We start from the raw sequence: 56483 nt of genomic DNA on the forward strand, positions 1-56483 counted from the left end.
ACCACGCCATGGACCTACTTGAAGAGGCCGCCGACACCGACGCCTGACAACGCCCCCGGCCCGGCAGAGACCCTTGACTCGGTCATTGAGACTCCGCCGACCTTGTGCGTACGTAAACGCACGTGCGTTTCAACGACAGACGGGCCCGGGTAACGTCATGGCAGCTCCACACAGCCATGACGAATCGGGGGACCATGGTCGACTTCCTATCTGACGCACTTCCATACATATCTCAAGTCGCAACACTCGTCATTGCAGCTGCCGCAGTAATTTTCTCACGCAGGGCCAGCAAGGACGTAGGCCAACGCGAACTTACAACGAAGATGTGGGAGAAGCGAACCGATACTTACACTGAGATCTTGCGAGCGACACAGGATCTAGACCCTACCCGTCGGCCAACTCCTGAAGGGTTCATCACGCAATCCGAAGATACCCCACCTGGAGATATGCAGCTACTGGCACGCGACCTGGAATCGGAAGAGTGGAAGGAATTCACCGCCCGCGTGGATTCATTCGCATCCGACGAGGTCAGATATCTCTTCTACTTGTGGCTAGCGTCACTTTCCGGTTGGTCTTGGCTGATCATGAAGTGCGTGATTCATCACGGAAAGGATCCGGTTAAGTACAGCGAAGCCGATGGTGAACTTCAATGCAGCTATAAGGCCACACATTCCGTATGTCTAGAACTCACGGCACAGGTACGCGCTGAACTTGCGTTCAAACAGCGCAACGTTCGTAAGGTGTCAGTCACAGGGCCCGACAAATACTTTGGCGCTGTGATCGATGTGGAATTTACTCGGGGAAACCAAACTGACCTGGAACCTCTCCACGCGGCCCGCCTCACAACCCTGCGCCGGGGCGCCGACGCTTGATTTCGTGTCCGTGCTCGCAGTCCGGCGTCGCGTGGGCGAACCAATGCCTGCCAAGCGATGAGGCGATCGACCATCTCGTCCACGTCGTAGGGGTGGATCGCGCCGAAGTACTCCGTCAGTTCATGGTGCCCTTGAGTTCTAGCACACCGGCTATCGATCGCCCGGTCGGCGCTTACTCGCCCGTTGAAGCTCGGCCGACTTGCATTTAGCTACACCAGATCACCGGAAATTAGCGCCCATAGAGTTCACACTCCTCGCATTCTTCCTGCAGCGATCGATGCAAGGGCACCATTTTTCGCCCCTCTTCAAGTAGCCAGTCGTAGGTGTGGGTCTCCAAATGCTCTTGCCAGGCGATATCACGCCTTCTGTAATGGTCATCGCTAGTGGTGATGCGGCGACGGCCTATCACCACCAACCCCTGAACCTTGGGGGTGATGCCAACGAAACCGCAGCCGCCATCTATGGGACTATTCCGAGCGGTCTGCAAATTCATTTCGAGCCAATATCTCCAGTCTTTGATCTGCTGAAGTCCTTTGCGTAGTTCTTTCGCAGGTGTCCCGTCCGTTGTCGTGAAGAGGCGATCAACAGACGGACTTTCGAGCTCGATCGCGACCCACCGTAGTCCGCCACTGTCAACCCGGGCTGCCATGAAATCTGGGATGTAGACGCCTCCCAAATTCGGTCTCGGAATGATCCAGCGGCATCCGGCACCGAGTTGTTGCGCCAAGACCTCGGGGTGTTTCTCGAAAAATTCCTGCACCGGAGCTTCGTCTTGCGCGTCGTCCAGGACCTTTTCGAACTCGTCGACCACCTCGGCGGTCGGGGCATCCCGAATCACGCACAGCTTCTTGTGGCCGTTACGGGAGAGCTCCTTTGTTGCCCATGCCAGATACTCGTCAGCCTCGTTCCAGTCACCCATGCACCCAGTCTGACGGTTGATGGGTCGACAGGGTTGAAGTTCGGCGGAATCGGCACGATGACCTCCTCGCGGTGATCAACAACTCGTGAGTACGCGTCCAGCCTCGACACACGAACGCCCTCCCGGGCCGTCCTCGGGCCGTGGAAGGGCGCTCAATGGTGACCAACATCGACAACTACCGACAGCTCAGCAGCAGGTCAGAGCGATGATCGATAAGGCGGCCGCAGGTCACGGCCGCCGATGATCAGTTGTGGCTGTGCAGGATCTCGTTCAGGCCGCCCCAGACCGCGTTGTTCGGGCGGGCCTCGACCGTGCCGGTGACCGAGTTGCGGCGGAAGAGGATGTTCGAGGCGCCGGAGAGGTCGCGGGCCTTGACGACCTGGCCGTCGGGCATGGTGACGCGGGTGCCGGCGGTGACGTAGAGGCCGGCCTCGACGACGCACTCGTCGCCGAGGGCGATGCCGACGCCCGCCTCGGCGCCGATCAGGCAGCGCTCGCCGATGGAGATGATGACGTTGCCGCCGCCGGAGAGCGTGCCCATCGTGGAGGCGCCGCCGCCGATGTCCGAGCCGTCGCCGACGACGACGCCGGCGGAGATCCGGCCCTCGACCATGGACGTGCCGAGGGTGCCCGCGTTGAAGTTGACGAAGCCCTCGTGCATGACCGTGGTGCCCTCGGCGAGGTGCGCGCCGAGGCGGACGCGGTCGGCGTCGGCGATCCGGACGCCCTTGGGGGCGACGTAGTCCGTCATGCGCGGGAACTTGTCGATCGAGGTGACCTGGAGGTGCAGGCCCTCGGCGCGGGCGTTGAGGCGCACCTTCTCGATGTCGTCGACGGCGACCGGGCCGAGCGAGGTCCAGGCGACGTTGGCGAGGAGGCCGAAGACGCCGTCCAGGCTCTGGCCGTGCGGCTTGACCAGGCGGTGGGAGAGCAGGTGGAGGCGCAGGTAGGCGTCGTGCGTGTCGAGCGGCTTCTCGTCGAGCGAGGAGATGACCGTACGGACCGCGACGACCTCGACGCCCCGGCGCGTGTCCTGACCGAGCGCGGCGGTCGCGCCGCCGCCGAGCAGCTCCGCGGCCCGCTCGGCGGTCAGCCGCTCGGTGCCGGAGGGGCCCGGCTCGGCCGCCAGCTCGGGCGCGGGGTACCAGGTGTCGAGAACGGTGCCGTCGGCGGCGATCGTGGCGAGGCCGGCGGCCACGGCGCCGGTGGAGCGGGGAGCAGTCGTGTCGGTCATGAGGGCAACCTAACCGTCCGGGGGCGGTACGGGCCAACCCGCGACGCGGCCGTCTCAGGAGCCGGGCACTTTACGGACATACGGCACCGGGCGGCCCGCCCACCTCCGTGGGACAGGCCGCCGTTGTCCAGGGGCCGAAGTCGGTCGCGTCCGCCCGCCTCGTCCACGACGGCCCTGCTGATGAGCGAGCTGCCGCCGATCACTCCTGACCACACTGCCGTCCGACGGCAAGGATGCGCTGAAGGCCGCTGGCGACGAGCAACAGCACGTGCCGCCCCCGCGGACAGCGCCGCCGACGCCCCGGCGAGCGGCGCCGGCGCCGCCACCCGGCTGTCGGTGCGTTCGACCCACGTCCGACTCCAGGACGCGGCGACCGGACCGTGTCCGGTGCGGGCCAGCACCCGCAGGGCCCGGACCTCCGTACGGCGGTGCTTGCCGATGAGCTTGCCGCGATGCCGTACAGCCAGGAGCGGGCGTCGGCCCGGTTCCGGTCGTAGCGGATGCCGATGCGGAACGCCGTCAAGAAGGTGCCGGCGGTGAGGTCGTCGGCCATGCCGTCGCCGAGTCGCCGGGCCACGTACCGGTGGATGTCCGGCGCGCGGCGGTCGTAGAGCCGTGCGAACAGCTCGGCCCGTTCCAGGGATTGGGCGACGACCTCGGCGTCGTCCTCGACCTGCGCCTGCGCCAGTGGCGGTGGCGGTGGCGGTGGCCGTGGTCCGCTCACCGAGTTCTCCCCCCCACCCTCACCGAGTTCCCCCCACCCGGCACCCTGCTCGTCACGAGTTTCCCGTCTGCTTCGCCGTGCTCTGTCACCCCCTGTCCCCCGGGGGGCCGAGGAAGGTTCACGGCTCGCGCGCGGGCCCGCTCAGGGAATCACCCGCGCCAGCACCTCCCGCGCGTACTCCTCGTCGTACGGCGCCCCCGTCAGCAGGACCTGCAGACAGATGCCGTCGATCAGCGCGACCAGCGCCCGCGCGGTCACCGGGTCGGTGCGGCGGGCGAGCGTGTCGGCGAAGGCGCGGGCCCACTCGTCGGCGACGGGCCGCAGCGCGGGTCGGCGCAGGGCGGCGAGGTACAGCTCGTACTCCACCTCCAGGCCCGTCCGGTCTCCCCTGAACCACTCCCCGCCCAGCGCGGCCAGTTCGGCCGCGAGGTCGGTGTTCGGGTCGCGCAGGGCCTCGCGCGCGGCGACGGCCTTCGCGAAGCCCTCGTTGGCCTGCCGCAGCGCGGCGACCATCAGATCGTCGAGGGTCCGGAAGTGGTACGTCGTCGAGCCGAGCGGTACGTCCGCCTCGGCGGCCACGCTGCGGTGGCTCAGCCCGGCGATGCCCTTCGCCCCCACGACCCGGATCGCGGCGTCGATGATCCGCTGCCGCCGCTCGGGGTCGTAACGCCGGGCCATCAGTGGGCGCCTCCCAGGTTCAGCACCACCACTCCCGCGATGATCAGCACGATCCCGGCGACCTTGGCGAAGCTCAGCCCCTCCCCGAAGAGGACCAGTCCGAGCGCGGCGACGGTCGCGGTGCCGACGCCGGACCAGATCGCGTACGCCGTGCCGATGGACATCGACTTCAACGCCTGGGCGAGCAGCACGAAGGAGACGAGGTACCCCACGCCGGTGACGACCGACGGCCACAACTTGCTGAAGCCCTCGCTGTACTTCATGGCGGTGGTGGCGGCCACTTCGGCGGCTATGGCGCCGGCGAGCAACAGAAATCCCATGTGTACGAGCGTACACATCATATGTACGGATGTACACATCGCGTGTAGTGGCTCGCTTATGGGCGGAATTGGCCGCCGTCGCCCCCCAAGAGGCCCTCGTTTCGGGGCCGTTCCGTTATGGAAGCGCTCACTGAAAGGGCTCCCCGCGCGTCACTTGGTGAACTACTGTTTCAACGGTCAATCTCCCGAATGTGTGACGACCGCCAGGGTTTGCACACACCGGTGACACGTACCACCCTCCCTGATCCGCATGACGAATTTGCGTCCGCCTGTGGCGACGCCGAGGGAACCGCGCATGCCGCCGACTAAGCCCGGACCTGATCCGGACCAGACCCCGCCCAGCCTTCCGATGCTCAGATCCGCGAAGGTGTGGGAGACCGGGGTCGCCCCGAACGACACCCGTATACCGGGCACCCGCCGCCTCTGGCTGGCCGGTGCCCTCGCTCTCGCCGTGGTCTCCTCCTGCGTCACGGCGATCACCCTCCAGGCCTCGGGACCTGACAACTCGTCGGACAAGAACGCCCGCACCACCGCCGCCGACGACCGGGTCCCCACCGTGTCCCTCCCGCCCACGTCGCCCCCCGCGACCTCGGCACCGGACGGCAAGAGCGGTCTGTCGGAGCCGCAGGGCTCCGAGGACGACTCCAAGAAGGACGGGGACAAGAGCAAGGGCGAGGACTCCAAGGGCTCCGGCTCGTCCGACGACAAGCAGCAGGGCGGCTCCAAGCCGACCGCCAAGCCGTCGAAGACGACCTCACCCGCCAAGAACCCGCCGTCCTCGTCGACCACCCGCAAGTCCGTCCAGGCGGTCAACTACCCGGACCGGTACTGGCACCTGAGCAACGGCGCGATCCGGCTCGACTCGGTGGGCTCGTACAGCGGAGGCGAGACCAGGGAGGACTCCTCCTTCAAGGTGGTCTCAGGGCTCGCCAAGCCCTCCTGCTACTCCTTCAAGATGGCGGACGGCCGCTACGTACGGCACCAGAACTTCCGGCTCCGCGTCAGCGGCAACGACGGCTCGGAACTCTTCCGCCAGGACGCCACCTTCTGCCCCACGCAGTCCCCGTACTCGGACGCCGTGATGCTGCAGGCGGTCAACTACCCCGACCGCTTCCTGCGCCACAAGAACTTCGAGCTGGTCCTGGACCCGTACGGCTACAACACCACCGGTCGGCAGGACTTCTTCTTCCGCCTGGTGAAGGGTCTCGGCTGAGCGACGGGACACCCGCCCGCACATGAGTGTGGCCCCCGGCGAATACGACATTCGCCGGGGGCCACACTCATGACCGAGGGATCTCAGACGTTGAACCCGAGCGCCCTCAGCTGCTCGCGGCCGTCGTCGGTGATCTTGTCGGGGCCCCACGGGGGCATCCAGACCCAGTTGATGCGCAGCTCGTTGACGATGCCGTCCGTGGCGGACTTGGCCTGGTCCTCGATGACATCCGTCAGCGGGCAGGCCGCGGACGTCAGGGTCATGTCGATCGTCGCGATGTTCGCGTCGTCGATGTGGATGCCGTAGATGAGGCCGAGGTTGACGACATCGATGCCCAGTTCGGGGTCGACGACGTCGTACAGGGCCTCGCGGACCTCCTCCTCGGAGGCCGGCTTCATCTCCAGGGTCTCGCTCATGCCGTCTTCCTTTCGACGTCGGCGTCGGCGCCCAGCGCCTGGGCCGTCGCGTCCTTCCACGCCATCCAGCTGAGGAGGGCGCACTTGACCCGGGCGGGGTACTTGGAGACACCGGCGAACGCGACCGCGTCCTCCAGCACCTCCTCCATCGCGTCGTCCGGCTCGATCTTCCCCTTGGACTGCATCAGCTCCAGGAAGGTCTCCTGGATCTTCCGCGCGTCGCCGAGGTCCTTGCCGACCAGGAGGTCGTTCAGAACCGAGGCCGACGCCTGGCTGATCGAACAGCCCTGGCCCTCGTACGACACGTCCTGCACGGTCGTACCGTCGTACTTCACTCGCAGGGTGATCTCGTCGCCGCACGTCGGGTTCACGTGGTGCACCTCGGCGTCACCGTCCCGCAAGCCCCGGCCGTGCGGGTGCTTGTAGTGGTCCAGGATGACTTCCTGGTACATCGAGTCCAGCTTCATGCGATCGCTCGTCCCCTCAGCCGAAGAAGTTCCGTACGTGCTCCAGGCCGTCGACCAGGGCATCGATCTCGGCCGGGGTGGAGTACAGATAGAACGACGCTCGGGTGGTCGCGGGAATTCCGTAACGCAGGCAGACGGGGCGTGCGCAGTGGTGGCCGACCCGGACCGCGATGCCCTGCTCGTCGAGCACCTGGCCCACGTCGTGCGGGTGGATGTCGCCGAGCGTGAAGGAGATCGCCGCGCCCCGCTCCTCGGCCGTGGCCGGGCCGATGATCCGCAGGTCCGGGACCTCCGTCAGCCGCTTCACCGCGTACTCGGTGATTGCGTGCTCGTGGGCGAGGATCTTGTCCATGCCGATCGCGCTCAGGTAGTCGATCGCCGCGCCCAGACCGACCGCCTGCGCGATCGGCGGGGTGCCCGCCTCGAACTTGTGCGGGGCGGGGGCGTAGGTCGACGAGTGCATCGACACCGTCTCGATCATCTCGCCGCCGCCGAGGAACGGGGGCAGGTCCTCCAGCAGCTCCTGTCGGCCCCAGAGCACACCGATGCCCGTCGGACCGCACATCTTGTGGCCGGTGAAGGCCACGAAGTCGGCCTGGAGGGCCTGGACGTCCAGCGGCATGTGCGGCGCGGCCTGCGAGGCGTCGATGCAGACCAGGGCGCCGACCTCCTGCGCCCGGCGCACTATCGCCTCGACGGGGTTGACCGTGCCGAGGATGTTGGAGACCAGCACGAAGGAGACGATCTTCGTCTTCTCGGTGATGATCTCCTCGATGTTGGAGAGGTCGAGGCGGCCGTCGTCGGTCAGCCCGAACCACTTCAGCTTCGCGCCCGTGCGCTGCGAGAGCAGCTGCCACGGCACGATGTTGGAGTGGTGCTCCATCTCCGTGATGACGATCTCGGTCTCGGCGTCCACGCGGTAGGGCTCGTCGGCCCAGCCCAGCATGTTCGCCACGAGGTTCAACGACTCGGAGGCGTTCTTGGTGAAGATCACCTCGTCGCGCGAGGGAGCGTTGACGAACGCGGCGACCTTGTCGCGCGCGCCTTCGTACAGCGCCGTGGCCTCCTCGGCGAGCACATGCACACCGCGGTGGACGTTGGCGTTGTAGCGCTCGTAGTACTCGCTCAGGGCGTCCAGCACCTGGCGCGGCTTCTGCGAGGTCGCCGCGTTGTCCAGGTACACGAGCTTCTTACCGTCGTGGACCTGGCGGTCCAGGATGGGGAAGTCCTTGCGGATCGCCTCGGTGTCGAGGAGGCCCGGCAGCTGTGTCACGCGGATGCGCCACCCTTCACGTACTTGTCGTAGCCCTCGGCCTCGAGCTGGTCGGCGAGCTCCGGACCGCCGGACTCGGCGATACGGCCGTTCGCGAACACGTGCACGTGGTCGGGCTTGATGTAGCGCAGGATGCGCGTGTAGTGGGTGATCAGCAGGGTGCCGACCTCGCCGGTCTCGCGGACGCGGTTGACGCCCTCGGAGACGATGCGCAGGGCGTCGACGTCCAGACCGGAGTCCGTCTCGTCGAGGATCGCGATCCTCGGCCGGAGCAGTTCGAGCTGGAGGATCTCGTGGCGCTTCTTCTCGCCGCCGGAGAAGCCCTCGTTGACGTTGCGCTCGGCGAAGGCGGGGTCCATGTTGAGGCGCTGCATGGCCTCCTTGACCTCCTTGACCCACAGGCGGAGCTTGGGGGCCTCGCCGCGGATGGCGGTGGCGGAGGTGCGCAGGAAGTTGGAGACCGAGACACCGGGGATCTCGACCGGGTACTGCATCGCTAGGAACAGGCCCGCGCGGGCGCGCTCGTCGACGGACATCTCCAGGACGTCCTCGCCGTCGAGGGTGACGGTGCCGCCGGTGATCGTGTACTTCGGGTGACCCGCGAGGGAGTAGGCGAGGGTCGACTTGCCGGAGCCGTTCGGGCCCATGATGGCGTGCGTCTCGCCCTGCTTCACGGTGAGGTCGACGCCCTTGAGGATCTCCTTCGTGGCGTTGTCGGCCTCGACGGTGACGTGCAGGTCGTGGATTTCAAGCGTTGCCATGGGTGCCTCAGGACTCCTGGGAGAGGGAGACGAGCACGTCGTCCCCTTCGATCTTTACGGGGTATACGGGGACGGGGCGCGTCGCGGGAAGGCCGGACGGCTTGCCGGTTCTGAGGTCGAACGCGGAGCCGTGCAGCCAGCACTCGATCTGGCAGTCCTCCACCTCGCCCTCGGAGAGCGAGACGTTCGCGTGGGAGCAGATGTCGTGGATGGCGAACACCTCCCCCTCGGTCTGTACGACCGAGACCGGCGTGCCGTCGAGTTCCACCCGCTTGGGGGTGTCCTTCTCCAGCTCGCTCAGCCCGCAGGCGCGTACGAAGGTGGTCATCGGGCCGATCCAGACACAGTCTCCAGCTCCTCGTCGATCTTCGCGAGGAGGCGGTCCTGGATGTCGTCGACACCGATCTGCTGGACAAGTTCGGCGAAGAAGCCGCGGACGACGAGGCGGCGGGCCTCCTCGGCCGGGATGCCCCGGGCCATCAGGTAGAAGAGCTGCTCGTCGTCGAAGCGGCCGGTCGCGGAGGCGTGGCCGGCGCCGACGATCTCGCCGGTCTCGATCTCCAGGTTCGGCACCGAGTCGACCCGGGCGCCGTCTGTGAGGACCAGGTTCCGGTTCATCTCGTAGGTGTCGGTGCCCTCGGCCTTGGCCTCGATGAGCACGTCGCCGATCCACACCGCGTGGGCGCCCTCGCCCTGGAGCGCGCCCTTGTAGACGGCGTTGGACTTGCAGTGCGGGACGTTGTGGTCGACCAGGAGGCGGTGCTCCTGGTGCTGGCCGGCGTCCGTGAGGTACAGGCCGAACAGCTCCGCCTCGCCGCCGGGGCCGGCGTAGGTCACGCGCGGGTGCAGGCGTACGACGTCACCGCCGAAGGTGACCACGACGGACTTGAAGGAGGCGTCGCGGCCGACCAGGGCGTTGTGCTGGGCGACGTGCACTGCCTTGTCGTCCCAGTCCTGGACGGAGACGACGGTCAGCTTCGCGCCGTCGCCCAGGAGGTAGTCGACGTTGGCGGCGAGCACGGCGTCACCGGTGTGGTCGATGACGACGACGGCCTCGGCGAAGGCGCCCAGCTCGATCACCTGGTGGGCGAAGGCGGTGCCGCCCTCACCGTGCACGGCGATGCGGATGGGCTCGGCGAGGACCGTCTCCTTGGGGACGGTGATCACGCCGGCCTTCTCGAACGCCGAGTACGCCTGGGCGGCGACGCGGTCCACCGGGGTGCCGGCCCTGCCGAGGCGCGCGTCGTCACGGCCGACGGCCTCGACGGTGACGCCCTCGGGGGCCTGGACGTCGACCTTCAGGCCGTCGCCGGTGGCGACGGCGGTGCCGTCGTGCAGCCCGCGCAGGCGCTCCAGCGGGGTGAACCGCCACTCCTCCTCACGGCCGTGCGGCACGGGGAAGTCCGCCACGTCGAAGGACGGGGGCGCGCTCATGCGCGTGGCGACGGTCGACTCGGCGGCCACCGCGATCTGGCCCGCGGTGGTGGATCCCACGGGGATGTTCTGAGCCTCAGCCATGGCTGTCGGTCTGCTCTCTTCCTACGTCAAGAAATCTGGCTACTGCCGGCAAGGACGGTCTTAACCGACCGCGCCTTCCATCTGCAGCTCGATCAGCCGGTTGAGCTCCAGCGCGTACTCCATCGGCAGTTCCTTCGCGATGGGCTCGACGAAGCCGCGCACGATCATGGCCATCGCCTCGAACTCGGTCATGCCGCGGCTCATCAGGTAGAAGAGCTGATCGTCGCTGACCTTGGAGACGGTCGCCTCGTGGCCCATGGACACGTCGTCCTCACGGACGTCCACGTAGGGGTACGTGTCGGAGCGGGAGATGGTGTCGACGAGCAGCGCGTCGCACAGCACGTTCGACTTGGAGCCGGGCGCGCCCTCGCCGATCTCGACCAGGCCGCGGTAGGAGGTACGGCCGCCGCCGCGCGCCACCGACTTGGAGACGATGTTGGAGGAGGTGTTCGGCGCCATGTGGACCATCTTGGAGCCGGCGTCCTGGTGCTGGCCCTCGCCCGCGAAGGCGATGGAGAGGGTCTCGCCCTTGGCGTGCTCGCCCATCAGGTAGACGGCCGGGTACTTCATGGTGACCTTGGAGCCGATGTTGCCGTCGATCCACTCCATGGTCGCGCCCTCGTACGCCACCGCGCGCTTGGTGACCAGGTTGTAGACGTTGTTCGACCAGTTCTGGATGGTCGTGTAGCGGCAGCGGGCGCCCTTCTTGACGATGATCTCGACGACCGCGCTGTGCAGGGAGTCCGACTTGTAGATCGGGGCCGTACAGCCCTCGACGTAGTGGACGTAGGCGTCCTCGTCGACGATGATCAGCGTCCGCTCGAACTGGCCCATGTTCTCCGTGTTGATACGGAAGTAGGCCTGGAGCGGGATCTCCACGTGCACGCCCTTCGGCACGTAGATGAAGGAACCACCGGACCACACCGCGGTGTTCAGCGACGCGAACTTGTTGTCGCCGACCGGGATGACCGTGCCGAAGTACTCCTTGAAGAGCTCCGGGTGCTCCTTCAGGGCCGTGTCGGTGTCGAGGAAGATGACGCCCTGCTCCTCCAGGTCCTCACGGATCTGGTGGTAGACGACCTCGGACTCGTACTGGGCCGCGACGCCCGCGACGAGGCGCTGCTTCTCCGCCTCGGGGATGCCGAGCTTGTCGTACGTGTTCTTGATGTCCTCGGGCAGGTCCTCCCAGGACTCCGCCTGCTTCTCCGTGGACCGCACGAAGTACTTGATGTTGTCGAAGTCGATGCCCGACAGGTCCGAGCCCCAGTTCGGCATGGGCTTCTTCTCGAACAGGCGCAGGCCCTTGAGACGGAGCTTGGTCATCCACTCCGGCTCGTTCTTCTTGGCGGAGATGTCTCGGACGACGTCCTCGTTGATACCGCGCTTGGCAGAGGCACCGGCCACGTCGGAGTCGGCCCAGCCGTATTCGTAGTTGCCCAGACCCTCGAGCTCGGGGTGGGCGGTCTCCTCGATGGGGAGCGTCATGCGGGGTTCCTCCCGGCGGTACGTGCAGATGCGGTGTCGGTGGCTGTCTTGGAAATTCTGGGGATGAACGTCGTGCAGACGCCGTCGCCGTGGGCGATGGTGGCCAGCCGCTGGACGTGCGTGCCGAGCAGATCGGCGAACAGCTCGGTCTCGGCCTCGCAGAGCTGCGGGAACCGCTCGGCGACATGGGCCACCGGGCAGTGGTGCTGGCAGAGCTGCTCCCCCTGGTGGGGGTGGGGCGCGCTGCGCGCCGTAGCAGCGTACCCGTCGGCGCTCAGGGCCTTGGCCAGGGCTTCGGTCTTCTCTTCGGGGTCCGCGGCCTCGACGGCCCGGCGGTAGGCGCCGGCCTCGGCGGCGACCCGGGCCCGGGCGAAGGCGGCGACAGCCTGCTCCCCGCCCTCCTGGTCGGCGATCCAGCGGAGCGCGTCCATGGCGAGCTTGTCGTAGGACTGGTCGAAGGCGTCCCGGCCGCAGTCCGTCAGGGCGAACACCTTGGCGGGGCGCCCGCGCGTGCGCGCGCCGTAGACGCGCTGCTCGCGGGGCTGCACGACGTCGTCGCCGACCAGCGCGTCGAGGTGACGGCGGACGGCCGCCTGGGTGAGTCCGAGCCGCCCGGCGAGGTCGGCCACCGTGGACGGGCCGTGGGACAGGATGGACCGCGCGACGCGGTTGCGGGTGGACCGCTCACCGGTCGCGAGTTCCTCCTGCGGAGCCTCGCCGACGTTTTTCACAACGCCATTGTTGCGTAATTCCTCAGAGAGGGGCAAGCCGCACCGGGCGGGCGGGCGGTGCCGTACATCACTTAGGCAAACCTAAGCTGACCTGGGGAAACGATCACTGATCGATCGAAGGGCTGGCGCCTCGAAGGGCGCTCCGGAAGACTGCCACACCATGTCGACAACCCCTCCCACCGGCCCACTTGTCACCCGCGCCGGACTGGCGGCGGACCTGCGCGCCGCCGGTGTCGAACCCGGCGAGACCCTTCTCGTGCACTCCTCGCTCAGCGCGCTCGGCTGGGTCTGCGGAGGTGCCGTCGCGGTCGTCCGGGCGCTGCTCGACGCACTCGGTCCGGACGGCACCCTGGTCGTCCCCAGCCAGACCGGCGACCTCTCGGATCCCGCGCTCTGGTCCCGGCCACCGGTGCCGGAGGAGTGGTGGGAGCCCATTCGGGTCGCCATGCCCGGCTACGACCCCGCGATCACGCCCAGCCGCGGGGTCGGGGTGATCCCCGAGACGGTACGGACCTGGCCGGGCGCCCTGCGCAGCGCGCACCCCCAGACCTCCTTCGCGGCGATCGGCCCGGCCGCGGCGGCGATCCTCGCGGAGCACGCCCCCGACTGCCGCCTCGGCGAGCGCAGTCCGCTGGCCCGGCTGGAGCGGGCGGGCGCCCGGGTGCTGCTGCTCGGCGCGGGCTACGACACCTGCACCAGCTTCCACCTGGCCGAGTACCGGATGCCCGCACCGCTGGTCGAGGTCGGCCGGCCGGGCCCGGACGGCTGGGAGGTGGTGACCGAGGTGTCGATCGACTCGGACCGGTTCGACGAACTGGGCCACGACTTCGAGCGCGACCGGGGCATCCGCCGGACCAGGGTGGGAGGGGCGGACGTACGGCTGTTCCCGGTGGCCGACGCGGTGGCGTACGCCGAGCGCTGGCTCCCGGTGCATCGTCCCCGTGAGGAGGAGATCTCCGGACCCGGCCGCCTCGGCGCCCGGCCCCGTCCCTAGACTCGGCCCCATGCGAAGTGACCCCGTGGTCCAGGTCCGGTCCCTGGTGAAACGGTACGGCGACAAGACCGCGGTGGACGGCCTGGACCTGACGGCCCGAGCGGGCGTCACCGCCGTCCTCGGCCCCAACGGCGCGGGGAAGACGACCACGATCGAGACCTGCGAGGGCTACCGGAGGCCCGACTCCGGCTCGGTGTCGGTCCTCGGTCTCGACCCGGTCCGCGAGGCCGCGGCGCTGCGCCCCCGGATAGGCGTGATGCTCCAGTCCGGCGGCGTCTACTCCGGCGCCCGCGCCGACGAGATGCTCCGGCACGTGGCCAGGCTGCACGCCCACCCCCTCGACGTGGACGCCCTGATCGAGCGCCTGGGCCTCGACGGCTGCGGCCGTACGACCTACCGCCGGCTCTCCGGCGGCCAGCAGCAGCGGCTCGCCCTCGCGATGGCCGTGGTCGGCCGCCCCGAGCTGGTCTTCCTCGACGAGCCGACCGCCGGCCTCGACCCGCAGGCCCGCCGGGCCACCTGGGAGCTGATCCGGGACCTGCGCACGGACGGCGTCTCGGTCATCCTCACCACGCACTACATGGACGAGGCCGAGCAGCTCGCGGACGACGTCGCCATCATCGACGGCGGCAGGGTCGTCGCCCAGGGCGCGCCCGAGGAGCTGTGCCGGGGCGGCGCCGAGAACACCCTGCGCTTCACCGGCCGCCCGGCCCTCGACGTCGCATCCCTGCTCAAGGCCCTCCCGGCGGACTCAGCCGCCGCCGAACTGACGCCCGGCGTCTACCGGGTGACCGGCAAGATCAACCCGCAGCTCCTCGCGACCGTCACCTCCTGGTGCGCCCAGCACGGGGTGATGCCGGACCGGATCTCGGTGGAACGGCACACCCTGGAAGACGTCTTCCTGGAGCTGACGGGCAAGGAGCTGCGTTCATGAGCGCGAGGACGACGAACACGGGCACCGGCGCCGACACCGGCACCTACGCGCCGAAGCCGGGCGCCGCCCCCCTGCCCCGCATGATCGCGGCACAGGCGGCCCTGGAGACGAGGATGCTGCTGCGCAACGGCGAGCAGCTGCTCCTGACGGTCGTCATCCCGACACTGCTGCTGGTGCTGTTCGGCTCGGTGGACATCGTCGACACCGGCGAGGGCGAGGCGGTCGACTTCCTGGCGCCCGGCATCCTGGCGCTCGCCGTGATGTCGACGGCCTTCACCGGCCAGGCGATCGCCACCGGCTTCGAGCGCCGCTACGGCGTGCTGAAGCGGCTGGCCGTCTCACCGCTCCCCCGCTGGGGCCTGATGACCGCGAAGACCCTGTCCGTGCTGGTCACGGAGGTCCTCCAGGTCGCCTTGCTCACCGTGATCGCCTTCGCGATGGGCTGGAACCCGCACGGCAACCCCTTCGCCGTGCTGCTCCTGCTCGTCCTCGGTACGGCCGCCTTCTCGGGCCTCGGCCTGCTGATGGCGGGCACGCTGAAGGCGGAGGCGACGCTCGCGGCGGCGAACCTGGTCTTCCTGCTGCTGCTCGTGGGCGGCGGTGTCGTCGTCCCGCTGGACAAGTTCCCGGACGCGGCCCAGAGCGTGCTCGGACTGCTGCCGATCTCCGCGCTGTCGGACGGACTGCGGGACGTCCTCCAGCACGGCGCGGGCATGCCGTGGGGCGACCTCGGGATCCTGGCCGTCTGGGCGGTGCTCGGGCTGGGCGCCGCGGCCCGGTTCTTCCGCTGGGAGTAGCCGCAGCTCAGCGCCCCGGCCGCACCCTCGTGAACGCATGCACAAGCGGCACGCCTACCATGGTGGGCGTGCCGAAACCGACCCGCGACGACCTCGTCTCCGCTGCGCGCAACCCGCTCGCCTTCATCGCCGACCGCTGGACCCCGGACCCCAGAACGGTCCGCAGGGCGGCCCTCGCCGCCCTCGTCATGGCGGTGGTCATCGTGGTGACCGGCGGTGCCGTGCGGCTCACCGGGTCGGGCCTCGGCTGCCCGACCTGGCCCAAGTGCACCGACGACTCGCTCACCGCGACCCGTGAGATGGGCGTCCACGGCTACATCGAGTTCGGCAACCGCATGCTGACGTACGTGCTGTGCGCGGCGGTCGGCTGGGCGATCGTCGCCGCGCGCTCGCAGAAGCCGTACCGGCGCAGCCTGACCCGGCTGGGCTGGGCGCAGTTCTGGGTCGTCATGAGCAACGCGGTGCTCGGCGGCATCGTCGTCCTGGTCGGCCTCAACCCGTACACGGTGGCCGCGCACTTCCTGCTCTCCACCGCGCTCATCGCCGTGGCCGCCGTGATGTGGCACCGCACGGGCGAGAGCGACACCGCCCCGCGTCCGGTGGTCGGTCAGGCGGTGCGGCAGCTGGTGGCGGTCCTGGTGGGTGTCACGCTGCTGCTGATCGCGGTGGGCACGGTCGTCACGGGCGCCGGTCCGCACGCGGGTGACTCCAGCAAGGTCCATCGCATCCCGCTGAACTGGGAGAACGTCACCAAGCTGCACGCGGTGCTGGCCTGGATCGTGGTGACGCTCGCCTTCGCCCTGTGGTTCGTCCTGAAGGCGGTGGACTCCCCGCGCGAACCGCTGGACCGCACCCGTGACCTGTTCCTGGTCCTCCTCGCCCAGGGCGCCGTCGGCTACGTCCAGTACTTCACCGACCTCCCCGAGATCCTGGTCGGCGCGCACATGCTGGGTTCCTGCCTGGTGTGGATCGCCACCCTCCGCGTGCTGCTGTCGCTTCGCGAACGGCCGGCGGACGAAGTGAACGGGGCGGATGTGCAGGGTCCGGCCGTCGCCGAGACACCGGTCGCCGCGCAGGGCTGAGGCACGGACGGCTGAGGCGCGGACGGGTGCCAGGACAGGGACGGGCCCGCGCCCGCCGCGTCAGCCGTACGTCCGTACGAGGTCGTCGATCGCCGGGCCGAGGAACAGCCGGGTCGACCGACCCCGGTACGGCACCTCCTCGGTCCCCTGCCCGTACCGGCGCCGCCGGATGTCCTCGACCACCTCGGCGGGCGCGCCCAGGACGGGCAGCAGGTCCAGGGCCTCACGCTTGGTGATGAGCCGGCCCTCGCGCAGGGTGGCGGTGGCACGGGCCAGGGTGAGCAGTCCGAGGTCGACCCAGACGTCCTGGTCCCACAGGTGGGCCCGCTCGACCGCGGGGCGCCAGAACTCCCGCTGGTCGCGTACGACGAAGGCGTCCAGCTCGGTGTCGGCGACCGGCGGCAGCAGCGCCCCGGGCGGTTCGCCGTGCAGGACGAGGCCGAAGGTGTGCAGCTCGCGCCGGGTGACCGGGGTGACCGTGCGCCGGAACAGCCGCTCGTGCGCCCAGGTGAGGTGCGGGCGGCCGGCGTCGGCCGCCGTGCCGGGAGCCAGATACGTGCAGTGCAGGTTCGCCGCCAGTGGCGCGTGGCGCAGGCCGGCGTGCAGGCGCCCCACCCGCCATGCGGTCCGGGCGGTGACCGGACCGTCCAGGACCGCGATCAGGTCCAGGTCGCTGCGGCCCTCCTGGTAGTCGCCGCCGCCGAGGGAGCCATGGGCCCAGACGGCGAGCGGGGTGAGGTCCCGCAGTCCGTCGAGGAACCGTCCGACCAGGGCCGCGGTGTCGGTGTCGGGGGCGGGTAACCCGCCCCTCGCGTCGCTGTGGCTCATACGGTCAGTCTCACCGGCTCACCCCAGCCCGTACACCCGCCGCGCGTTCCCCGCCGCGATCAGTCCCGCCACGCGCTGCGCGTCCACCGGCGACCAGGCGCCCTCCGCCACCCAGGTCCCCAGCACCCGGGCCAGCGCCTCACGGAACAGCCGGGCCCCGACCACGTGCAGCTCGGGCAGTCCGTGGGCGCCGCTGGAGAAGAGGAGCTTGCCGAAGGGGGCGAGTTCGAGAACCTCGGCGAGCACGGCGGCGGCCCGGGCGCCGGTGCGGACCAGTTCGGCGCCCAGGTCGACGTGGACGTGCGGGAAGACCCCGGCGAGGTGGGCCGCGTGGCGGTGGTAGGGGTAGCCGTGCAGCAGGACCAGGTCGGTGCCGAGGCCCGCCGTGGCGCGGGCGAAGCCGGTCAGCAGGACGGGGTCGGTGGCGTCGATGCGCAGGCCCGGTTCGCCGAGGCCCGCGTGGAGCTGGAGGGGGCGGCCCGAGGCGACGGCGATCCACAGCAGGTGGCGCAGGAGGACGGGGTCGGTGAGCGCCCCGCCGACCGGCCGGTGCGCGAGCCAGCGCCCCACCGCGCCGCGCACCTCTCCCGGGCCGGGCGGCTCGGGCGCGAACGCCAGGCCGTGCCGTACGCCCGCCACCGAGGTGAAGGCGACGGCGTTCGCGGCGGCCGCGTGCACCGACTCGGCAAGATTGGCCAGGAACGACTCGACGGTGCCGGAGGTGTCGGCGACCTGTTCGGCAAGGAGTTCGAGGCGGACGATCTCGTGGGCGTCGGCGTCCGCGGTGGAGGCCATCTCGCCCGGCCCGGTGAGGTCGCCGGGCAGCCCCGTGTCGACGAGGTAGGTCGTGATGCCGCTGCCCCGCAGGAGTCTGCGGCCGGCCTCCAGGACGCCCAGTTCGCGGCGCCGGGCCAGATAGCGGGCCGGCGGGCAGTGCGGTTCCAGGCCGAGCAGGGGCGGGCACCAGCGGCGTACGGCGAAACCCGTCTGGGTGTCGAAGAAGGTGGTGCCGGGCGCGGGCGGGCCCTCGCTGCGCGCGAGGTGGGCCTCGAAGGTGCCGAGGCCCAGCTCCGTGCGCAGTACGCCGTGGCAGTACTGGTCCACGAGGGACGGCGTTTCGATCATCCGGGCTCCCCGAGGCCGACTCCGTCGTTCACGGGGCCTAACGGGTGAGCCGGGCTCAGGTGTTGCTGTTCTTCGGACCGCCGACCTGGATTCCGGCCATGCGCGACCACTCGTAGGGGCCGGTGGTGACCTTGGCCGCGAACTCGCCGTCGAAGTCCTCGTGGACGGTGACGCCGGCCTTCTGCACGGCCGCCACGGCGATGGCGTGGGTGGGGGCCACGAGGTCGCCCCAGCCGCCGTCCTCGCCGACCAGGACGATCCGTGCACCGATCTGGCCGATGTAGGCGACCTGGGCCTCGGCTCCGCGGTGCGCCGCCGCGAAGGAGCGGATCTGCTTGGCCAGCCGGGTCGCTCGGCGCTCGGCCTTGGCGGCCGCCTTGGTTGCCTCGGCCTCGTCTGCCTGCTTGGTGTCTGCCATGGGCTGGATGCTACCGATGGGTATTCGGTGTGGCGACGGGTGGGGTCAGTGGGCTTGACCACTCGCCGTTCTGTCTCGCCGCGCGTGGGTGCGTGCGGGTTGTTCCTGGTGCTCGCGCAGTTCCCCGCGCCCCTTACGGGGCGCGGTCGCCGCTCGGGTCAGCGCAGGAAGGGGTCCACCGCGACCGCCACGAAGAGCAGCGACACGTAGGTGATCGACCAGTGGAACAGGCGCATCTCCTTGAGCTTGCCGCCGCTCGCGCCGCCCTTCGCGCGGTTCTGGAGGGCGTGCGCCTCCCAGAGCCACCAGCCGCCGGTGGCCGCGGCGACCGCCGTGTAGAACCAGCCGGTGTAGCCGAGCACGGTCAGCATCAGGGAGACCGCCACCATCACCCAGCTGTAGAGGACGATCTGCCGCGCGACGACCTTGTTGGAGGCGACCACCGGGAGCATCGGGACGCCGACCCGGGCGTAGTCGTCCTTCACCTTCATGGACAGGGGCCAGTAGTGCGGCGGGGTCCAGAAGAAGATGACGAGGAAGAGGATGACCGCGGCCCACGACATCGAGTTCGTGACGGCGGACCAGCCGATGAGGACCGGCATGCAGCCGGCGATGCCGCCCCAGACGATGTTCTGGGAGGTACGCCGTTTGAGGATCATCGTGTAGACGACGACGTAGAAGAGGAGCGCCCCGAGTGACAGCCAGGCGGACAGCCAGTTGACGAGGAGTCCGAACCAGGCGGTCGAGACGGCCGCGAGGGTGAGGCCGAAGACCAGGCCCTCACGCGGGGTGACCATGCCGGTGACCAGCGGGCGCTGCGACGTGCGCTCCATGAGCGCGTCGATGTCCCGGTCGATGTACATGTTGAGCGCGTTGGCGCCGCCCGCCGAGAGGTAACCGCCGACGCAGGTGGCGAGCACCAGCCAGAGGTCCGGGACGCCCTGTTCCGCCAGGAACATCACCGGAACCGTGGTGATCAGCAGCAGTTCGATGATCCGCGGCTTCGTGAGCGCCACGAAGGCCATGACGCGGGCCCCGATCGGCCGCTGACCCCGGCTGCTGCTCGTGCTGCTCGCGCCCAGCACGCCCGGTGGACGGGATTCGACGGCCGTCACGCACACCCCTGACAGAGACTCCTCAGCAAGCCTCCGGATGTGAACTCCCCGTGACGGCTCGCGCGTACCACGCCACTGTAGACGTTGCCCAGAGCCAGCCTTTCAAGGGGGTGGGGTCGTGTTCGTGGGTGCCCCGCGGCGAGCCGGACACACTTGCGTTGAGCAGTCGGATGAGCGGGGCCGTATTCAGATGTCGAACAGCGGAACCCCCTGGTCTCAGCATGCGAACCACTGGTCGGGAGGCGGACGGGACACAGTCCCGGCAGTCTGGAATGACTCGAAAAAATGCGCGTTCCTACGGGGGTAGGCTCGACAACGGCCGGTGCCGTGAAGAACACCGGCACGAGACATGTGGAGAGGAGCCCTGACCCAGGGTGAGCACCAAGCCGACCACTACAGACCTCGCGTGGACCGCAGTGGACCAGCGGGCCGTCGACACCGCCCGGATCCTGGCCGCCGACGCCGTACAGAAGGTCGGCAACGGCCATCCCGGTACGGCGATGAGCCTCGCGCCCGCCGCGTACACCCTCTTCCAGAAGGTGATGCGCCACGACCCCGCCGACCCCGACTGGGTGGGCCGTGACCGGTTCGTCCTGTCCGCCGGCCACTCCTCCCTGACCCTCTACATCCAGCTGTACCTGGGCGGTTTCGGCCTGGAGCTGGCGGATCTGGAGGCCTTCCGCACCTGGGGTTCGAAGACCCCGGGGCATCCCGAGTACGGGCACACCAAGGCCGTGGAGACGACGACCGGGCCGCTGGGCCAGGGCGTCGCCAACGCGGTGGGCATGGCGATGGCCGCCCGTTACGAGCGTGGCCTGTTCGACCCCGAGGCCGCGGTCGGGGAGTCGCCGTTCGACCATCACGTGTTCGTGATCGCCGGTGACGGGTGTCTGCAGGAGGGCATCTCCGCGGAGGCGTCCTCGCTGGCCGGGCATCAGAAGCTCGGCAATCTGGTGCTGCTGTGGGACGACAACCACATCTCCATCGAGGGTGACACCGAGACGGCCGTCTCGGAGGACACCGCGAAGCGGTACGAGGCGTACGGCTGGCATGTGCAGCGGGTGGAGCCGAAGGAGAACGGCGACCTCGATCCGGTCGCGCTGTTCGCGGCGGTCGAGGCGGCGAAGGCCGTCACCGACAAGCCCTCGTTCATCGCGATGCGTTCGATCATCGCCTGGCCGGCGCCGAACGCGCAGAACACCGAGGCGGCACACGGCTCGGCGCTCGGCGCGGACGAGGTCGCGGCCACCAAGCGGGTCCTGGGCTTCGATCCGGAGAAGAGCTTCGAGGTCTCCGACGAGGTCATCGCGCACACGCGTGCTCTGGGTGAGCGTGGCCGTGAGGCGCGTGCGGTGTGGGACAAGCAGCTGCAGGAGTGGCGTGACGGCAACGCCGAGCGCGCGGCGGAGTTCGACCGGATCAGCGCGGGCGAGCTGCCCGGGGGCTGGGAGTCGCACCTGCCGGAGTTCGAGACGGGCAAGGGTGTCGCCACGCGTGCCGCGTCCGGCAAGGTCCTCCAGGCGCTGGGTGCGGTGATCCCGGAGCTGTGGGGCGGTTCCGCCGACCTCGCCGGCTCCAACAACACCACGATCGACAAGAGCAGTTCGTTCCTCCCGGCGGACAACCCGCTGCCGGAGGCGAACCCCTACGGCCGCACGATCCACTTCGGTATCCGTGAGCACGCCATGGCCGCGGAGATGAACGGCATCGCGCTGCACGGCAACACCCGTATCTTCGGCGGCACGTTCCTGGTGTTCTCCGACTACATGCGCAACGCCGTACGCCTGTCCGCGCTGATGCACCTGCCGGTGACGTACGTGTGGACGCACGACTCCATCGGCCTCGGCGAGGACGGCCCCACCCACCAGCCGGTCGAGCACCTGGCCGCGCTGCGGGCGATCCCGGGCCTGAACGTGGTCCGCCCGGCCGACGCCAACGAGACGGCGATCGCCTGGCGGGAGATCCTGGGGCGCTGGACCAAGGAGTTCGGCAAGGGCGCCCCGCACGGTCTGGCGCTGACCCGCCAGGGCGTGCCGACGTACGAGGCCAACGAGGATGCGGCGAAGGGCGGTTACGTCCTGTTCGACGCCGAGGGCGGCGACGCCCAGGTGATCCTGATCGCCACCGGCTCCGAGGTGCACGTGGCCGTCGAGGCGCGCGAGCAGCTGCAGGCGCAGGGCGTGCCCACCCGGGTGGTGTCCATGCCGTGCGTGGAGTGGTTCGAGGAGCAGGACCAGGGGTACCGGGAGAGCGTTCTGCCGCCGTCCGTCAGGGCGCGTGTCGCGGTCGAGGCCGGTATCGGACTGACCTGGCACAAGTACGTCGGCGACGCCGGCCGCATCGTCTCGCTGGAGCACTTCGGCGCTTCGGCCGACGGCAAGGTCCTCTTCCAGGAGTTCGGCTTCACCGCGGAGAACGTGGCCGCGGCCGCGCAGGAATCGCTCGCAGCCGCTCAGCGCTGACGCTCTACACACGACACGTAGGAGATGGAATTTCCATGACAGACGCACTCAAGCGCCTCTCCGAGGAGGGCGTCGCGATCTGGCTGGACGACCTGTCGCGCAAGCGCATCACGTCCGGCAACCTCGCCGAGCTGCTCGACCAGCAGCACGTCGTGGGCGTCACCACCAACCCGTCGATCTTCCAGAAGGCGATCAGCAGCGGTGACGGCTACGAGCAGCAGGTCTCCGACCTCGCCGCCCGCAAGGTCACCGTCGAAGAGGCCATCCGCATGATCACGACGGCGGACGTCCGGGACGCCGCCGACATCCTGCGCCCGGTGTTCGACGCGACCGGCGGCCAGGACGGCCGGGTCTCCATCGAGGTCGACCCGCGCCTCGCGCACAACACGAAGGCGACTGTCGCCGAGGCCAAGCAGCTGGCCTGGCTGGTGGACCGCCCGAACACCCTGATCAAGATCCCGGCGACGATGGGCGGCCTGCCGGCCATCACCGAGGTCATCGGTCTCGGAATCAGTGTCAACGTCACGCTGATCTTCTCGCTGGAGCGCTACCGCCAGGTCATGGACGCCTACCTGGCCGGTCTGGAGAAGGCCAAGGAGCGCGGCCTGGACCTGTCGAAGATCCACTCGGTGGCGTCCTTCTTCGTGTCCCGCGTGGACACCGAGATCGACAAGCGCATCGACGCCCTCGGCACCGACGAGGCCAAGGCCGCCCGCGGCAAGGCCGGCGTCGCCAACGCACGTCTGGCCTACCAGGCGTACGAGGAGGTCTTCTCGGACGGCCGCTGGGCCGCGCTGGAGAGCGCGGGCGCCAACAAGCAGCGCCCGCTGTGGGCCTCGACCGGCGTCAAGGACCCGGCGTACAAGTCGACGCTGTACGTCGACGAGCTGGTCGCGCCGAACACGGTGAACACCATGCCGGAGGCCACGCTGGAGGCCACCGCCGAGAGCGGTGAGATCCGCGGCAACGCGATCGCCGGGACGTACGAGCAGTCGCGTGCCGAGCTGGACGCGGTCGAGAAGCTCGGGATCTCGTACGACGAGGTCGTGCAGCTGCTGGAGGACGAGGGCGTCGACAAGTTCGAGGCGTCCTGGAACGACCTGCTCAAGTCGACCGAGGCGGAGCTTAGGCGCCTCGCACCCTCGGAGGGCTGAACACCTTGTCGAGCAGCAATCCGCTGCGTGACGCCGCGGACCGACGGCTCCCGCGTATCGCGGGGCCGTCGGGCCTGGTCATCTTCGGCGTCACAGGCGATTTGTCACGTAAAAAGCTGATGCCTGCCGTGTACGACCTCGCCAACCGCGGACTGCTGCCGCCGGGCTTCTCGCTCGTCGGCTTCGCGCGCCGGGAGTGGGCCAACGAGGACTTCGCGCAGGAGGTGCACGACGCGGTCAAGGAGCACGCGCGCACGCCCTTCCGCGAGGAGGTCTGGCAGCAGCTCATCCAGGGCATGCGGTTCGTCCAGGGCACCTTCGACGACGACGAGTCCTTCGAGCGGCTGCGCGACACCATCGAGGAGCTGGACAAGGCGCAGGGTACGGGCGGCAACTTCGCCTTCTACCTGTCCGTGCCGCCGTCCGCGTTCCCGGTCGTGATCCAGCAGCTGAAGAAGCACGGCCTGGCCGACCAGAGCAGCGGCTCCTGGCGGCGCGCGGTCATCGAGAAGCCGTTCGGCCACGACCTGGCCTCCGCCGAGGACCTCAACACGACCGTGGAGGAGGTCTTCGCCCCGGACCAGGTTTTCCGCATCGACCACTACCTGGGCAAGGAGACCGTCCAGAACATCCTGGCGCTCCGCTTCGCCAACACGATGTTCGAGCCGATCTGGAACCGGTCCTTCGTCGACCACGTGCAGATCACCATGGCCGAGGACATCGGCATCGGCGGCCGGGCGGGGTACTACGACGGTATCGGCGCCGCCCGTGACGTCATCCAGAACCACCTGCTGCAGCTGATGGCGCTGACCGCGATGGAGGAGCCCGCCTCCTTCGACGCGGACGCGCTCGCCGCCGAGAAGACCAAGGTGCTCGGCGCGGTGAAGCTGCCGAAGGACCTGGGCCGGGACACCGTGTTCGCGCAGTACGCGGCCGGCTGGCAGGGTGGCGAGAAGGTCATCGGCTACCTCGAAGAGGACGGTATCGACCGCAAGTCGAAGACCGACACCTACGCGGCGATCAAGGTGCAGGTCGACAACCGCCGTTGGGCGGGCGTCCCGTTCTACCTGCGGACGGGCAAGCGCCTCGGCCGCCGGGTGACCGAGATCGCGGTGGTCTTCCAGCGTGCCCCGCACTCCCCCTTCGACTCCACCGCCACCGAGGAACTGGGACAGAACGCGATCGTCATCCGCGTCCAGCCCGACGAGGGCGTGACAGTCCGTTTCGGCTCCAAGGTGCCCGGCACGTCGATGGAGATCCGGGACGTGTCGATGGACTTCGCCTACGGCGAGTCCTTCACCGAGTCCTCGCCCGAGGCGTACGAGCGTCTCATTCTCGACGTCCTGCTCGGCGACTCGAACCTCTTCCCGCGCACCGAGGAGGTCGAGCTGTCCTGGAAGATCCTCGACCCGATCGAGGAGTACTGGGACAAGAGCGGCAGGCCCGCGCAGTACCAGGCGGGCACCTGGGGTCCCGTCGAGGCGGACGAGATGCTGCAACGAGACGGACGGAGCTGGCGCCGGCCATGAAGACGGACCTCACGGACACCACGGCCAGCAAGATCAACAAGGCGCTGGTGAAGGCCCGCCGGGAGATAGGGACCCCGGCGGTCGGCATGGTGCTCACGCTGGTCATCGTGACGGACGAGGAGAACGCGTACGACGCGCTCAAGTCCGCCAACGACGCCTCCCGCGAGCACCCCTCGCGCACGATCGTGGTCATCAAGCGTGTCTCCCGCTCCCCCCGGGACCGCACGAAGTCCCGCCTCGACGCCGAGGTACGGGTGGGCGCGGACGCCGGCACCGGTGACACGGTCGTCCTGCGGCTGTACGGCGAGGTCGCGGACCACGCCCAGTCGGTCGTGCTCCCGCTGCTGCTGCCGGACGCTCCGGTGGTCGTCTGGTGGCCGGTCAACGCGCCGCTCGACCCGGCCCGCGACCCGCTGGGCGCGCTCGGCCAGCGCCGGGTGACCGACAGCTACGCCGCCGAGAAGCCGATCGAGGAGTTGCGGAGCCGCGCCGACAACTACGAGCCCGGCGACACGGATCTGGCCTGGACCCGGATCACCCCCTGGCGCTCCATGCTGGCCGCCGCGCTCGACCAGGTGGACTGCGAGGTCATCTCCGCGGAGGTGCAGGGCGAGCAGTACAACCCGAGCGTGGAGCTGCTGGCGATGTGGCTGGCGGACCGCCTCCACGTCCACGTACGGCGGGGGGTGTCGGCCGGGCCCGGCCTCAACGAGGTGCGGATGCTCACCAGCACCGGTCCCATCCGGCTGTACCGCCCCGCCGGGGGGCTCGCCCTCCTCACACTGGAGGGCCAGCCGGACCGGGCGGTCGCGCTGAAGCGCCGCGAGACGTCCGAGCTGCTGGCGGAGGAGCTGCGCAGGCTCGACCCCGACGACACGTACGCGTCGGCGCTGCGGTTCGGGGTGGACCGGCTGGGAGGTGCGCTGGGGAGCACGGCGGGCGGCGGGGTGACGGCTTCGGCTTCGGTCACCTCTTCCGCATCGGCCGGCGCTCCGGCTTCGACCGGCGCTTCGGCTTCGACCGGCGCTTCGGCTTCGACCGGCGCTTCGGCTTCCGGCTCCGCGCCGGCGTTGCCGCCGGGGGCGCCGTCGGCTCCGTCCGCTTCGGCGGGATCCGCGGGGTCGGCCGGTGGCGAGGACTCCGAGAGGCCCACTCCGGCGCAGATGCCGCCCGTGAAGAAGGCGGCCGCGCCGTGAGTACTCCGCAGCTGGTCGTGCACCGCGACAAGGAGCTGATGGCTCAGGCCGCGGCGGCCCGGCTGATCACCAAGGTCGTGGACGCGCAGGCTTCGCGCGGCTACGCCTCGGTGGTCCTCACGGGCGGCCGCAACGGCAACGGACTGCTCGCCGCGCTGGCCGCGGCGCCCGCCCGGGACGCGATCGACTGGGGCCGGCTGGATCTGTGGTGGGGCGACGAGCGGTTCCTGCCGGAGGGTGACGCCGAGCGGAATGTCACCCAGGCCCGGGAGGCGCTGCTGGACTCGGTGCCACTGGACCCGAAGCGGGTGCACGCCATGCCCGCGTCGGACGGGCCGTGGGGCGCCGACGTGGGCGCGGCGGCCGAGGCGTACGCGCAGGAGCTGGCGCGGGCGGCGGGGCCCGAGAACCACGGGACCGTGCCGACGTTCGACGTGCTGATGCTCGGGGTCGGGCCGGACACCCATGTGGCCTCGCTCTTCCCCGAGTTGCCTGCCGTGCGGGAGACCGAGCGGACCGTGGTGGGCGTCCATGGCGCGCCGAAGCCGCCGCCGACGCGGGTCACGCTGACGCTGCCCGCGATCCGGGCCGCGCGTGAGGTGTGGCTGCTCGCCGCCGGGGAGGACAAGGCGGCGGCCGCGGCCATCGCGTTGTCCGGTGCGGGGGAGATCCAGGCGCCGGCCGCGGGTGCGTACGGGCGGTCGCGGACCTTGTGGCTGCTGGACGCGGCCGCGGCGTCGCAGCTGCCGCGGTCGCTGTATCCGCCTGCCTCGCCGTGAGTTCGTTCGGGTGGGGGTTCGGTGGGGGCTGGTCGCGCGGTTCCCCGCGCCCCTGAGAAGCACGGGCTGTGCCCCGCGCTTCCCAGGGGCGTAGCGCCTGGGTCTCCCAGGCCCGCAGGGCCCCGGGCTTCCAGGGGCGCGGGACTGCGCGAGAAGCCCCACCGGACCCCCACCCGACAACGCACCCCGCTCAAGCCGTCAGGACGTGAAGTCGTCCTCGCGGGTCTCGGGCAGCGCCCACACGCACAGAAGACTCACCAGGCACAGCCCACCCGTGTAGAACCCGAGCACCAGCGGCGACGACCACTGACTGTTCAGCCAGGTCGCGACGAGCGGAGCGAAGCCGCCGCCCAGCGTGTTGGCCAGGATGAACGCCGCCGACGCCCCCGTGTACCGCAACCTCGCCGGGAACAGCTCCGCGAGGAACGCCGCCGCCGGGGAGAACATCAGGGCGAGCAGCATGAGCCCGACCGTGTACGCGCCGGTGATGACGAACGCGTCGCCCGTGCCGAGGGACGCGTACATGGGAACGGCCCACACCACACAGCCGGCCGCGCCCGCGAGCATCAGCGGCCGGCGCCCGATCCGGTCGGCGAGCCGCGCGACGGGCAGCGTGATCGCGATCCCGGCCGCCGCCCCCACGCTCGCGGCGGTGAGCATCGTGTTCTGCGGGATGCCGAGCGATTTCGGACCGTAGGACAGGCTGTAGACGATCGTCAGGTAGTACACGGCCGAGCCGCCGATCGCCGCGCCCGTGCCGAGCAGCAGCCGGCGCGGGTGGCGCGCGACGAGTGTCCCGAGCGGAAAGCGCGACGCCGGGGCCCCCGCCGGTCCGGGAGAGGCCGGGGACGCCGAAGGCGCCGCCGGGGACGAGCCCTTGAACACCGGCGACTCCGACACCGTCGTCCGTACCCACAGCCCGACCAGGACGAGCACCGCGCTGAGCAGGAACGGCACGCGCCAGGCCCAGTCCGTGAAGCCGTCGCGGCCCACGATGTTCAGGGTGGGGAGGATGACGGCGCTGGAGAGCAGGAAACCGAGCGAGGGGCCGACGTTGGGTATGGCGGCGTACAGCGCGCGGCGGCCGGGCGGGGCGTGTTCGGCGGCCAGCAGGACCGCGCCGCCCCACTCGCCGCCCATGCTGACGCCCTGCAGCAGACGGAGGGTCACCAGGAGGACGGGGGCGAGCAGTCCGGCGGTCTCGTAGGTCGGCAGGAGGCCGACGCCGACCGTCGCGAGGCCCATGAGCAGCAGGGAGGCGACCAGCGCTCGGCGGCGGCCCAGCCGGTCGCCGATCGTGCCGAAGAGGACGACGCCGAGGGGGCGGGACAGGAAGGCCGCGGCGAAGGTGAGGAACGCGGCGAGGGTGGAGACGGTCGCGTTGCCGGAGGGGAAGAACGCGGGTCCGAGGACGAGCGCGGAGGCCGTGCCGTAGACGGCGAAATCGTAGTACTCGATCGTGGTGCCGATGAGGCTCGCGGCGGCGACCTTGGGCGCCTTGCTCGGCCCGGCCGGCGACGAGGCGGCAGGCGTCGTGGAGGCCGACGACGGTAACGCGACCGATCTGGGGTCCACGGCCTCGGAGACGGTCTCGGACGGGGTTTCGGGCATGGGGGCTCACTTCCGGTACGCCCGGACACGAATGTCCGGGTGCAGAGGGGGACGGCCACGCATGAAACACGAACCGGAGTGTGGCTGTCACCCTAGGCCGCGAAATTCGATTCCCACAAGGAAGTCCCACGAATGGACCGAACGTGGATCTCGTCGAATGTTTTCGACGGAAGATGTCAGCAGGGCGCCGATTACACGCGACAACGACATTAAAAGCATGAGATCCCGAGTGGTCCCGTGTGATCCCATGTGATCCCGCTATGCGTGGGGACAGAACTCCATGATGCGCCACGAACACCACCCTCGGACGCCGTCAACCCGGAGGATCCTGTCAAGTCGCTATCAAATAGTCATGCCTCCTTCCGCATAAAAATTTGCCGACGGTCACGCCTTGCCAACTCCCGATCACGCACGGAATGCTGACGCCCTGGCAGAACTTGAAAGTTCTACGACCATCGTTTTTCGGACATGGAGACCGCATCGGGTTGCCGCGGTTCGACTTTCTGAAATGCGGCCTCAGAGCCGGGAAGGCGCATTACCCATGCTGAAAACTGGCAAGCCATTACGTTGGAGAAGACTTTCTCGGGCCGGTGATGACCGGCATTTGCTCATCCCTCTCGACCACAGCGTTTCGGACGGCCCGGTCGCCCCTCCGGGGCAGTGGGAGGACCTCCTCCGGGCACTGGTGGCCGGCGGGGCCGACGGGATCGTCGTCCACAAGGGGCGGGCCCGCGCACTCGCCCCGGACCTCCTCGGGAACTGCGCGCTGGTGGTGCACCTGAGCGCGAGTACGGCCTGTTCCGCCGACGTGGACGCCAAGGTGCTGGTCGGCGATGCCGAGGAGGCGGTGGCGCTCGGCGCGGACGCGGTCAGCGTCCATGTGAACATCGGCTCGGACACCGAGGGACGTCAGCTCGCCGACCTGGGCGCGGTGGCCCGTTCGTGCGACACCTGGGGCATGCCGCTGATCGCGATGGTCTACCCGCGCGGCCCCCGGATCGAGAACCCGCACGATCCCGCCCTCCTCGCGCACATCGTGAACGTCGCCGCCGATCTGGGCGCCGACATGGTGAAGACGACCGTCGCCCTGCCACTGGAGCGCATGGCCGAGGTGGTGGCCCACAGCCCCATCCCCGTCCTCGCGGCCGGCGGTCCACCGGACGGCTCCGACCTCATTGAGTACGGCACCGCGGTGATGGCGGCCGGCTGCCGGGGGCTCGCCGTCGGCCGCCGGATCTTCTCCTCCCCCTCCCCCGCCTCCCTGGTCTCCCGGCTCGCTGCGGTGGTGCACGGGACCGGCGGCGACGGCATCACCGAAGACATGAGCATGACCGCTCCCCCCTCCCCCCGTTACTCGACGATCGTGGCAGGTGTCGCATGAGGTTCGCGTGGATCGATCTCCGTGAAGTCCCCCGTCCGCAGCTCCAGGCGGTGGTGGACGCGGCCGTCCACGCCCGGATGGCCGGAGTGGTCTCGGCCGACGCCGAGTTGCTGGGAACGCTGCCGCCGACCGTGACCCGGGTGCTGGTGTCCGCGGAGCCCGCGGCGGCGCTCGCGAGGAAGCCGGCCGACAAGTCCGCCGACAAGGGGGGCAAGGAGGCCAAGGGCGCGGGTGACGCCAAGTCCTCCGGCGCGGGCGGGACCCTCGCGGACGCCGGGATCGACGTCCTGCTGCGGAAGTTCTCCACGCAGGACGAGCTGGACGCCCTCGCCGCGGAGAACCGGTCCGCCACCCGTGCGCCCGCCACGGGTGCGCCGGGCACCGGTACACCCGTCGCCGGCTTCGTCGACGTACGGGACGACCGCACGCTCCAGCTGTCGTGCGTGGGCGCGATGGCGCTGCCGTACACGGTGATCCATTTCGCCGACCCGACGAAGATCCCGCTGGAGATCGTGCTCGCGGCGGCCGAGGCGGCCGAGGGCAAGCTGGTGACCGTCGTCGGGGACCTGGAGGAGGCGGCCATCGTCTTCGACGTGCTCGAACGCGGTTCCGACGGCATCCTGTTCACCCCCCGGAGCGCGGACGACGTGTTCGCGCTGGCCCGGCTGCTGGAGGCGACGACCCCGCAGCTGGAGCTGTCCACGCTGACGGTGGAGAGCATCCGGCACGTCGGGCTCGGCGACCGGGTCTGTGTGGACACCTGCTCGCACTTCGAGGAGGACGAGGGCATCCTCGTCGGCTCGTACTCCTCCGGTTTCGTGCTCTGCTGCAGCGAGACGCACCCGCTGCCGTACATGCCGACCCGGCCGTTCCGGGTCAACGCCGGTGCCCTGCACTCGTACACACTGGGCCCCGACAACCGCACCAACTACCTCAGCGAGGTCGGCTCCGGCAGCGCCCTGCTGGCGGTCGGTGCCGACGGCCGCACCCGCCGGGTGGTGGTCGGGCGGGCCAAACTGGAGTCCCGGCCGCTGCTGGAGATCCGCACCCACGCGGAGGACGGGCGCCTGGTGAGCCTGACCGTGCAGGACGACTGGCACGTACGGGTCCTCGGACCGGGCGGCAAGGTCCTCAACGTCACCGAACTGCGGACCGGGGACGAGCTGCTCGGCTATCTGGCGCAGGACAAGCGCCATGTCGGTCTGCCCATCGGCGAGTTCTGCAAGGAGGTCTGAGGCCTCATGGGCGAACTCGTGGCGGCCGCGGCCGGCGAGGACGGGATGGGCGTCCTGGTCCAGCGGCTGTTCGACGCGCGGGACGACGGTCTGCCCTATCTGACGCACCAGCGGGAGACCGTCGGGCGGGGCGAGTTACGGGAGCGGGTGGCCAAGCAGGCCGCCGTGTTCGCCGGCTACGACATCGGCCCCGGCAGCACGGTGGGACTGCGGACGCCGCCCAGTTTCACCCAGGTCGAGGTGCTGCTCGCGCTGTGGCGGCTGGGCGCGCAGGTGATGCTGTTCGACTTCCGGCTCAAGCCCGCCGAGGTGGACGCGCTCTGCGCCGCGTGCCGGCCGCAGTTCATGGTCCGGGCCGGGTCCAACGTCCGGGCGGCGTTCGGCTTCCGGCCCGAGTACGAGGTGGCCACCGAGTGCCGCAGGGGCGGCCTGCCGGCCTCGGGCGGCCATCGGCTGGTCCAGTTCAGCTCGGGCTCCACCGGGCGGCCGAAGGTGATCGGCAGGACCGCCGGGTCGATCGCCGCCGAGATCGAGTCGTTCGCGGCGGTTCCCGGAATGCCGGGCGAGGGCGACCGGCTGCTGCTGCTCAGCTCCACGGCACACAGTTTCGGCCTGATCGGCGGGCTGCTGCACGCGCTGGCGGCCGGCGTCCGCGTCGTCTTCGCGCCCCGCGTCTCCGCCCGCGAGATCCTGCGGACCTCGGCCGAGCACCGGATCACCCATCTGTTCGGGGTGCCGATGCACTACGAACTGCTCGCCGCCGCCTTGGATCCGCCCGAACTGCCCGAACTGCGGACCGCCGTCTCCGGTGGTGAGCTGATGCCCCCCGACGTCGCCGCGCGGTTCGCCGAACGGTACGGCGTCACGGTCGGCGAGGCCTACGGCACCACCGAGACCGGCATCGTCGCCATCGACGTCGGCGGCACGCTCCGGCCCACGGTCGGGCGGCCCGCGCCCGGTGTGCTGGTCCGGGAGCACAAGGGTGAACTGGACGTGGCGCTCGACGCGTCGCCGTACCTCTTCGACTCCGGCGGCACCCAGTACGAGGACGGCTGGCTGCACACCCGCGACCGGGCCACGGTGGACGGCGACGGGACGGTCACCGTGGGCGGCCGCGCCGACTCCCTCGTCGTCGTCGGCGGGCTCAAGGTCGACCTCACCGAGGTCGAGCAGGTGCTCCGCGCGCACCCGGCCGTCGAACAGGCGGTCCTGGTCCACGAGGACGTGACCGAGGCGTACGTGGCGGTCGCCGCCGGGGCCGGGAGCCCGTCGGCGGAGGAGTTGCTGCGCTGGTGCCGGGAGCGGCTGGCCGACCACAAGCTGCCCCGCGTGATCCGGGTGCTGGACACCCTGCCCCGCACCTCTAACGGGAAGCTGGTCCGCCGGGCGGCCACGCTCCAGGCGGCGGCGAGCGGCGCGTAGCGGTTCGCCGGGCGACCCCCGCGACGGGCAGTCCCCGCAACGGCAGTCCCCGCGACGGGCAGTCCCCACGACGGGCAGTCCTCGTACGACTTTTCGCATGACCTTCTCACGACATTCCCCCATGGAGATGGCGATCATGAGCACGTCCACCCTGGACAACGAGATCCGCGAGTTCGTCCTGACCACGGTCATCGACGAGATGAACATCCTGCTGAGCCGCGACGGCATCACGGACGAGAGCCCGGTGACCGTCGGCGGGCTGGAGCTGGACTCCCTGAGCCTGATCGAGCTGACGCTGCGGCTGGAGTCGCGGTTCGGCGTGGAGATCCCGGACACCGACATCGAGCCGCTGGCCTCGCTGACCCTCGGCGGGCTCGTCACCGAGGTCGTCCGGCGCGGGGCGAAGGCATGAGCGCGGAGGCCTCCGCGCCGTCCGTCCCGGCCACCTCCACGTCGTCCGTCATCACCCTCGGCACCGTCCGGGAGCTGCTGTCCGACCGCAAGATCTTCCCCGGGGTCCCGGACGACCTCGGCGACGACTCCGAGCTGGTCCTGGACTCACTGGGGCTGGTGTGGCTGCTGCACGTGGTGGAGGAGCGGTACGGCCTGGTGGTGGAGCCCGGCGACGACGACATCGCGAACCTGACCTCGCTCCGGCGGCTCACGGATTTCCTGAGCGCGTCCGCGGCGGATGCGGCGCAGGGGGGTGACCGCGTTGACCGGTGACGTGACGGTGACCGGATTCGGCGTGCGCACGGCCTTCGGCGCGGGCGCGGACGCCCTGCGCCGCGGTGTCTTCGGCGGCGTCCCCTCCTTCGCCCCCACCACCCGCTTCGACACCGGCCCGTACCGCACACCGATGGCCGGCGCCGCCCCCGACGGCCCCGACGGCCCCGGGCACTGGGCACTGCGCCCCGCCCTCTCGGACTGTGGAAGGGAGGCGCTCGACATGGCGGGCCTGCCCCCGGGCACCGAGGCGGCGGTCCTGCTGGGTATCGCGGGCGACTGCACGAGCATCACACGCTACTGGCGGGACGCGGCGGCGGGGCCGGGTGTGGAGACGAGCGGTGGCGCCGACGGGTGCGACGAGGCCGCGTCCTGGCACGCCGACCCGGCCGACGCGGCGGCACGCCTCGCCGACGCCGTCCCGGCGCACCTCGCCGAGTCGCTGGCCCGGGGCCTCGGCCTGACGGGGCCCCGGCTCACGTTCACCAACGCCTGTGTGGCCTCCGCCGCCGCGATCATCCATGGCTGCCGGCTGATCTCGTCCGGCCGGACCGACGTGGCGGTGTGCGCCGGCGGCTACCTCGTGGAGGAGGAGACGTTCGGGAAGTTCGACTCGGGGCGGGCGCTGTCCCGGGACGGCATGGTGCGGCCGTTCAGCGCGGACCGTACCGGGCTGCTGCTCGGCGACGGGGTCGCGGCGGTCGTGCTGGAGTCCGCCGAGCACGCGCGGCGGCGCGGGGCACGGCCGCTGGCGGGTGTGGTCGGCTGGGGGGCGGCCACCGACGCCCACCACATCGCCCAGCCGCACCCGGAGGGCGTGGGCCTGGCCCGTGCGGCCCGGCAGGCGCTGCGGCTGGCCGGGGACCCCGACGGGTCGGCCCTCGGCTATGTCAACGCGCACGGCACCGGCACCAAGTACAACGACGGCGCCGAGACCCGGGGGCTGCGCGCCGCCCTCGCGGAGCGGGCCGGGTCGGTCCCGGTCAGCTCCACCAAGAGCACCACCGGCCATCTCCTGGAGGCTGCCGGAGTCGTGGAGTTCGTGATCACGGTGCTGGCCCTCATGGACGGCGTACTGCCGCCGACCGCGGGCCTCACGCGGCCGGACCCGGAGTGCGACCTCGACTACGTGCCGAACCGGGCCCGGCAGGCCGACCTGCGCCGGGCCCTGACCATCAACGCCGCGTTCGGCGGCGCCAACACCGCACTCGTCCTGGAGCGGCCGTGACGACGACGGACCACGGCAAGAGAGCCGCGCCGGCGGCCACGCCGACCAGCACACGGACAAGCACGCCGGCCGGCCCGGAGGAGACCGTGCCGACGGCGAAGGGGCCCCTGCGCTCGCCCTTCGGCGTTCTCACCACCGCCACCGCGACGCACGGCACCGGGCGGCCCGACGACATCCCGCTGCCCCGGCTGCCGGGGTTCGTGGAGTCGGCGTTCAGTCCGCTGGCGTACGAGGTCGCCGCGCGGTGCCTGACCGAGCGGCCCGGGGACGGAGCCCGTACGGCCGTCGTGCTGGCGAGCCTCATGGGGGACACCACCACGGCCGATCTGGCGAGCCGGCGGGTGGTGTCCGGGCGGGTCCACAACCCGCTGCTGTTCATGCAGGCCACGCCCAACTCCGTGCTGGGGCACATCAGCAGGGAGTTCCGGATCACCGGTCAGATGTTCAGCCTCTCCACGCTCGACGACCCGGTGACCGAACTGCTGGCCATGGCCGACCTCCTCCTGGAGGACCCGGAGCTGGACCGGGTCCTGGTGGCCGGCGTGGAACTGGGCGGCGGCGCGCGGACGGCCGCCGTGCACCGGGAGCTCTCCGCGGTCAGCGGCCGGCCGGTCCCGGACCTCCCGGAGACCGCCGCCCTGGCGGCGGCCGTCCTGCTCGGCCGTCCCGGCACCGGCGCGCCCGTGACCGTCCGCGCGACGGACACGCACGACGGCGAACCGCCGGCGGCCCTCGCGCACCCCGGCAGCGTCCAGGGCCTGTTCGACCTGGCCGTCGCCCACCGGCGGCTGCTGCGGGACGGCGGCACCCACGTCCTGGTCACGGGACCCCGGACGCCCGCGTTCCTCCTGGACGCCGAACGCCTCCCGGAAAGAAACGAGACGGAGACCCATGCTCATCAGTAGGCAGGAGCGGGCGCGGATCTGCTCCGACACCGAGCTCGGCGCCGGCAACGTCCTCGGGCGGCTGCGCGCCTACGCACGCCCGCTCGACGAGCCGGTGCTGCGGACCGACGGCACGTGGCGCGCACCGGACGGCAGCAGGCCCGAGGTGCTGACGCTCGGGCAGCTGTACGAGGTGGTGGAGACGTACGCGGGCTGGTACGCGGCCCGGGGCGTGCGGCCCCGTGACCCGGTGGCCGTCCACTCCTTCTCCGCCGCCGAGTTCGCGGTGAACTTCCTGGCGCTGACCTCGCTCGGCGCCGTCCCCTCGTTCGTCAACGGCAACCTGGCCCCGGAGACCGCCCGGGAGTACGTCCGCCGGCAGGGGGCGGTGGGCGCCTTCACCGACGAGGCCCATCGCGAGGTGCTGACCGGCGACGCCGAGGGCCCGGCGGGCGGGACCGGCCTCGGTTTCCTGGTGACCGCCGCCGACATCCGGCCGGAGCACCGCGCGTCGCTCCCGCCGTCGTACCCGTACCGGCACGACCCGACCGACCCGGTGCTCATCTCCCACTCGTCCGGCACCACCGGCATGCCCAAGGGGGTGCCGCACACCCACCGCACGCTGATGTACGCCCAGGTGCACCGGCTGCGCTTCTCCACCGGAGCCGACATGGAGCGCACGCTGGTGGGACTGCCCGGCGCGCACAACGCGATGGTGGCGACGCTGCTGTACTGCCTGCTGCTGCGCACGGACATCAAACTGCTCTCCAGCCAGCGCGGCCCGGACGTGCTGGACGCCGTCGAAGAGTTCCGGCCGACGACCGTCCTGGCCTTCGCCGGGACCTTCGGCGAGATGGCGGCGCAGGACCTGACGGCACGTGACCTGTCCAGCGTGCAGGTGTGGTTCAACACCGGGGACGCGGCGCACGAGGCGCACATCCGGGCGCTCGTGGAGCACGGGAGCCACACCGAGATCCGGCGCGACCTGAGCCGGGTCCGGGTCGACGGCTCGGTCTTCGTGGACGGCCTCGGTTCGTCGGAGGCCGGGTACTCCGTCTTCCACAACCGGCACACCAAGGACACCTCGGCCTACTCCCGCCGCGTCGGCAAGCCGATCAGCTTCGCCGAGGCCGCGGTGCTGGCGGAGGACGGCACCCCGTTGCCGCCCGGGCAGATCGGCCGGCTGGGACTCAAGTCGCCGACGCTCACGCCCGGTTACTGGAACGACTCGCTGACCTGGAACCGGATGCGGCTCGGCGGCTACTGGCTCACCGGGGACCTCGCCCACCAGGACGAGGAGGGCAACTTCTACCACCTGGACCGGGTCCCGGACGCCGTGCGCACCCGCGCCGGCATCGTCTTCAGCACCCGCACCGAGGAACTGCTGCTGGCCGGGCTGCCGCGGCTCGCCGACTGCACGGTCGTGGGGGTCGCCCCCGACGGCGTCCGCGCGGACTGGGACGGCGACGGGGAGGCCGAGGCGTACGCACTGCTCCAGCTCGCGGACGGCGAGGGGGCCGGTGACGACGGGGAGAGCGACGAGGTGTGGACCGGGCGCGTCAACGCCGTGCTGACGGCCGCCGGGTTCCCGCCGGTCACCCGGGCGCTGCGGATGAAGCCCGACGACGTGGCCAAGGGCGCCACCGGCAAGGTTCTCAAACGAGTGATGCGGGACCGGTTCGCAGCCCGTCTGGCCGCCGCGACCGCCGCCGAGGAGCAGCACGCATGAGCACGCACAGCGACGCCGACGGCGTCAACCACCGAGCCCGCGCCGGTGAGGCGTACCGGCTCTGGTGGCAGCACGACGCCAACTGGTACCAGGGGGTCGCCGCACGGTACGGCCAGGAGGTCGCCAACGAGATCAACGCGGAGGCGATGGGAAAGGTCGCCCTGCACGTCGGGCAGCGCGTCGCCCGGCTGCGCGGACCGCTCCCGGACACCGGCGACAGCCGCAAGGACCTGGAGGAGCTGCGCCGCCGCTACGACGAGTGCGGCGACCGGATGTTCCCGCCGGAGCTGCGCAACGCCTCCACCGAGGTCGAGGACGACGACCTCGTCGTGCTCACCCTGAAGCGGAACTTCGCGATCACCATGGTCCGGATGGCCGGTTCCCTGGAGGGCTACCGCTGCCCGTGCACCGCCGTCCACGCGGGCTGGTCCGAGGGCCTCGGTGCGACCCTGACGGAGAACCGGGCCGAGAGCTGTCTGCGGGACGGCGACCCGGCGTGCCGTCTGCTCATGCGGATCGCCACGTACCTCGCACCGGATGCGGAGGGCTGAGGCGTGCGTGTACTCGTCGCCGGGGCCACCGGCGTGGTCGGGCATCCGCTGGTGGGCGCGCTCCGGGCGCGGGGCCATCACGTGAGCGTGCTGGTGCGGCAGGGCTCCCGGGGCCGGGCCCCCGAGGCGGACGAGGTGGTGGTCGCCGACGCCCTCGACCGTGCCGCCGTGCTGTCGGCGGTGTCGGCCGCCCGTCCCGAGGCGGTCGTCCACCAGCTGTCGGCCCTGCGGCTGCTGGGCGACGATCCGCCCGGAGCGTTCGCCCTCACCGCGCGGCTGCGCACCGAGGGCACCGCCCATCTGGTCGAGGCGGCCCGCGAGGCCGGCGCGCGTCGGCTGGTCGCCCAGTCCATCGCCTTCGCCGCCGCCCCGGCGGGCGAACCGGTCCTGGACGAGGACGCGCCGCTGTACGTGGACGCCCCCGATCCCGGCTGGGCCTCGACCGTGCGGGCCGTCGCCGAGCTGGAACGGCGGGTGACGGGTGACGGCCCGCAGGGAGTGGTGCTGCGCTACGGCACGCTGTACGGCCCGCGCACCGCGTACGCCCGCACCGGCGCGACCGCCCGGGCGGTGCTGGCCGGACGGCTGCCGCTGGCCGGCGGCGGGGCCGGGATCATGTCGTTCCTGCACGTCGAGGACGCGGTGGGGGCGGCCGTGACGGCCGTCGAGTCCGACGCCACCGGGGTGTTCCATGTGACGGACGACGACCCCGCTCCCGCCGCGCAGTGGCTGCCGCACCTCGCCCGGACGCTGGCCGCGCCCTCCCCGCGTACGGTCCCCGCGGCCCTCGCGCCCCGGCTGCTCGGCTGGTTCATGGCCCACCAGCTCAACGCCGCGCACGGCGCCGCCAACGACCGGGCCCGTACGGCCCTGGGCTGGAAGCCGGCCAGACCGAGCTGGCGCGACGGGCTGGGCCGGGAATGACCCGTGCCGACGGCGTCCTCACCGTCTGTGTGATCGGCGCCGGTCCGCGCGGGCTCTCCGTGCTGGAGCGGATCTGCGCCAACGCGGGCGGGGTCGGGCGGCCGGTCGAGGTCCACCTGGTCGATCCGTACCCGCCGGGCGCGGGCGCGGTCTGGCGCACGGACCAGCCGGGCGAGCTGCTGATGAACACGGTCGCCTCGCAGGTGACCCTGTTCACCGACGACAGCGTGGACTGCGCGGGCCCGTCCGTGGCGGGGCCGAGCCTTTACGAGTGGGCGTGCGCGATCCGCGACCAGGACGTCGAAGACGGCTTCGGCCGGGACGTGGCACAGGCCCTGCCCGCGCGGGCCGTGGAGGAGGCCCGGCGGCTCGGCCCCGACACCTATCCGACCCGCGCGTTCCACGGCCATTACCTGGAGTGGGTCTTCCGGCACCTGTTACGCACGGCCCCCGCCCACGTGACGGTCCGCACCCACCGGACGACGGCCGTCGCGCTGGCCGACGAGGCCGGGACCGGGCGCGACGAGGACACCGCGGACCGGCCGCAACGGGTGACGCTGGCGAACGGCGAGCGCCTGGCGGGGCTGGACGCGGTGGTGCTCGCCCTCGGCCACGGCGCTGTGACACCGTCGCCGGAGGAACGCGCTCTGCGCGCCTTCGCCGACCGCCACCACCTCGTCCACGTGGCCCCCGCCAACCCGGCCGACACCGACCTGAGCCGTGTCGCGCCGGGCACGCCGGTCGCCCTGCGGGGACTGGGCCTGAACTTCTTCGACTGCCTGGCCCTGCTCACCGAGGGCCGCGGCGGCACCTTCAAGGAGGGCGGGTCCGGTCTCGTGTACCTCCCGAGCGGCAACGAGCCCGTGCTGTACGCCGGTTCGCGGCGCGGGGTGCCGTACCACGCCCGGGGCGAGAACGAGAAGGGCGCGCTCGGCCGCCACGAGCCGCGCTTCCTGACCCCGGACGTCATCGCGGGGCTGCGGCGCCGCGTGGCCGACGGGCACCCGCTCGGCTTCCGCCGGGACATCTGGCCGCTCGTCGACCGCGAGGTACGGACCGTCCACCACGCGGCATGGATCCGCGCCGCCCGAGGGCCGGAGGCGGCCGAGGAGTTCGTACGGTCGTGCCGCGCGGACCCGGACGGGCGAGGTGAGGCGGCCCTGCTCGACCGTCACGCGGTCCCGCCCGGCGAGCGCTGGGACTGGGCACGGATCGAACGCCCCTACGGCGGGCGGAGGTTCACCGACCGCGCCGGCTTCCAACGCTGGCTGCTGGCGTATCTGCGCCGGGACGTGGCCGAGGCCCGTCGCGGCAATGTGCGCGGCCCGTTGAAGGCGGCGCTGGACGCCCTGCGGGACCTGCGCAACGAGATCAGGCTCGTCGTCGACCACGGCGGAGTCTCCGGCGACTCGTACCGCGCCGAACTCGACGGCTGGTACACCCCGTTGAACGCCTTCACCTCGATCGGCCCGCCGGCCTTCCGCATCGAGCAGCTGATCGCGCTGATCGAGGCGGAGGTCGTCCAGGTGCTCGGCCCGGGGATGCGGGTACGGGCGTGGACGTCCGGTGCCGGCGCGGCGGCGGGCATCGGCGAGGGCGGTTTCCTCGTGGACGCGGAGTCGGTGGACGAACCTCCGGTGCGGGTCACCGCCCTGATCGAGGCCCGGCTGCCCGCCGTGGACCTGCGGCGGAGCACCGACCCGCTGCTCCGGGGGCTGCTCGCGTCCGGCGCCTGCGGCCCGTACCGGCTGACGGGCGAGCCGGGGCACGAGCCCGGCGGGCTGGCGGTCACCGACGGCCCGCCCCGGCTGGTGGACGCGACGGGGCGGCCGCACCCACGCCGGTTCGCCTTCGGGGTGCCGGTGGAGGGGGTGCGCTGGGTGACGGCGGTCGGCATCAGGCCCGGCGTCGGCTCGGTGACGCTGGAGGACTCGGACGCGATCGCACGGGCGGCGCTGGGGCTGGGGCTGGGGCTGAGACCAGCCTCGGAGGCCGGGAGCCACGAGGTCACCGTCGGTCCGTCCCCGCATCGGACATCAGGCACGAGGAGTCGAGGAGCGTGAACGGGATGTCCGTATCCGTGGGCACCGATGCCGGTCTGCTCGCCCCCACCTGGGCGGGCACACCCGTCGCCGCCGAGGTGACCGACGAGGCGTGGCTGCAGGCCATGCTGGACGCGGAGGTGGCGCTGGCCCGCGCCCAGCACGCGGTCGGGCTGACGCCCGCCGCCGCCGTGGAGACGATCGCCGCGGCGGCCCGCGCGGAACGCCTGGACCTGGCCGCCCTCGCCCACGCCTCCCGGGCGGCCGCCAACCCGGTGGTCGCCCTGGTGACCGTCTTCGGCGAGGTTGTCGCCGCGCAGGATCCGGCCGCGGCGGAGTATGTGCACCGGGGGTCCACCAGCCAGGACATCCTGGACTCGGCGGCGATGCTGATCGGCCGCCGGGTGCTCGACCTGATCGCGGCGGACCTGTCGCGCGTGGCGGCCGCCCTCGCCGCACTGGCCGACACCCACCGCCGCACCGTTCTCGCCGGCCGCACCCTCACCCAGCACGCGGTACCGACGACCTTCGGGCTGAAGGCGGCGGGTTGGCTGGAGCTGGTCACCGACGCGTCGGTGCGGGTGCGGGCGGTGGCCTCGCGGCTTCCGGCCCAGTTGGGAGGGGCGGGTGGGACGTTGGCCGCCTATCGGGAGTACGCGGTGCTGGACCGCGGGGGCCCGGACGCAGCGGGCGACGGCGGCCCCGGTGAGGGCGGGCTGGAGCTGCTCAAGCCGTTCGCCGAGGCGCTGGGCCTCGCCGAGCCCACTCTCCCCTGGCACACCGTCCGCACTCCCGTCGCCGAACTCGGGGCCGTGCTCCAGCTCGTCACCGGGGCGCTCGGAAAGTTCGCGCTCGACGTGCAGACGCTGTCCCGCACGGAGATCGGTGAGCTGTCGGAGCCGGCCGGGGCCGGGCGCGGCGCCTCCTCGGCCATGCCGCAGAAGCGGAACCCCGCGCTGGCCACGCTGATCGTGTCGGCCGCCCGGCAGGTCCCCGCGCACGCCCTCGTGCTGGCGCAGTGTCTGCTCGCCGAGGACGAGAGACCCGCCGGGGCGTGGCACGCCGAGTGGCAGCCGCTGCGGGAGACGTTGCGGCTGACGGGCGGGGCCGCGCACACCGCCGTCGAACTCGCGGAAGGGCTGATCGTCCACCCGGAGCGCATGCGGGCCAACCTCGAACTGACCGGCGGCGCCATCGTCACCGAACGCCTGAACGTGGCGCTGGCCCCGGTGCTCGGCAAGGTCCGCGCGAAGAAGCTCCTGACCACCGCCTCGGCCGAGGCCGCCGACACCGGTCGCCCCCTGCGGGCGGTGCTGGCCGCCGACCCGGAACTGTCCGCCCGGTTCTCCCCCGACCGGCTCTCGGAACTGCTGGATCCGGCCCGGTACACGGGCGCGGCCGAGGCCCTGATCGACCGGGCCCTGCGCAGACACGCCGAGCTGGGCGGGGAGCGGCTCCGGGAACCGGACCGAGAGCAGCGCCGAGAACCGCACGGAGCGCCGCGCGGTCACGAGAAGAACGGAGGCACGCGGTGAGCACCGTGAGCCGGACGACCGCGACACCGGCCGCCCCACCCGCCCGCTCCTGGCCCGTCCTCCTGGTCGTGGTCTGCGCGCAGATGCTGATCTGGCTGGACACCTCGATCCTCAACGTCGCCGTCACCACCCTCGCCGACCCGGTCAGGGGCCTGGGCGCGACCCCCGGCGAACTGGAGTGGGTGGCGAGCGCCTACACCCTGGTCGTCGCCTGCACCCTGTTCGCGGGGGGCGCGCTGGCCGACCGTTTCGGCCCCCGCAGGACGCTGGTCGCCGGGCTCGCGCTGATCGGCGTGGCCTCCGGCGCGGGCGCGTTCGTGGACAGCCCGGCGTGGCTGATCGTGGCGCGGGCCTTCATGGGGGCGGGCAGCGGCCTGCTCATGCCCGCGACACTGACGGTCCTCGTGCAGAGCACCCCCGAGGAGAAGCGCACCCGGGCGATCGCGATCTGGAGTTCGTCGAGCGGCCTCGGCGTGGCCGTCGGCCCCGTCGCGGGCGGTGCGCTGCTCAGCCACTTCTGGTGGGGCTCGGTGTTCCTGGTCAACGTGCCGATCGTGGCCCTGTGTCTGCCGGCGGTCCTCGCCGTCGTCCCCGACCTGGGCGGCTCCCGCCGCCGGGTGCTCGACCTGCCGGGCCTCGCCCTGTCGGTGCTCGGCCTGGGCGGCGTCGTCTACGGCATCATCGAACTCGGCGGCGGCAGCGCCTGGTACGGCCCGCACGTCCTGCTGCCCCTGGTGCTGGGCGGTGTCGTCCTGGCCATGTTCGTCGCCGGTCAGCGCAGGTCCGCGACGCCCAGTCTGGACCTGGGGCTGTTCCGGCGGCCCGGCTTCTCGGCGGGCAGCGTGGTGCTGCTGATCGCCTTCATGGCACTGGCCGGTCACCTGTTCTACGCGGCGTTCTACCTCCAGGGCCCCCGGGGCCTCTCCCCCGCCGACGCGGGCACCGTGATGATCGCCGCCGCCGTCGGCATCGTCCTGGGCAGCCAGGCGTCCCCGGCGCTGAGCCGCCTGTGGTCCGCCCGCTGGACGGTCGCCTGCGGCGTCCTGGCCACCGCCCTCACCTACGTCGCCTACGCCTGGCTCGACGGGAGCACCCCCCTCTGGGTCGTCGCCGTCCTGCTGTGGATCCAGGGCTTCGGCATGGGCCTGGTCGGCACACCGGTCACCGCCGTGATGATGCGCGGGGTGCCGCCGCAACTGGCGGGCGCCGGCTCCGCCGTCAACAGCGTCACCCGGCAGGTCGGCGGCACCCTGGGGGTGGCCATGGCCGGCTCGATCCTCTCCGGCGTCTACCGGCACCGGATGGCCGACGCCGAACTGCCCGGCGCCGCGCGGGGCCTGTCCCCGGCGGCCGAGGAACAGGCCCGTGCCTCCGCCGAGGCCGCCCGCTCCCTGTCCCGCTCCCTGGACCTGCCCGAGCTGGCCACCACCGCCGACCGCGCCTTCCTCGACGCCATGTACGCCGCCACGCTCTCGGTCGCCGCCCTCGCGCTCATCGGATGCGCGGTGGCCGTCGTGGGCCTGCGTACACGGCCCCCCGCAGGCGACGGAGAGAAACCCGACAGCGAGAAACGGACAGCGCGATGACACAGCCCACGCCCCGCTCGGTCCTCGTCACCGGTGGCAACAGAGGCCTCGGCCTGGCCATGGCCCGCCGTTTCGCGGCGGCCGGGGACCGGGTCGCGGTGACCTACCGGGGCACCGAACCCCCCGCCTGCGAGGGCTTCCTCGCCGTACGGTGCGATGTGACGGACAGTGCCCAGGTCGACCAGGCCTTCAAGGAGGCGGAGACCGCCCACGGGCCGGTCTCCGTCCTGGTCGCCAACGCGGGCGCCACCCAGGACCGTCTGCTGGTCCGGATGACCGAGGCGGACTTCACCTCGGTGCTCGACACCAACCTCACCGGGGCCTTCCGTGTCGCCCGGCGCGCGGTGCGGGGCATGCTGCGCGCGGGCCACGGCCGTATCGTCCTGGTCTCCTCCACGGCCGCTCTGCGCGGCGCCCCCGGCCAGACCAACTACGCGGCGGCGAAGGCCGGTCTGGTCGGCTTCGCCCGCGCCCTCACCCAGGAACTCGGCCCCCGCGACATCACCTGCAACGTCGTCGCCCCCGGCCTCACCGAGACCGACATGAGCCGCGCCCTCACACCGGACCAGCGCAGCGCACTGCTGCGGACCACCCCGGCCGGACGCCTGGGCACCCCCGAGGAGGTCGCCGACGCGGTGGTCTTCCTGGCCGGCGCCGGGTACGTACGCGGCGCGGTCGTCCCCGTCGACGGGGGCGCCGGGTTGGGGCACTGAGGCGACCTGGCGGACCGGGTGGGGAAGTGGACGTCGCGCGGCCGCCCGCTTCCCCGCTCCGTACGGCTACCGCCCGCGCAGCGCCCGGTACGTGGCGACCAGCGCCTTCGTGGACTCGTCCAGGCCGGGCACCTGCGCACCTTCCGTCAGCGCCGGCTCCACCCGCTTGGCGAGGACCTTGCCCAGCTCGACGCCCCACTGGTCGAAGGAGTCGATGTTCCAGACGGCGCCCTGGACGAACACCTTGTGCTCGTACAGCGCGATCAGCTGGCCGAGGACCGACGGGGTCAGTTCCTTCGCCAGGATCGTGGTCGTCGGGTGGTTGCCCAGGAACGTCTTGTGCGGCACCAGTTCGTCCGGCACGCCCTCCGCACGCACCTCGTCCGGCGTCTTGCCGAAGGCCAGCGCCTGGGTCTGGGCGAAGAAGTTGGCCATGAGGAGGTCGTGCTGGGCCTTGAGCGTGTCGCTCAGCTCGGCGACCGGCTCGGCGAAGCCGATGAAGTCCGCCGGGATCAGCTTCGTGCCCTGGTGGATCAGCTGGTAGTACGCGTGCTGCCCGTTCGTCCCCGGCGTGCCCCACACCACCGGCCCGGTCTGCCACGCCACCGGCTCACCGTCCCGGCCCACGTACTTGCCGTTGGACTCCATGTCCAGCTGCTGCAGGTAGGCCGTGAACTTGGACAGGTAGTGGCTGTAGGGCAGTACCGCGTGCGACTGGGCGTCGTGGAAGTTGCCGTACCAGATGCCCAGCAGCCCGAGGAGCAGCGGCACGTTCGACTCGGCGGGCGCCGTCCGGAAGTGCTCGTCGACGATCCGGAACCCGTCGAGCATCTCGCGGAAGCGGTCCGGGCCGATCGCGATCATCAGGGACAGCCCGATCGCCGAGTCGTAGGAGTAGCGTCCGCCGACCCAGTCCCAGAACTCGAACATGTTGACGGTGTCGATACCGAAGTCCGACACCTTCCCGGCGTTCGTCGACAGCGCGACGAAGTGCTTGGCGACGGCGTCGGGACCGGCCTTCAGTTCGGCGAGCAGCCACTCGCGCGCGGAGGTCGCGTTGGTGATCGTCTCGATCGTGGTGAACGTCTTGGAGGCGATGACGAAGAGCGTCTCCGCCGCGTCCAGGTCACGCACCGCCTCGTGCAGGTCGGCGCCGTCCACGTTCGAGACGAAGCGGACGGTCAGGTCGCGGTCGGTGTAGGAGCGCAGCACCTCGTACGCCATCGCCGGGCCGAGGTCGGAGCCGCCGATGCCGATGTTGACGATGTTCTTGATGCGGCGGCCGGTGTGGCCGGTCCACTCCCCGGAGCGGATGCGCTCGGCGAAGCCGCTCATCCGGTCGAGCACGGCGTGCACGGCCGGCACCACGTTCTCGCCGTCGACCTCGATCACCGCGTCGCGCGGGGCGCGCAGCGCGGTGTGCAGGACGGCGCGGTCCTCGGTGGTGTTGATCTTCTCGCCGCGGAACATGGCGTCCCGCAGTCCGAACACGTCGGTCGCGGCGGCCAGCTCACGCAGCAGCCGCAGCGTCTCGTCGGTGACCAGATGCTTGGAGTAGTCGACGTGCAGATCGCCGACCTCCAGCGTGTACCCGGCACCGCGCCCGGGGTCCGCCGCGAACAGCTCGCGCAGCTGGACCTCACCCTGCTGCTCCCGGTGCTCGGCCAGCGCGGTCCATTCGGGCGTCTGGTCGAGCCTGGTACGGCTTTCTGCGTTCATCTCGGACTTCAGCCTTCTTTCCTACCTGGTCCTGCGTACCTTGCCCCGCTGCCGGTCCCAACCTAATTGATCACAGGGGAACACGAGCTGTCGTCCCGCGGTCGTCCGGTTCAACAACAGATACGTCTCTTCCGAGCGCCGGTATCAGCACGGCGACGGACAGGGCGAGGACCGGCAAGAACGCAAAGAGCGCGGGCGGCGGCCCCGGAACAGCTCCGGCCAGGCACCTTCGGTGCCCGGCCGGTGTCGACTACTAGATCTCGCCCCGCAGTTTGGCGAGCGCCTCGGCGAGGATCGCCTCGCCGTCCGCGTCGCTGCGGCGCTCGCGCACATAGGCGAGGTGCGTCTTGTAGGGCTCGGTGCGCGGTGGGTCCGGGGGGTTGTCGCGGTCCTGTCCGGCCGGGAAGCCGCAGCGCGGGCAGTCCCAGGTGTCGGGGACCTGTGCGTCGCTGGCGAAACTCGGCTGGGTCTCGTGTCCGTTGGAGCACCAGAAGGAGATGCGCAGCCGGGGTGCGGACTCGCCGCGCTCGGCTTCGCCCATCGGCCCCGCCCCGACCCGGCTTCCTCGGATCGCGTTGCCACTTGCCACGGTCGTAACTCCCTGCGTGATGGTGCGGCGAAGCGAGTCGGCGTTTCGCTTCGCTGCGAGCGCCTCAGTCTACGTAAGGCCCAACGCGCGTCCAGTGATTGGAGTTACATCCCGCCCACAGACGCAAGCCCCATGATAGGCCGCGTTCGAAGTCGCGTACCCGTCATGGGGCTTTACGTGCGGATTGGTGCGTCCGTGACGCGTTGTCTCTCGGTGTCGGCCCAAAGGTCAGTTGTTGACCTTCATCAGGATGCCGAGGACGATGATGCACGCGAACCACAGCAGACCGACCACGACGGTGATCCGGTCGAGGTTGCGCTCGGCGACCGAGGAGCCGCCGACGGAGGACTGCATACCGCCACCGAACATGTCGGAGAGGCCTCCGCCCTTGCCCTTGTGCATCAGCACCAGCAGCATCATCAGCAGGCTGAAGACGATCAGGGCGATCGAGAACCCCATAACCACGGCTGGACCAACTTCCTCGGATTCTGATGGACTGCGGGGACCGGCCGCGTGGCCGGTCCCCGCAAGAGTACGACGTTACGCCGTCAGGGCCTACTCACTGGTCGCGGAAGCGCACGATCTTGACGAACTCGTCCGCGTCCAGGGAGGCACCGCCGACGAGGGCGCCGTCGATGTCGGCCTGCGCCATGATCTCGGCGACGTTGCCGGCCTTGACCGAGCCGCCGTACTGGATGCGGATCCGGTCGGCGGTCTCCTGGGAGTACAGCTCGGCGAGCTTGCCGCGGATGGCCGCGCAGACCTCCTGCGCGTCCTCGGCGCCGCAGACCTTGCCGGTGCCGATGGCCCAGACGGGCTCGTAGGCGACGACGACGGTCTCGGCGTGCTCGGCGGGGACGTCCTTGAGGCCGCCCTCGACCTGGGCGAGCGTGTGGGAGACGTGGTTGCCCGCCTCGCGGACCTCCAGCTCCTCGCCGACGCACAGGATCGGGGTCAGGCCGTGCTTGTAGGCGGCCTTGACCTTGGCGTTGACGATCTCGTCGGTCTCGTCGTGGTACTGGCGGCGCTCGGAGTGGCCGATCGCCACGAACGTGCACTTGAGCTTGGCCAGCATCGGCCCGGAGATCTCTCCGGTGTAGGCACCTGAGTCGTGGGCCGAGAGGTCCTGGGCGCCGTATTTGATCTTGAGCTTGTCGCCGTCGACCAGGGTCTGGACCGAGCGCAGGTCGGTGAAGGGCGGCAGGACCGCGACCTCACAGGCCTCGTAGTCCTTGTCGGCGAGGGCGAAGGCGAGCTTCTGGACGTGCGCGATGGCCTCGAGGTGGTTGAGGTTCATCTTCCAGTTGCCCGCCATGAGGGGCAGGCGGCTCTGTTCCGTAGCGGTCATCGAGGGTCAGTCCTCCAGTGCGGCGAGCCCGGGGAGCGTCTTGCCCTCGAGGTATTCGAGGGAGGCGCCACCACCGGTCGAGATGTGGCCGAATGCGTTCTCGTCGAAGCCGAGGATGCGCACGGCCGCGGCGGAGTCTCCGCCGCCGACGACCGTGAAGGCCTCGGAGTCGAGGAGTGCCTGGGCGACCGCCTTGGTGCCCTCGGCGAAATCAGGGTGTTCGAAGACGCCCATGGGGCCGTTCCAGAAGACGGTGGCGGCGTCGGCGATCTTCGAGGCGTACAGCTTGTCCGACTCCGGGCCGATGTCCAGGCCCATCCGGTCGGTGGGCATGGCGTCCGCGGCGACCGCGGTGGCGTCGGCCGGGGCCTTGCTCTTCAGGTCGGGGAACCCGGGCGCGACGACGGCGTCGACGGGCAGGACCAGTTCGACACCGGTCCGCTCCGCGCGCTCCAGGTACTCCTTGACGGCGTCGAGCTGGTCCTCCTGGAGGAGGGAGCTGCCGATCTCGTGGCCCTGGGCCTTGAGGAAGGTGTACGCCATGCCGCCGCCGATGAGGATGCGGTCGGCCTTGCCGAGCAGCTGGTCGATGACGGCCAGCTTGTCGGAGACCTTGGCGCCGCCGAGCGCGACCACGTAGGGCCGCTGGACGTCGTCGGTGAGCTTCTTCAGGACGCCGACCTCGGTGGCGATGAGGTACCCGGCGTAGTGCGGCAGGCGGGCCGGCAGGTCGAAGACCGAGGCGTGCTTCCTGTGCACCGCGCCGAAGCCGTCGCCGACGTAGAGGTCGGCGAGGGCGGCCAGCCGGTCGGCGAAGGCGCCGCGCTCGGCGTCGTCCTTGCTGGTCTCGCCGGCGTTGAAGCGCAGGTTCTCCACGACGGCGACCTGGCCGTCGCCCAGGCCCGCGACGGTGGCCGTGGCGGACTCGCCGACGGTGTCCGTCGCGAACGCCACGTCGGCGCCCAGGAGTTCACCGAGGCGCGCGGCGGCCGGGGCGAGGGAGAAGGCCGGGTCCGGGGCGCCCTTGGGGCGGCCCAGGTGCGAGGCGACGACGACCCGCGCGCCCGCCTCGGCCAGTGCCTTGACGGTGGGCAGCACGGCGCGGATGCGGCCGTCGTCGGTGATGGTCGTGCCGTCCAGCGGCACGTTGAGGTCGGCGCGGACGAAGACCCGCTTGCCGGCGACCGGCCCGGCGAGGAGTTCGTCGATCGTCTTCATGAAAGAGGGCTCCCGAGGAGGACGTGTGGTGCTCGTGATCGTAGGAGGGCCGCTGTGTACGTGGGTCGGGGCCCGGGCGGCGCGTCCCTGCGCCGCCCGGGCCCCGACTTCACACGGAGGTGCCTGCTCTGTCGGTCAGAGCTGCTCGCCGACGAAGACCGTGAGGTCGACGAGGCGGTTGGAGTAGCCCCACTCGTTGTCGTACCAGCCGAGGATCTTCACCGTGTTGCCCTCCTGGACCATGGTCAGGGAGGAGTCGAAGGTGCAGGAGGCCGGGTCGCTGACGATGTCCGAGGAGACGATCTCGTCCTCGGTGTAGGCCAGGTAGCCCCTGAGGTCGCCGTCCTCGGAGGCCTTCTTGAACGCGGCGTTGACCTCGTCCTTGGTGACCTCGCGCTGCAGCGTGACGACCAGGTCGGTGGCCGAGCCGGTCGGGACCGGGACGCGCATCGCGATGCCGTCGAGCTTGCCCTTGAGCTGCGGGAGGACCAGCGCGGTGGCCTTCGCGGCACCGGTGGTGGTCGGGATGATGTTCTCGGCGGCGGCGCGGGCGCGGCGCAGGTCCGAGTGCGGGAAGTCCAGGATGCGCTGGTCGTTGGTGTACGCGTGGACCGTCGTCATCAGACCCTTGACGATGCCGAAGTTCTCGTCGAGGACCTTGGCCATCGGCGCCACACAGTTGGTGGTGCAGGAGGCGTTGGAGATGACGTGGTGGTTGGCCGCGTCGTACTTGTCCTGGTTGACGCCCATCACGATGGTGATGTCCTCGTCCTTGGCCGGAGCCGAGATGAGGACCTTCTTGGCGCCGCCGGCGAGGTGCTTCGCGGCGTCGGCCTTCTTCGTGAAGATGCCGGTGGACTCGATCACGATGTCGACGCCCAGCTCGCCCCACGGGATGTCGGCGGGGTTGCGCTCGGAGAGGACCTTGATGGTGTGGCCGTCCACGGTGATCGTGTCGGCGGTGTGCGACACCTCGGCCTTGAGGCGGCCCAGGATGGTGTCGTACTTCAGGAGGTGTGCGGTGGTCGCGGTGTCACCCAGGTCGTTGACAGCCACGATCTCGATGTCAGCACCCTGCTCCAGCAGCGCGCGGAAGTAGTTACGACCGATGCGGCCAAAGCCGTTGATGCCTACGCGGATCGTCACGAACCGATCTCCTCGTTGGTACGCCGGCTCAGTGCCGGCGAGCTGTATGGGATGTCCCCGACCGCCTACGACCCTACCTCCCCCGGGCCCGTCGAGTGACATCGAGATGCCCTATACATGCCGGTGCGGTCCGTACTCGCCAGTAGGGGTACGGACCGCCCTGGTTTTGCAAGGTGATTACCTTTTGAGCGGCCCCCCGATCATCTGATTCCAGACGTCCGGAGGGCCGCTCACGAGGCCTTCTTCCAGCCGTTCGGCGCAGTCGTCGCTCAGTTCTTCAGAGCCGCCAGCGCCTTGCCGAGCAGTGCCTTGCGGTCGGCGGCCGCGGGGACCTGCTCCAGACCGAAGCCCAGCAGCACGGTGTCGCCCGTGGTGACCGCGCCGTAGGTCTTGAACAGTTCACCCGACAGGCCCCAGTCCTTCACCACGGCCGGGCTGCCCGCGGGCGGACCGGGAGTGCTCCAGGCACCGAGCGACGTCTCGAAGCCCTCGACCGCGCCGGCCGTGCCGCCGATGACGACGGTGGCGTTGTCGGCCAGGACGCCACGACCGCCGGAACCGGGGTCGGTGACGTAGCTGAGCGACACCTCGACCTTCTTCCCGGCGTACGCGGACAGGTCGAACTCGACCTTCTGCCAGCCGTCCGAGGCCCCGGTGAAGCTGTTCCAGGAGCCGCTGGTGCCAGTGGGCGTGCAGCCGCCGGAGCCCAGGGTCAGGTACCGCTTCAGCGCCGGGTGGCCCTGGATGAAGTACCCGGCCTCGCACTCGACGGGCACGGCGGTGGAGGTGGCGCCGCCGGCCTCCGGCAGCGTCGTCCAGTCGTCCGCCCCCACCGTGTGCGCCTCAAGGAGGGCGTGGTCGTAGCCCTCCTCCGTGTTCCACAGGAGCTGGGTGCGCAGGGTGGGCTTGTCGGCCGCGGTCACCGAGGTGAGGTCGATGGTGCGGGTGAGGCGGTTCCAGGCGTAGTCGGTGTGCGTGGCGGCCGCCATCGACGCGCCCTCGTACGGGCCGTAGGGGTTGACGGTCCCGGGGTACTGACCCGCGCCGGCGCTCTTGAACTGCGGGAACGTCTCCACGGGCAGGGCGTCCGAGGTGACCCCGAAGGAACCGGCCGTGTTCAGCGGGTTCCCGGGCGCGTCGCCGAGCTTGCCGCTGAAGCCGCCGAGCTTGCCGAGGCCCGCGAAGGCGGTGGCGTTCGGCAGGGAGGTGCGGTTGTAGGCGCCCAGGTAGTACTGGCTGAAGTCGTTCGACAGGGTGCCCCCGCCGAGGTCGACGGAGCCGCCGGCGCTCTCGCCCGCCTCGATCAGCTTGCCGCCCTCGTTGAGGTAGGCGCGCAGGGCGAGCTGGGTGGCGACGCCCGGACGGACGGCGCCCGTGTAGTGCACGACGGTCTTGAAGTGCTCCAGTACGCCGAGCGCGTCGGGAGCGCCCTGGGTCGCGACGTCCCAGACGAGCGCCCTCTTGTTGTTGGCCTTCAGCGCGTCGACGTAGGCCTGTGTCTGGGTCGCGGTCGCGCCCTCCTCGGCGACGACGAGGATGTCGCCCTTGGGGCGTTCGGCCACGGTGTAGGTGAAGCGCTGGCTGCTGGTGGGCTTGCCGCTCTTCGTCTCACCGGTGAACCAGACCTCGACCTTGTCGCCGGGCTCACCCTCGCGCACCCGGGCCCGGTACTCGTCGAACCAGAGGTTGTCCTCACCGCCGTAGGTCTCGCCGCCCTTCCAGGGCTTGAGCCTCTCCTCGTAGGTGCGGCCGCGGCCGTTGATCCGGTAGTTCAGCTCCTTGTCGGTCACGGACTTGCGCGCGACGACGGAGACCTCCTGCTTCTTGCCGCGCGAGTACGAGGTGCCGAACGTGGCAGGGGTGAAGTCGGGGGCGTCGACGCCGACCGAGGACTTCGGCCGGTCGGGCGTGGCGGCGGACTCGGCGACGGAGAGCGCGAACGGGATGTTCTTCGCGAACTCGTCCTGGATCAGCTTCTCGTCGTCCGGGAACGTGAAGACGGAGGCGCAGTCCTCGGGCTTCCAGGCGTCGTTCGGGTCGATGTTCGACGCCGTCTGGCAGGTCGACATCTCGGGGGTGAACATCGCCGTGCCGTTGACGTTGGCCGCGTGGCCGTCCGCCTCACCGTTGGTGGTGTACAGCTCGGAGGAGAGCTGGGGGTGGTAGCCGGGGACCGCGGGGTTCTCCGGGGTGCCGGCCAGCGACTTGTAGAGCACGTCGTCCGGGCTGGGCGTGGCCACCTGCCAGCCGACCCCGTAGAGGATGAGTTCGGCGGCCGAGTGGTAGTTGATGCCGTACTCGAAGCCGATGCGCTTCTCGAAGGCGTCCAGGGCCTTGGTCTCGGGCTCCGAGCCGGGGCCGCCGCCGCGATAGGTCTCGCTGGTGGGGAACGGGGACGAGCCCTCGTTGTCGTAGCCCCACTTGTAGGCGAAGTTGCGGTTGAGGTCGACGCCGTCGCCGACGGTGATGGCGTTGTCGCCGTTGACGTCCCGCAGGTTCTTGCGCCACTGGCGGTTGGCGGCGTCGCGGTGGGTGAAGTCGTAGCCGTCCGGGTTGGCGGAGATCACGAACCACAGCTCGGTGGAGTCGACGATGTTCTTGATCCGCTTGTCCGTCTTGTAGTTGTCCAGGTAGTGGTGCATCAGGCGCCGGGTCATCTCCGGCGTGATCCACTCGCGCGCGTGCTGGTTGGACATGTACAGCACGGACGGCTTGGCGCCGTCCTTGGTCTTCTTCGCGTCCTTGGTCAGCTTGACCGCGAGGATGTCCTGTCCCTGGAGGGACTTGCCGAGGGAGACCACCTTGGTCAGGGAGGGGTTCTCCTGACCCGTGCGGAGGATCTCCTCCTTGATGTTCCCGGCTCCGCTGTAGGGGCGGTAGACCCCGTCGGCGGCGGCGTCCACACGCGCCTCCGCCTTGCGCGTGAGCTGGTGCTCCCTCAGCTTGACGCCCTGCTCCTCCAGGGCGTCCGCCTGTTTGTCGGTGAGGTAGACCTCGACCGACGCGGTGCCCTTCTCGGGCGCCTGCTCGCTGAGTTCGTGACCGTCCTGCCCGGCGGCGAGCAGCAGCGGTATCTGCTTCTTCGTCACCTCGGCCCGGAAGACCTTGACCTCGTCGGTGTCGGAGCCGTCGTTCTCGGCGGCCTGGGCCAGCGGCGCGAGTCCCGCGCCACCGCCCAGCAGGAGCGCGCCGGCGGCGAGGATCGATCTCGCTCTTCGTCTCATGAGCCCCCCTTGCGTGGTTCGCCCCAGTAGCGAACAGACGCCAGGCTCATGTCAGATCTGGGCCAAGTCAAGGAGGCGACACAGGCCAATCACGGAATTCACGCGGAAAGCAGAAAGCCGGTGCCGACATGCACAAGTGGCCGTCGGCACCGGCGAGTTGAGCCTTCCCGGTGATCTGTCACCCCACCAGGTTTTCGGCCATCTCCTCGGTGATGCTGGACTCGGTCCCCGGGATGCCGAGGTCCGACGCACGCTTGTCGGCCATGGCCAGCAGACGGCGGATCCGGCCCGCGACGGCGTCCTTGGTGAGCGGCGGGTCGGCGAGCGCGCCCAGCTCCTCCAGCGAGGCCTGCTTGTGCTCCATGCGCAGCCGCCCCGCGGCCGCGAGGTGCTCGGGGACGTCGTCGGCGAGGATCTCCAGGGCACGGCCCACGCGGGCGCCGGCGGCGACGGCGGCACGCGCCGAGCGGCGCAGGTTGGCGTCGTCGAAGTTGGCGAGCCGGTTCGCCGTGGCCCGGACCTCGCGGCGCATCCGCCGCTCCTCCCACGCCAGCACGGACTCGTGGGCGCCGAGGCGGGTCAGGAGCGCGCCGATCGCGTCCCCGTCCCGGACGACCACCCGGTCCACGCCCCGTACCTCGCGGGCCTTCGCCGCGATCGACAGCCGGCGGGCGGCGCCGACCAGCGCGAGCGCCGCCTCCGGGCCCGGGCAGGTCACCTCCAGGGAGGACGAACGGCCGGGCTCGGTGAGCGAGCCGTGGGCCAGGAAGGCTCCGCGCCAGGCGGCCTCGGCGTCACAGGTGGCCCCGGAGACGACCTGCGGAGGAAGGCCCCGGATGGGCCGGCCGCGGCCGTCCACCAGACCGGTCTGCCGGGCCAGCTGGTCGCCGCCCGCCACCACGCGTACGACATAGCGCGAGCCTCTGCGCAGGCCGCCGGGCGCCATCACGATCAGTTCGGAGCTGTGGCCGAAGATCTCCAGGATGTCCCGCTTGAGTCTGCGGGCCGCCATCGCGGTGTCCAGCTCCGCCTCGATCACGATGCGTCCGCTCACCAGGTGCAGCCCGCCCGCGAACCGCAGGATCGCCGAGACCTCCGCCTTTCTGCAGCAGGTCCGGGTGACGGGTAGCCGGGAGATCTCGTCCTTCACCGCTGCCGTCATCGCCATGGGCCGATCCTTCCATGCATCCGAAAAATACGGTCGTACGCGGCGGCCAACAGCTCCGGGTCGTGCCGCGGAGATCCGTCGGGCCGGGCCACCGGCGCCAGCTCGACCGCGGCGCCGAACCGTTTGGCGGCGTCGGTCAGGGAGTCGCGGTCGGGCACGGCGGCCTCGTCGGCCAGCACCACGTCCAGGGCGAGTTTAGGGGCGTGTCGTCCCAAAACCTCCAAATGACGCTGCGGGGAGAAGCCATCGGTTTCTCCCGGCTGCGGTGCGAGGTTCAGCGACAGCACGAGCCGGGCCTTGGTCTCGGTGAGCGCGTCGAGCAGCTCGGGCACGAGCAGGTGCGGAATCACGGAGGAGAACCATGAGCCGGGGCCGAGCACCACCCAGTCGGCGTCGCGGACCGCCGCGACGGCCTCGGGCACGGCGGGCGGGTCGTGCGGCACGACGTGCACGGACTGCACCTCGCCGGGGGTGAGTGCGACGGTCGCCTGCCCCCGGACCGTCTCGACGTCGTCCGGGCGCGCCGGATCGTGCCCCTTGACCAGGGCCTGGAGCTCCAGCGGTACGGCCGACATGGGCAGCACCCGGCCCTGGGCCCCCAGCAGCCTGCCCACCAGGTCGAGGGCCTGGACGTGGTCGCCGAGCTGTTCCCACAGGGCGACGATCAGCAGGTTGCCGACCGCGTGTTCGTGCAGGTCGCCCTGGGACTGGAAGCGGTGCTGGATGACACGGGCCCAGGTCTGGCCCCAGTCGTCGTCGCCGCACAGCGCGGCCAGCGCCTTGCGCAGGTCGCCGGGCGGCAGGACGCCCAGCTCGTCCCGCAGGCGTCCGCTGGAGCCGCCGTCGTCGGCCACGGTGACCACGGCGGTGAGGTCTCCGGTGATCCGGCGCAGGGCGGCGAGCGAGGCGGACAGGCCCATGCCGCCGCCGAGCGCGACGACCTTGGGCTGGGCTCCCCGGCGGCGCGGCCGGGCCCCGCGGGCCTCGACGGGCCTGTCCGCACGGCCCTCCGGGGCGACCCGGCGCAGTCTGCTCAGCCTGCTCAGCCGGGACGAGGTGGGTCCGGTCACTCGCGCCCCATGTCCCGATGCACGACCACGGTCTCGACGCCCTGGGAGGCGAGGCGGGCGGCGAGCTTCTCGGAGGTGGCGACCGAACGGTGCTTGCCGCCGGTGCAGCCGACCGCGATGGTCACGTACCGCTTGCCCTCGCGGCGGTAGCCGGCGGCGATCATCTGCAGCAGCTCGGTGTAGCGGTCGAGGAACTCCTTGGCGCCGGGCTGGTTGAAGACGTAGGCGGAGACCTCCTCGTTGAGTCCGGTGAACGGGCGCAGTTCCGGGACCCAGTGGGGGTTGGGCAGGAAGCGCATGTCCACGACCAGGTCGGCGTCGACCGGGAGGCCGTACTTGAAGCCGAAGGACATGACGGTGGCCCGCAGCTCGGGCTCTTCGTCGCCGGCGAACTGGGCGTCCATCTTGGC

General features: G+C 70.8%; 52 protein-coding genes and 1 pseudogene (1 of these 53 running past the window's edge). 25 read left to right on the forward strand and 28 right to left on the reverse strand.

Features of this window, described 5'->3' with window-relative positions; translation table 11 throughout:
- Positions 1-359 precede the first annotated feature (359 nt).
- Complete coding sequence (locus ACWCRJ_RS17900; RefSeq protein ID WP_450940155.1) at positions 360-872, forward strand: hypothetical protein; 513 nt, start codon at positions 360-362, stop codon at positions 870-872.
- Between the two features lie 229 nt (positions 873-1101).
- On the opposite strand, the gene ACWCRJ_RS17905 is transcribed toward ACWCRJ_RS17900, so the two are convergent.
- From ACWCRJ_RS17905 to ACWCRJ_RS17925, 5 genes and pseudogenes are all read right to left on the reverse strand, one after another.
- Entirely contained in the window at positions 1102-1791 is a 690-nt protein-coding gene (locus ACWCRJ_RS17905; RefSeq protein WP_450940156.1) for a Shedu anti-phage system protein SduA domain-containing protein, read from the reverse strand.
- 244 nt (positions 1792-2035) lie between these two features.
- Positions 2036-3025, reverse strand: a complete 990-nt coding sequence (dapD, locus tag ACWCRJ_RS17910) for a 2,3,4,5-tetrahydropyridine-2,6-dicarboxylate N-succinyltransferase (RefSeq protein ID WP_450940157.1) — start codon at positions 3023-3025, stop codon at positions 2036-2038.
- Positions 3026-3275: 250 nt separating this feature from the next.
- Positions 3276-3749, reverse strand: a pseudogene (locus tag ACWCRJ_RS17915) (RNA polymerase sigma factor); the annotation flags it as partial.
- 141 nt (positions 3750-3890) lie between these two features.
- Positions 3891-4427: a TetR/AcrR family transcriptional regulator gene (locus ACWCRJ_RS17920; protein WP_450940158.1), complete on the reverse strand. Its 537-nt coding sequence runs from the start codon at positions 4425-4427 to the stop codon at positions 3891-3893.
- Complete coding sequence (locus ACWCRJ_RS17925; RefSeq protein WP_450940159.1) at positions 4427-4747, reverse strand: DMT family transporter; 321 nt, start codon at positions 4745-4747, stop codon at positions 4427-4429. Before ACWCRJ_RS17925 ends, ACWCRJ_RS17920 begins: the two co-directional genes overlap by 1 nt.
- Positions 4748-5096: 349 nt before the next feature.
- Here ACWCRJ_RS17925 and ACWCRJ_RS17930 point away from each other — a divergent pair, with 349 nt between their 5' ends.
- Positions 5097-5960, forward strand: a complete 864-nt coding sequence (locus ACWCRJ_RS17930) for an AbfB domain-containing protein (protein WP_450940315.1) — start codon at positions 5097-5099, stop codon at positions 5958-5960.
- An 83-nt stretch (positions 5961-6043) separates the two neighbouring features.
- Here ACWCRJ_RS17930 and ACWCRJ_RS17935 read toward each other — a convergent pair whose 3' ends face one another.
- The 8 genes from ACWCRJ_RS17935 to ACWCRJ_RS17970 are packed head-to-tail and all read right to left on the reverse strand — an operon-like array spanning position 6044 to position 12611.
- Positions 6044-6376, reverse strand: coding sequence for a metal-sulfur cluster assembly factor (locus ACWCRJ_RS17935; RefSeq protein ID WP_005477879.1), 333 nt, complete (start codon positions 6374-6376; stop codon positions 6044-6046).
- Complete coding sequence (sufU, locus tag ACWCRJ_RS17940) at positions 6373-6843, reverse strand: Fe-S cluster assembly sulfur transfer protein SufU (RefSeq protein ID WP_005477880.1); 471 nt, start codon at positions 6841-6843, stop codon at positions 6373-6375. Before sufU ends, ACWCRJ_RS17935 begins: the two co-directional genes overlap by 4 nt.
- Before the next feature lie 16 nt (positions 6844-6859).
- A complete protein-coding gene (locus ACWCRJ_RS17945) occupies positions 6860-8116 on the reverse strand; it encodes a cysteine desulfurase (protein WP_005477881.1) in 1257 nt (418 codons plus the stop codon).
- The gene (gene sufC, locus ACWCRJ_RS17950; protein WP_450940160.1) at positions 8113-8877 is read right to left on the reverse strand and encodes a Fe-S cluster assembly ATPase SufC; all 765 of its coding nucleotides are present in this window, start codon (positions 8875-8877) and stop codon (positions 8113-8115) included. The genes ACWCRJ_RS17945 and sufC overlap by 4 nt, the downstream gene beginning before the upstream one ends.
- Positions 8878-8884: 7 nt before the next feature.
- Positions 8885-9205 (reverse strand): non-heme iron oxygenase ferredoxin subunit, encoded by a 321-nt coding sequence (locus ACWCRJ_RS17955; RefSeq protein WP_450940161.1) that lies wholly within the window; start codon positions 9203-9205, stop codon positions 8885-8887.
- Positions 9202-10395 (reverse strand): Fe-S cluster assembly protein SufD, encoded by a 1194-nt coding sequence (gene sufD / locus ACWCRJ_RS17960; RefSeq protein ID WP_450940162.1) that lies wholly within the window; start codon positions 10393-10395, stop codon positions 9202-9204. The genes ACWCRJ_RS17955 and sufD overlap by 4 nt, the downstream gene beginning before the upstream one ends.
- A gap of 60 nt (positions 10396-10455) precedes the next feature.
- Positions 10456-11880, reverse strand: coding sequence for a Fe-S cluster assembly protein SufB (gene sufB / locus ACWCRJ_RS17965; protein ID WP_013004546.1), 1425 nt, complete (start codon positions 11878-11880; stop codon positions 10456-10458).
- The gene (locus ACWCRJ_RS17970) at positions 11877-12611 is read right to left on the reverse strand and encodes a helix-turn-helix transcriptional regulator (protein ID WP_450940163.1); all 735 of its coding nucleotides are present in this window, start codon (positions 12609-12611) and stop codon (positions 11877-11879) included. Before ACWCRJ_RS17970 ends, sufB begins: the two co-directional genes overlap by 4 nt.
- 160 nt (positions 12612-12771) lie before the next feature.
- Between ACWCRJ_RS17970 and ACWCRJ_RS17975 the strand changes: the two genes are divergently transcribed.
- The 4 genes from ACWCRJ_RS17975 to ACWCRJ_RS17990 are packed head-to-tail and all read left to right on the forward strand — an operon-like array spanning position 12772 to position 16418.
- Complete coding sequence (locus tag ACWCRJ_RS17975) at positions 12772-13605, forward strand: aminoglycoside N(3)-acetyltransferase (RefSeq protein ID WP_450940164.1); 834 nt, start codon at positions 12772-12774, stop codon at positions 13603-13605.
- Between the two features lie 10 nt (positions 13606-13615).
- Entirely contained in the window at positions 13616-14539 is a 924-nt protein-coding gene (locus tag ACWCRJ_RS17980; RefSeq protein ID WP_450940165.1) for an ABC transporter ATP-binding protein, read from the forward strand.
- Positions 14536-15336: an ABC transporter permease gene (locus tag ACWCRJ_RS17985; RefSeq protein WP_450940166.1), complete on the forward strand. Its 801-nt coding sequence runs from the start codon at positions 14536-14538 to the stop codon at positions 15334-15336. Before ACWCRJ_RS17980 ends, ACWCRJ_RS17985 begins: the two co-directional genes overlap by 4 nt.
- A gap of 59 nt (positions 15337-15395) precedes the next feature.
- A complete protein-coding gene (locus ACWCRJ_RS17990) occupies positions 15396-16418 on the forward strand; it encodes a COX15/CtaA family protein (protein ID WP_450940167.1) in 1023 nt (340 codons plus the stop codon).
- 60 nt (positions 16419-16478) lie between these two features.
- On the opposite strand, the gene ACWCRJ_RS17995 is transcribed toward ACWCRJ_RS17990, so the two are convergent.
- The 4 genes from ACWCRJ_RS17995 to ACWCRJ_RS18010 form a co-directional block, all read right to left on the reverse strand.
- Complete coding sequence (locus ACWCRJ_RS17995; protein WP_450940168.1) at positions 16479-17246, reverse strand: nucleotidyltransferase; 768 nt, start codon at positions 17244-17246, stop codon at positions 16479-16481.
- 18 nt (positions 17247-17264) lie between these two features.
- Entirely contained in the window at positions 17265-18371 is a 1107-nt protein-coding gene (locus ACWCRJ_RS18000; RefSeq protein WP_450940169.1) for an amidohydrolase family protein, read from the reverse strand.
- Between the two features lie 55 nt (positions 18372-18426).
- Positions 18427-18789, reverse strand: coding sequence for a hypothetical protein (locus ACWCRJ_RS18005; RefSeq protein WP_450940170.1), 363 nt, complete (start codon positions 18787-18789; stop codon positions 18427-18429).
- Between the two features lie 158 nt (positions 18790-18947).
- On the reverse strand, positions 18948-19904 hold the full coding sequence (locus ACWCRJ_RS18010) for a heme o synthase (RefSeq protein WP_450940171.1): 957 nt from the start codon (positions 19902-19904) through the stop codon (positions 18948-18950).
- Between the two features lie 374 nt (positions 19905-20278).
- On the opposite strand from ACWCRJ_RS18010, the gene tkt reads away from it, so the two are divergent.
- The 5 genes from tkt to pgl are packed head-to-tail and all read left to right on the forward strand — an operon-like array spanning position 20279 to position 27024.
- Positions 20279-22366, forward strand: coding sequence for a transketolase (gene tkt, locus ACWCRJ_RS18015; RefSeq protein ID WP_450940172.1), 2088 nt, complete (start codon positions 20279-20281; stop codon positions 22364-22366).
- A gap of 35 nt (positions 22367-22401) precedes the next feature.
- Positions 22402-23520, forward strand: a complete 1119-nt coding sequence (tal, locus tag ACWCRJ_RS18020; RefSeq protein ID WP_450940173.1) for a transaldolase — start codon at positions 22402-22404, stop codon at positions 23518-23520.
- Between the two features lie 5 nt (positions 23521-23525).
- On the forward strand, positions 23526-25049 hold the full coding sequence (gene zwf, locus ACWCRJ_RS18025; protein ID WP_450940174.1) for a glucose-6-phosphate dehydrogenase: 1524 nt from the start codon (positions 23526-23528) through the stop codon (positions 25047-25049).
- Complete coding sequence (gene opcA, locus ACWCRJ_RS18030) at positions 25046-26245, forward strand: glucose-6-phosphate dehydrogenase assembly protein OpcA (RefSeq protein ID WP_450940175.1); 1200 nt, start codon at positions 25046-25048, stop codon at positions 26243-26245. The genes zwf and opcA overlap by 4 nt, the downstream gene beginning before the upstream one ends.
- Entirely contained in the window at positions 26242-27024 is a 783-nt protein-coding gene (gene pgl / locus ACWCRJ_RS18035) for a 6-phosphogluconolactonase (RefSeq protein ID WP_450940176.1), read from the forward strand. The genes opcA and pgl overlap by 4 nt, the downstream gene beginning before the upstream one ends.
- Positions 27025-27222: 198 nt before the next feature.
- On the opposite strand, the gene ACWCRJ_RS18040 is transcribed toward pgl, so the two are convergent.
- Positions 27223-28635: an MFS transporter gene (locus ACWCRJ_RS18040; protein WP_450940177.1), complete on the reverse strand. Its 1413-nt coding sequence runs from the start codon at positions 28633-28635 to the stop codon at positions 27223-27225.
- 541 nt (positions 28636-29176) lie between these two features.
- On the opposite strand from ACWCRJ_RS18040, the gene ACWCRJ_RS18045 reads away from it, so the two are divergent.
- From ACWCRJ_RS18045 to fabG, 14 genes are all read left to right on the forward strand, one after another.
- On the forward strand, positions 29177-30016 hold the full coding sequence (locus ACWCRJ_RS18045) for a class I fructose-bisphosphate aldolase family protein (protein WP_450940178.1): 840 nt from the start codon (positions 29177-29179) through the stop codon (positions 30014-30016).
- On the forward strand, positions 30013-31251 hold the full coding sequence (locus tag ACWCRJ_RS18050) for a 3-dehydroquinate synthase II family protein (protein ID WP_450940179.1): 1239 nt from the start codon (positions 30013-30015) through the stop codon (positions 31249-31251). The genes ACWCRJ_RS18045 and ACWCRJ_RS18050 overlap by 4 nt, the downstream gene beginning before the upstream one ends.
- A gap of 6 nt (positions 31252-31257) precedes the next feature.
- Positions 31258-32673, forward strand: coding sequence for a class I adenylate-forming enzyme family protein (locus tag ACWCRJ_RS18055; protein WP_450940180.1), 1416 nt, complete (start codon positions 31258-31260; stop codon positions 32671-32673).
- Positions 32674-32800: 127 nt separating this feature from the next.
- Positions 32801-33085 carry an acyl carrier protein gene (locus ACWCRJ_RS18060; protein WP_225967402.1) on the forward strand — a complete coding sequence of 95 codons (285 nt, stop codon included), beginning with the start codon at positions 32801-32803 and terminating at the stop codon, positions 33083-33085.
- A complete protein-coding gene (locus ACWCRJ_RS18065; protein ID WP_450940181.1) occupies positions 33082-33399 on the forward strand; it encodes an acyl carrier protein in 318 nt (105 codons plus the stop codon). Before ACWCRJ_RS18060 ends, ACWCRJ_RS18065 begins: the two co-directional genes overlap by 4 nt.
- Complete coding sequence (locus tag ACWCRJ_RS18070) at positions 33389-34627, forward strand: beta-ketoacyl-[acyl-carrier-protein] synthase family protein (RefSeq protein WP_450940182.1); 1239 nt, start codon at positions 33389-33391, stop codon at positions 34625-34627. The genes ACWCRJ_RS18065 and ACWCRJ_RS18070 overlap by 11 nt, the downstream gene beginning before the upstream one ends.
- Positions 34624-35532: a hypothetical protein gene (locus ACWCRJ_RS18075; protein ID WP_450940183.1), complete on the forward strand. Its 909-nt coding sequence runs from the start codon at positions 34624-34626 to the stop codon at positions 35530-35532. The genes ACWCRJ_RS18070 and ACWCRJ_RS18075 overlap by 4 nt, the downstream gene beginning before the upstream one ends.
- Positions 35519-37240 (forward strand): class I adenylate-forming enzyme family protein, encoded by a 1722-nt coding sequence (locus tag ACWCRJ_RS18080; RefSeq protein WP_450940184.1) that lies wholly within the window; start codon positions 35519-35521, stop codon positions 37238-37240. The genes ACWCRJ_RS18075 and ACWCRJ_RS18080 overlap by 14 nt, the downstream gene beginning before the upstream one ends.
- Complete coding sequence (locus tag ACWCRJ_RS18085; protein WP_450940185.1) at positions 37237-37791, forward strand: hypothetical protein; 555 nt, start codon at positions 37237-37239, stop codon at positions 37789-37791. The genes ACWCRJ_RS18080 and ACWCRJ_RS18085 overlap by 4 nt, the downstream gene beginning before the upstream one ends.
- Positions 37792-37794: 3 nt before the next feature.
- Positions 37795-38715: an NAD-dependent epimerase/dehydratase family protein gene (locus ACWCRJ_RS18090; RefSeq protein ID WP_450940186.1), complete on the forward strand. Its 921-nt coding sequence runs from the start codon at positions 37795-37797 to the stop codon at positions 38713-38715.
- Complete coding sequence (locus ACWCRJ_RS18095) at positions 38712-40778, forward strand: FAD/NAD(P)-binding protein (RefSeq protein ID WP_450940187.1); 2067 nt, start codon at positions 38712-38714, stop codon at positions 40776-40778. Before ACWCRJ_RS18090 ends, ACWCRJ_RS18095 begins: the two co-directional genes overlap by 4 nt.
- Before the next feature lie 5 nt (positions 40779-40783).
- A complete protein-coding gene (locus ACWCRJ_RS18100) occupies positions 40784-42292 on the forward strand; it encodes a class-II fumarase/aspartase family protein (protein WP_450940188.1) in 1509 nt (502 codons plus the stop codon).
- Positions 42289-43878 carry an MFS transporter gene (locus ACWCRJ_RS18105; protein WP_450940189.1) on the forward strand — a complete coding sequence of 530 codons (1590 nt, stop codon included), beginning with the start codon at positions 42289-42291 and terminating at the stop codon, positions 43876-43878. Before ACWCRJ_RS18100 ends, ACWCRJ_RS18105 begins: the two co-directional genes overlap by 4 nt.
- Entirely contained in the window at positions 43875-44591 is a 717-nt protein-coding gene (gene fabG, locus ACWCRJ_RS18110; protein WP_450940190.1) for a 3-oxoacyl-ACP reductase FabG, read from the forward strand. Before ACWCRJ_RS18105 ends, fabG begins: the two co-directional genes overlap by 4 nt.
- Before the next feature lie 66 nt (positions 44592-44657).
- Here the strand turns inward: fabG and pgi are convergent, their stop codons facing one another.
- From pgi to rapZ, 10 genes are all read right to left on the reverse strand, one after another.
- Positions 44658-46310 carry a glucose-6-phosphate isomerase gene (gene pgi, locus ACWCRJ_RS18115; RefSeq protein ID WP_450940191.1) on the reverse strand — a complete coding sequence of 551 codons (1653 nt, stop codon included), beginning with the start codon at positions 46308-46310 and terminating at the stop codon, positions 44658-44660.
- 253 nt (positions 46311-46563) lie between these two features.
- Positions 46564-46899, reverse strand: a complete 336-nt coding sequence (locus ACWCRJ_RS18120; protein ID WP_003957010.1) for an RNA polymerase-binding protein RbpA — start codon at positions 46897-46899, stop codon at positions 46564-46566.
- 228 nt (positions 46900-47127) lie between these two features.
- Positions 47128-47358 (reverse strand): preprotein translocase subunit SecG, encoded by a 231-nt coding sequence (secG, locus tag ACWCRJ_RS18125; protein ID WP_005477937.1) that lies wholly within the window; start codon positions 47356-47358, stop codon positions 47128-47130.
- Positions 47359-47458: 100 nt separating this feature from the next.
- Positions 47459-48247, reverse strand: coding sequence for a triose-phosphate isomerase (gene tpiA / locus ACWCRJ_RS18130; protein ID WP_450940192.1), 789 nt, complete (start codon positions 48245-48247; stop codon positions 47459-47461).
- Positions 48248-48253: 6 nt separating this feature from the next.
- The gene (locus ACWCRJ_RS18135; RefSeq protein ID WP_450940193.1) at positions 48254-49465 is read right to left on the reverse strand and encodes a phosphoglycerate kinase; all 1212 of its coding nucleotides are present in this window, start codon (positions 49463-49465) and stop codon (positions 48254-48256) included.
- A 135-nt stretch (positions 49466-49600) separates the two neighbouring features.
- Positions 49601-50611 (reverse strand): type I glyceraldehyde-3-phosphate dehydrogenase, encoded by a 1011-nt coding sequence (gap, locus tag ACWCRJ_RS18140; RefSeq protein WP_450940194.1) that lies wholly within the window; start codon positions 50609-50611, stop codon positions 49601-49603.
- Between the two features lie 269 nt (positions 50612-50880).
- Positions 50881-53835 (reverse strand): M14 family zinc carboxypeptidase, encoded by a 2955-nt coding sequence (locus ACWCRJ_RS18145; RefSeq protein WP_450940195.1) that lies wholly within the window; start codon positions 53833-53835, stop codon positions 50881-50883.
- Positions 53836-54013: 178 nt separating this feature from the next.
- The gene (gene whiA, locus ACWCRJ_RS18150; protein ID WP_037691556.1) at positions 54014-55003 is read right to left on the reverse strand and encodes a DNA-binding protein WhiA; all 990 of its coding nucleotides are present in this window, start codon (positions 55001-55003) and stop codon (positions 54014-54016) included.
- A complete protein-coding gene (locus ACWCRJ_RS18155; RefSeq protein ID WP_450940196.1) occupies positions 54994-56073 on the reverse strand; it encodes a gluconeogenesis factor YvcK family protein in 1080 nt (359 codons plus the stop codon). The genes whiA and ACWCRJ_RS18155 overlap by 10 nt, the downstream gene beginning before the upstream one ends.
- Positions 56070-56483, reverse strand: the final stretch of a protein-coding gene (gene rapZ, locus ACWCRJ_RS18160; protein WP_450940197.1) for an RNase adapter RapZ. Its footprint extends 648 nt past the window's final position; 414 of the gene's 1062 nt are visible here — the last part of the coding sequence; the start codon falls outside the window, past its right edge — the gene reads right to left on this strand; the stop codon is at positions 56070-56072. Before rapZ ends, ACWCRJ_RS18155 begins: the two co-directional genes overlap by 4 nt.

This window comes from Streptomyces sp. NPDC002324, assembly GCF_053593335.1.

Bases quoted from the DNA above. Each gene is read 5' to 3' on its own strand.
- ACWCRJ_RS17905 (WP_450940156.1), bottom strand. From the start codon at position 1,791: ATGGGTGACTGGAACGAGGCTGACGAGTATCTGGCATGGGCAACAAAG.
- dapD (WP_450940157.1), bottom strand. From the start codon at position 3,025: ATGACCGACACGACTGCTCCCCGCTCCACCGGCGCCGTGGCCGCCGGC.
- ACWCRJ_RS17920 (WP_450940158.1), bottom strand. From the start codon at position 4,427: ATGGCCCGGCGTTACGACCCCGAGCGGCGGCAGCGGATCATCGACGCC.
- ACWCRJ_RS17925 (WP_450940159.1), bottom strand. From the start codon at position 4,747: ATGGGATTTCTGTTGCTCGCCGGCGCCATAGCCGCCGAAGTGGCCGCC.
- ACWCRJ_RS17930 (WP_450940315.1), top strand. From the start codon at position 5,097: ATGCTCAGATCCGCGAAGGTGTGGGAGACCGGGGTCGCCCCGAACGAC.
- ACWCRJ_RS17935 (WP_005477879.1), bottom strand. From the start codon at position 6,376: ATGAGCGAGACCCTGGAGATGAAGCCGGCCTCCGAGGAGGAGGTCCGC.
- sufU (WP_005477880.1), bottom strand. From the start codon at position 6,843: ATGAAGCTGGACTCGATGTACCAGGAAGTCATCCTGGACCACTACAAG.
- sufC (WP_450940160.1), bottom strand. From the start codon at position 8,877: ATGGCAACGCTTGAAATCCACGACCTGCACGTCACCGTCGAGGCCGAC.
- ACWCRJ_RS17955 (WP_450940161.1), bottom strand. From the start codon at position 9,205: ATGACCACCTTCGTACGCGCCTGCGGGCTGAGCGAGCTGGAGAAGGAC.
- sufD (WP_450940162.1), bottom strand. From the start codon at position 10,395: ATGGCTGAGGCTCAGAACATCCCCGTGGGATCCACCACCGCGGGCCAG.
- sufB (WP_013004546.1), bottom strand. From the start codon at position 11,880: ATGACGCTCCCCATCGAGGAGACCGCCCACCCCGAGCTCGAGGGTCTG.
- ACWCRJ_RS17975 (WP_450940164.1), top strand. From the start codon at position 12,772: ATGTCGACAACCCCTCCCACCGGCCCACTTGTCACCCGCGCCGGACTG.
- ACWCRJ_RS17980 (WP_450940165.1), top strand. From the start codon at position 13,616: ATGCGAAGTGACCCCGTGGTCCAGGTCCGGTCCCTGGTGAAACGGTAC.
- ACWCRJ_RS17985 (WP_450940166.1), top strand. From the start codon at position 14,536: ATGAGCGCGAGGACGACGAACACGGGCACCGGCGCCGACACCGGCACC.
- ACWCRJ_RS17990 (WP_450940167.1), top strand. From the start codon at position 15,396: ATGGTGGGCGTGCCGAAACCGACCCGCGACGACCTCGTCTCCGCTGCG.
- ACWCRJ_RS17995 (WP_450940168.1), bottom strand. From the start codon at position 17,246: ATGAGCCACAGCGACGCGAGGGGCGGGTTACCCGCCCCCGACACCGAC.
- ACWCRJ_RS18000 (WP_450940169.1), bottom strand. From the start codon at position 18,371: ATGATCGAAACGCCGTCCCTCGTGGACCAGTACTGCCACGGCGTACTG.
- ACWCRJ_RS18005 (WP_450940170.1), bottom strand. From the start codon at position 18,789: ATGGCAGACACCAAGCAGGCAGACGAGGCCGAGGCAACCAAGGCGGCC.
- tal (WP_450940173.1), top strand. From the start codon at position 22,402: ATGACAGACGCACTCAAGCGCCTCTCCGAGGAGGGCGTCGCGATCTGG.
- opcA (WP_450940175.1), top strand. From the start codon at position 25,046: ATGAAGACGGACCTCACGGACACCACGGCCAGCAAGATCAACAAGGCG.
- ACWCRJ_RS18040 (WP_450940177.1), bottom strand. From the start codon at position 28,635: ATGCCCGAAACCCCGTCCGAGACCGTCTCCGAGGCCGTGGACCCCAGA.
- ACWCRJ_RS18045 (WP_450940178.1), top strand. From the start codon at position 29,177: ATGCTGAAAACTGGCAAGCCATTACGTTGGAGAAGACTTTCTCGGGCC.
- ACWCRJ_RS18050 (WP_450940179.1), top strand. From the start codon at position 30,013: ATGAGGTTCGCGTGGATCGATCTCCGTGAAGTCCCCCGTCCGCAGCTC.
- ACWCRJ_RS18055 (WP_450940180.1), top strand. From the start codon at position 31,258: ATGGGCGAACTCGTGGCGGCCGCGGCCGGCGAGGACGGGATGGGCGTC.
- ACWCRJ_RS18060 (WP_225967402.1), top strand. From the start codon at position 32,801: ATGGCGATCATGAGCACGTCCACCCTGGACAACGAGATCCGCGAGTTC.
- ACWCRJ_RS18065 (WP_450940181.1), top strand. From the start codon at position 33,082: ATGAGCGCGGAGGCCTCCGCGCCGTCCGTCCCGGCCACCTCCACGTCG.
- ACWCRJ_RS18080 (WP_450940184.1), top strand. From the start codon at position 35,519: ATGCTCATCAGTAGGCAGGAGCGGGCGCGGATCTGCTCCGACACCGAG.
- ACWCRJ_RS18085 (WP_450940185.1), top strand. From the start codon at position 37,237: ATGAGCACGCACAGCGACGCCGACGGCGTCAACCACCGAGCCCGCGCC.
- ACWCRJ_RS18095 (WP_450940187.1), top strand. From the start codon at position 38,712: ATGACCCGTGCCGACGGCGTCCTCACCGTCTGTGTGATCGGCGCCGGT.
- ACWCRJ_RS18100 (WP_450940188.1), top strand. From the start codon at position 40,784: ATGTCCGTATCCGTGGGCACCGATGCCGGTCTGCTCGCCCCCACCTGG.
- fabG (WP_450940190.1), top strand. From the start codon at position 43,875: ATGACACAGCCCACGCCCCGCTCGGTCCTCGTCACCGGTGGCAACAGA.
- pgi (WP_450940191.1), bottom strand. From the start codon at position 46,310: ATGAACGCAGAAAGCCGTACCAGGCTCGACCAGACGCCCGAATGGACC.
- secG (WP_005477937.1), bottom strand. From the start codon at position 47,358: ATGGGGTTCTCGATCGCCCTGATCGTCTTCAGCCTGCTGATGATGCTG.
- tpiA (WP_450940192.1), bottom strand. From the start codon at position 48,247: ATGACCGCTACGGAACAGAGCCGCCTGCCCCTCATGGCGGGCAACTGG.
- ACWCRJ_RS18135 (WP_450940193.1), bottom strand. From the start codon at position 49,465: ATGAAGACGATCGACGAACTCCTCGCCGGGCCGGTCGCCGGCAAGCGG.
- ACWCRJ_RS18145 (WP_450940195.1), bottom strand. From the start codon at position 53,835: ATGAGACGAAGAGCGAGATCGATCCTCGCCGCCGGCGCGCTCCTGCTG.
- whiA (WP_037691556.1), bottom strand. From the start codon at position 55,003: ATGGCGATGACGGCAGCGGTGAAGGACGAGATCTCCCGGCTACCCGTC.